Source organism: Ochrobactrum sp. EDr1-4 (assembly GCF_049199085.1).
In the GTDB taxonomy this organism is placed as follows: domain Bacteria; phylum Pseudomonadota; class Alphaproteobacteria; order Rhizobiales; family Rhizobiaceae; genus Brucella.
Genome location: NZ_JBLZOF010000007.1, coordinates 1 through 57,671 on the forward strand (window position 1 = coordinate 1; position 57,671 = coordinate 57,671).

Sequence of the window (57,671 nt, forward strand, 5' to 3'; positions counted from 1 at the left end):
GACCACTCGTCGTTAAAATCCGAACGGCTTCGCGTTTGAACTCTTCTGTAAATTCTCGCTGCTTCAATTCTAAGTCTCCTGTCAGTTTTGTCTAACAGAAGCCCTCCACTTTTGAAGGGGAAGTCCAAAAACGCATCATTGAAGGCAGAGGAACGTGATCAGGTTATTCTGGCGGCCAAAGAAGTGGTCGCTGATCGTGTGCCGCTGTTATCTGGACTTGCACAGATTTCAACAGCCGATGCGGGAGTCGCTGCGCGACATTATGAAAAGCTTGGCGCTCAGGGCCTGATGGCGTTCCCGTCACTTGCCTATAAAACGGACCCGCGCGAGACAGTGGCCTGGTACAAATCGCTTGCCGCAAGCAGTGGCCTGCCGATCATGATCTATAACAATCCGATTGCTTATGGTGTGGATGTCACGCCAGAAATTCTTAAACAGTTGGAAGATACGCCGTCGATTGTCTGCATCAAGGAAGAGTGCGGCGATATCCGTCGTGTCACCGATCTTTACAATGCATGCGGCGACCGCTTTTCAGTGTTCTGCGGCGTAGACGATCTTATTGTCGAAAGCCTTGCACTGGGCGTCACAGGCTGGGTTTCGGGTATGACGAATGTCTGGCCTGCCGAATGCGTGAAACTGTTCAACCTCGCTTCTTCGGGCAATTTCGATGAAGCGCGCAAACTCTATCGTTTGCTGACGCCAGCGTTCCATCTCGATACGCATGTGAAATTGGTTCAGTACATTAAACTCGCAGAAAAGCTTGTCTATGGCGCACCGGAATGGGTGCGTGAACCGCGATTGCCTTTAGTCGGTGACGACCGCACGCATGTTGAAACTGTCGTAAATGACGCCATTGCTAAACTCGCTTCCTTGAAGGATTGAGCTATGCGCTTTTCAAAGATGATCAATGTTGTCGGCGTTCATGCTGCAGGCGAATTGAATGAAGTGATCACAGGCGGTGTCCTCGACGTGCCGGGCGCTTCTATGTTTGAAAAAATGCAGTATCTTCAAAACAAGTCTGACGATTTACGAAATTTTCTACTGAACGAACCGCGTGGTCGCGTAACGCAATGTGTCAATCTTGTTTTGCCAGCGACAAAGCCGGAAGCAGATGCTGGCTTCGTTATTATGGAGTCGGATTTTTACGTGCCAATGTCCGGCACCAATACAATCTGCACCGTGACGGCCCTGCTAGAAACCGGCATGATTCCGATGAAGGAGCCAGAGACAAAGCTTGTGCTGGAAGCTCCAGCTGGACTTGTTCCAGTGACAGCACAGTGTGAAAACGGCAAATGCGTGAACGTTACATTTGAGAATGTTCCATCCTTTGTTTTCGCGCTGGATGCAAAGGTCGATGTGCCAGGGCTTGGGACTATCACGGTTGATGTCGCCTATGGTGGGATGATCTATGTTCTTGTCAATGCAGCATCTATCGGTTTTAACGTCGACAAAACGGAGGCCGCAAAACTCGTTGAAGTTGGAGAGCAGATTAAGAAAGCCGCCGCTGAGCAACTTCCGGCTATCCATCCAGAGAACCCAGAAATTCACACGATTAATCAGACGCTTTTCGCGGGTCCGCTGGAAGAACGCGATGGTGTCAAGCGTTCACGCAATGCCGTGATTGTATCGCCGGGGCGTATTGATCGCTCGCCTTGCGGCACTGGCACCAGTGCGCGACTGGCTGTGATGCATGCGCGCGGTCAGATCGCGGTTGGCGAAACATTCATTCATGAATCGATCATTGGTACCGAGTTTATTGGGCGCGTGCTTGAGGAAACCTTATGTGGCGGTCAGTCCTCCATTCGCCCGGCGATAACCGGGCAGGCATGGATCACTGCTTTCCATAATTATGTGCTCGACCCGACAGACCCGTTCCCGACGGGGTTCCGCCTCGGCGACACTTGGCCGGGCAACTGATTGAGAAAGAACGCGAGATGTCGATAGCTTTGGCCGATGACGGTTGCCGTCTCTATTATGAAGTAAAGGGCGAGGGTGAGCCGCTTGTCCTCATCCCCGGTCTGGGCGGGGATGGCCGTTTCTGGGGAGGTGTCGAGAAAGCCCTTAAAGGGTTTAAAATTATCACGGTTGATCATCGCGGCGCGGGGCGAAGCGACCGTCCCGAAAAAGGCTATTCAATTAACCGGATAGCACATGATGTGCTGACTATTCTGGATGTAGAAAAGATTGATGCCGCACATTTGGTCGGTCATTCTACCGGCGGCACGGTCGTGCAAACCATTGCGCTTGATGGGCCTGCGCGGGCCAAGTCGCTCGTCATAAGCGGAAGCTGGGCACGTCCGGATGCACGCTTTAGAGCGTTGTTCTCGTCACGTCTGGAAATGATGCAGAAGGGGGAGGTGAGGGCATATCAGAACCTTACGCATGTCTTTGGATATACGCCCGAATGGATAGCCGCGCACGAGGCAGAACTTCTTGCAGCAGTTGCCAGCGCGGTTGATAATCTTGCGCCATACAATGTAACTGCGCAACGTATTGCAATGTTGTTGGACTTTGGTCGGTCACAAGAACTGGCCACAATCAATCATCCGACACTTTTGCTCGGCGCACGCGACGATATCATGATCCCATTTCATCATATTGAAGAACTGCATCAGCTCATAGCGCATTCTCAAATGCAGGAAATGCAAGGTGGTCACTTCTTTCCGCGTGTCGCTCCGCAAAGGTTTGCTGATGTCATTGCTATCTTCTTCAAGTCGACCTGAGCGTAGCTTGGCTGTTCTGCAATTATCATATTCATGGTATCCACATGGTTATGTCGAGGCTTCTGGCGCAGATTTTTTGCTCAAGCATTTGGTACGGGGTTCGACGGTTTTGAATCCGAACCATCACGCTTGACTGGCAATCATAATTAATTGGCTTGCATACAATGCAAAGGAAGATTGGAGAATAAATTGACAAACTTTGCCAATCAGTGAATATGGCTTGCAGCGAAGGAGAATTTTATGGCAACGATGAATGTATCGCTCCCTCATCCTATGAAAGAATGGGTAGAGGCTCAGGCCAAAACAGGACGCTATTCGAACGTGAGCGACTATGTGCGCGACTTGATCCGTAAGGATCAGATGCGTGGGGATAAGATCGCAGCAATGCAGCGATTTGTTGACGATGGTCTTCAAAGTGGCAAGGGAACTCGTTCGCGGGATGATCTCTTTGCTATGGCAATTGCAAATGCCGAAAAATCTCTGAAACGCAACTAATGGCATTTATTCTCTCTGTTCAGGCGGAAGAAGACATCATCGCTATTGCGGAGCACGGCATAGCAATCTTCGGACCTATACAGGCCAAACGATATCATTCGGACCTGTTTAACACGTTGGACCTGATTGCCAAAAATCCACAAATGGCACGCGAACGAGGAGAAATCTCTCCACCTGTGCGTATTCACCCGTTTAAAGCTCATCTGATTATTTATCAAATTGAACAAAGTGGAACTGTATTTGTAATTCGGATACAGAATGCATTTGAAGACTGGATTAGCGACCCCTTCTAACGTTTATTCTAAACTCAGGAAACTTGGGAATAGCAGAAGCTATCGCTAACTAATCTTCCCGAAGATGCGGGCGTGTTCTTGCCTCTACGTCAAAATCTTCCGGAAAGCACACATGACGGATCGGTTCGTGCCACCAGTTCGGCCCCGGCTTCAAAACCGCCAGTTTATGCTCGCTTTAAAGGAACCAATATTTCTGACTAGCACTCTGGAAATATCGAACGCCCATGCGCGGGACTGGTACAGCGTCTTCTTATCTCGGTATCAGATGATAATTGCAATACTAAAACTACCTGACTGGTATTTGAATAGTGTGCATCCCTCGCGACCATGTAAACATGTGCTTTGAATTGAGCCTAAACTCTGGTATGAATTGTTCACACCGAAACAGATGCGATTACAAAGAAAAGAAGAATGGCCAACATCGAAAAACGCACGATAAGTTTGCCGAGGGAGCAGGCAGCCTTTATCGAGTCGAAAGTCAGGAATGGAGACTACGCCTCGGTCAGTGAGGTTGTACGTGCTGGCATCCGAGCATTGAGAGAACGAGATGACGTGATTGAACGCTGGCTAAACAATGAAGTTGTGGCATCCTACGATGCAATGAAATCGGACCCTTCCCGGGCAATAACTATTGATTCCGCCTTTGCTTCGGTTCGTCAACGACATGCTGAACGTATGAAAGATCGCAAGTGATCTGCAGATCAGTAGTCTTATCACCGGAAGCCGAGGCAGATCTTTTGGCTCTTTATGACTGGATCGCGGAAAGAGCTTCGCCGAATGTTGCCCTTGACTACCTGGATCGGCTTGAAAGTTATGTACTCGGTTTCGACCGCGCTTCCGAGCGCGGCACTTTACGTAACGATATCCGTGAAGGCCTACGGACGATTGGTTTTGAACGCAGAGTAACAATCGCATTCAATGTCACTGAGCAACAGGTTATTGTGTTAGGCTTCTTTTATGGTGGCCAAAATTGGCAAGAAGCTCTATCTGAACACTGAAACCCATCGATTTTCTTGACTCTGCGTCAAAATCCTCCGGAAAACGCGTACAACGCATCAGTTCATGCTCGCTTTTAGTGAACGAAGGTTTCGGACTTCGAATCAAAAATATAAGATCCGTCGGCAAATACACTCCGTTCACTCCAAAATCGAACGCCCCCGCTGTTGGCAAGAGCTTTTCTTCCCGGGCAGGCAGGCGTGTGCGCTGTCAGCAATACCATACGGGTAGGGCGATTAGTTTACGAGGATTAACAGCACTCACGCAATCTCGCTCGCTCGCGATAAGGCGGGTTTATTTGCGGCTGCCGTATATAATCTATGCCGCGTTAGGTCTCCTAACTTGCGCGCGCTCTAGAAACGCTAATGTACTTTCGAAGTCTACAATACCGGCTTGACTACCCAGACCAGATGCATTGAGAGCAGACGAAGCTTGGCCCAACTGGGTCATTTCTTCTGGATTAAGTCCCTTGATAATGCCGGCTGCGAACCCGGCATTGAAAGCATCACCGCAGCCACAGGTGCAAACAACGTCGATGTTGAATGCTGGCATGTGGAATCGAGTGCCGTCGACATGGTGATAATAGGCGCCGTGCTCGCCCATCGTCATCACAGTGCATTGAACACCAAGATCATTAAAATTGCGTCCAATATCTTCTTTCGTCGTGAGGCCTGAAAGCGCTTGTGCTTCCTCGATTGAAGGGATGAAATCTCGCACCTGTCGGTACAGGGGCTTCAGGTGACACCTGTTCACTACGTTTTCAAGCCGGATGAAGAAGCCACATTTGCACATTTCAAAGCACTCACTGAAGCGACTGACGTTCCCGTCATCATCTATAATGTCGTTCCATGGAACTATCTAAGCCCGGCACTGCTCATTCGTCTCATGAAAGAACTGCCCGGCGTTCAGGGCGTAAAGCAGAGTGCAGGCGATTTGAAGCTAATGGCTGATCTGATGCTTGGCATTCCTGCAGGCTGTAAAATTTATACAGCTGTTGATGCCTTGCTCTATCCTTCGTTTGCGCTTGGCTGCCATGGAACTATCGCAGCTAATCCAGCAGCTGTGCCAGGGGTTTGCATAGCATTGTGGAATGCAGTGCAGCGCGGTGATCATAAGCGCGCAAAGGAAATTCATGAAGCGCTGCTTCGCTTCTGGAACACGGTTTACGCGGACAACCTGCCGGCCAACATCAAGACAGTTATTGCACTGCAAGGCACTGAAGCTGGTCTTCCACGCATGCCGATGCCGCAAACATCGGCCGTGCAGTTGGAAAACATCAAACGCGAACTCAAGAATGTACTGAAATACGAAGAAGCTTAATGTCATACATGGGCGTTCATTCCGAACGCCCATTCACGCCTTGTTACGGTTGTGTGGGGGCAATGACGTGCGACCTGCCTACTGTTCTAATCTCGTTTACAAATTTCGTGATGGCTGACGTATCTGTCATTACAACCTGAATTCCGTGGGAGGAAAATTATGTTTAAACTGATTTCGTCAAAAGTATTGGCATCAGGTTTTGTAGCAACCGCTATATTGTCCAACCCAGTTTATTCACAAGAATGGCCAACCCGGCCAGTTCAACTCGTGGTAGTGGCAGGTGCCGGCGGCGGATCAGATTACACATTTCGCTTAATGGCTGCTGAGCTTGAGCGCACCCTGGGACAGCCCTTCACCGTTGTCAATCAAGCTCAAGCATCGGGTATCGTCGGCTATACAGCTTATAAAAATTCAGCGCCAGACGGTTATACACTAGGCCAACTTTCGCCAATCGCTCAATTTTCTATGCTAGGGCAAGCCGATTTCAAAGCAGATGACTTCACACCCATTGCTCAATTCAATGCGGACCCTTCAGCGATCCACGTTGCTGGCGACTCTCAATACCAGGATCTGCGCTCGCTCGTCGCTGCCATTAAAGAAAATCCTTCCTCCTTCAACATCTCGTGTGGTGGAACATGCAATGCAAGTTGGGATATTCCATTTGTCTCGATGCTGCTTGGAGAGGGTGTCGATGTTAGCCAGATTAAATTGATCCCTTCTCAGGGTTCAGGCGCAGCACTTCAGGAACTCGCTTCGGGTGGCATTGATATTGTCCTGTGTTCAGTGCCAGAAGTGACCTCGATGGCCGATGCCGGAATTGTAAAAACACTTGCCGTGATGAGTGCAGAGCGCTTGCCAATTAACGATAAAATTCCCACGGTCAAAGAGGCTATTGGTACGAGCTATGTGGGAGGAACTTGGCGCGGGATTGCTGGACCAGCTGGTCTTGATCCTTATGTCGTTGCCAAACTCGAGCAAGCGGTCGCTAAAGCTGTCGAATCCGAAACCTTCCTTAAAGGAATGCAAAACCGTGGATTTGGCGTCACTTATCTCAATAGCGCTGATTTTACGACATTTCTCGGTGATCATTACAAAGAAACTGAGGTCGTGCTGAAAGCCGTTGCTGGGAAGTAACAATCGGCTCCCTAACCAGATACAGCTGCCGGCGCGATGCCCGGCAATGGCGTGTGGTGTATAAGGATTCAAATATGACACAGAGATTGGTGGGTGCAGGGTTTGCGCTACTTGGGATATTAGTTGTTATCTTAGCAATGCAATTACCCCAGCCATTAGCGGCCACACGAATAGCCTATGGGCCAGGTTTTTTTCCGCTCTTGCTGGGCATGGTTATAGCGGCTGCAGGAACATGGCTTGCTCTGATTGGACCCGGGCAGGCGATTGATAAGTTAGAGGGTGAACGATACTCTTTAAGTAATTTTGCAAAACCGGCTGTGGTCTTTGGAGCTGCGCTAATTTACGTTTTTTACTCTCAGCAATTCGGTCCTGATCTTGGCTCCGCTCATTCTATTGACGCTTTTGCTCTTAGGGCGGGTGAGTTTTATTCCGGCACTGCTAATAGCTGTAACGACATCCATTATAGTTTATGTCGTCTTTGCTAAAATTCTTATCGTTCCGCTCCCGCTCGGACTTCTTAGCCCGTGGGGGAGGTACCTGTAATGGAAAATGTTATTGCAGGCCTTGGTCTTCTGTTCAGTGTCGAAGTTTTGCTTGTTAAGCTCGCCGCCGGTATTTTTGGGCTTTTCATGGGCGCGCTGCCCGGACTCACTGCTACGATGGCGGTTGCGCTACTCGTACCCGTCACGTTTTATATGGACCCGGTGCCAGCGATCGCAGCTATGGTGACGGCCGCCGCTATGGCAATGTTTGCTGGAGACATTCCGGCGGTTCTCTTGCGAATGCCCGGAACTCCTGCATCCGCCGCATATACTGACGACGCTCATTCATTAACAAAAAAGGGGCAAACCCATGTCGCTATGGGTCTTTGCCTTCTGGCCTCAGCGATAGGTGGCCTTTTCGGTGCACTCATTCTGGCCACATTGGCACCGCCATTGGCAATGATCGCGTTGCGCTTTTCGCCTTACGAGTATTTCTGGCTTTGTCTTTTAGGCCTTACGACAACTGCCTTCATGATTTCGTCATCGCGGGTTAAAGGCGTCCTATCCCTGGCTCTTGGCCTTTTTACCGCTACCATTGGCATTGACCCAATTAGCGGCGTACCACGTTTTACATTTGGAAATCATAACCTCATCGGCGGTTTATCTCTTGTTCCAATCATGATTGGACTTTTTGCTATTGCCGAAGTCTTTCGATACTACGCTCGTAAAGAGCCTACGGTCCGTCTTGAACAGAAGGCGATTAAAGGTGTGTTCGAAGGTCAGGCCAGACTACTCTGGAAAGAGCGTCGGGCTGTTGCTCAGGGAAATATTCTAGGAACAATACTCGGAATATTGCCCGGCGCTGGCGCAGACATTGCGGCATGGATTTCATATTCTCTGGCTAAGCGTTTTGCACGTGAACCAGAAAAGTTCGGTAAAGGATCAACGGAGGGGTTAGCTGCCGCGGGTGCTGCCAACAACGCTGCTGTAAGCGGTGGTTTTATTCCGTCGCTTGTTTTCGGCATCCCCGGTGATGCCATCGCAGCCATCATCATCGGTGTCTTGTTTATGAAGGGTGTCAATCCTGGACCGACGATCTTTTTGAACAACCCCGCCATCGTATATGCAATCTTTGGCGCATTCTTTCTCGCTAATTTGTTACTTATTCCCCTTGGTTGGGTGGCGATACGGCTGAGCCGCGTGATGCTGATGGTACGTCTTAGCATATTGATGCCGATAATATTTATCTTCTGTCTGGTTGGTGCATTTGCAATGGAAAACACAGTGAGCGCCGTCGGTGTGGCATTGGCGTTTGGTGTTATCGGGTTTGCATTTGAGGCCTTTCGGATTCCGCTTGCGCCGTTTGTTCTCGGAGTTGTTTTAGGCCCCCTCCTGGAGCAAAATTTTTTGAGTTCAATGATGAAATCTGGTGGCAATTGGCTAACGTTTGTCGATCGTCCGATAGCAGGGGGACTTGCGCTATTAACGTTGCTCATATGGTGCTCGCCGCTAATCAAAGCTGGTCTTAGCCGTACAAGGTAATGTTCTACTACCATAATTTCGGCGTTGTGAAGGGAAGCACGCAGTAGAGTAGCCAGTCAGCAATATAGTAGCATACTTGACTGGCTCTTCCTGAACTCGGGTAATTTATATTGGATATAAGCGGTTGTTGTTACTGGACCAACGTCTGAAAATTACGCTGGCGTTGACCCCACCAAACCCGAAACCGTTGGATATTGCGTATTCAGTGTCAATCTGGCGCGATTGGTTCGATACAAAGGTGAAGCCACTGGCTTCTGGATCCGGGTTATCTAAGTTGAGTGTTGGTGGTGCGACCTGATCCTTTAGCGCCAGAATTGTGAAAATTGCCTCAAGCCCCCCAGCAGCGCCCAACAGATGACCTGTCGCGGATTTTGTTCCACTGATAGCAAGTGCGTTGTTAGGGCCAAAAACGCTCCTGATAGCTCTGATTTCTCCTAGGTCGCCAACCAACGTCGAGGTGGCATGCGCGTTCAGATGCCCGATGTCGCCTGGTTTTATTCCAGCTTGAGCAATAGCGATCTCCATAGCTCTACGTGCACCATTGCCATCCTCTGGGCCAGAGGTGATATGGTGTGCGTCGGCTGTTGTTCCATATCCGACGAGTTCGGCAATCGGTGTCGCACCGCGCGCCAACGCATGACTGAGCGCCTCAATAACCAGCAATCCCGCGCCTTCGCCCATAACAAAACCATCTCGAGAGGCATCAAAGGGCCTTGATGCTTTGTTCGGCGTGTCGTTGAAGCCGGTTGAAAGTGATCGTGCTGCGGCAAAGCCGCCAAGACTAACATTGCTTATGCAGGCTTCCGTCCCGCCGCAAAGTGCAATATCTGCTTCATTCGCCCCGATCATCCTGGCAGCATCGCCGATAGCCTGAACGCCTGCAGCGCATGCCGTGACAGGGGCACCGAGAGGACCTTTGAATCCATAACGGATTGAGACTTGCCCCGCTGCGAGGTTGACGAGAAACGATGGGATCGTGAAGGGCGAAAGACGGCGGACACCGCGTTGATCGACGGTGCGGACTGCCTCGGTTATTGCGGGAAACCCGCCTATGCCAGACGCGATAATTGTTGCAGTCCGCAGTTTGTCTTCATTTGAAGCTGGCTTCCACTTTGCTTGAGCAAGCGCTTCTTCAGCTGCGGCGAGTGCGAAGATGATAAATCGGTCGACTTTTCGTTGGTCTTTGGGAGAAAGGACTGTATCCGGGTCAAAGCCGCCTTCAGCATCATCCATGATTGAAGGGACCACTCCGCCGATCTTAGATGGAATATCAGCGGCGACATCATCTCCCAGTCGCCGTACACCACTCTGTCCTGTAAGTAGGCGCGACCAGGAAATACCAGCAGTCGCTCCAAGGGGGCTGACAGCTCCCATTCCTGTTACAACGATCCTACGCATAGGTTTCCACCTTTGTTTTTTGAAATTAGTATGTTCCGCATGGCCGGGCGAGAACCGGGCCGGGAGCAGTTCTTAGAACATGTAGTTTTTGTTCGGGCTTAAATAGCGCTACTGGTACCGTATCCGGCCTGCAGAGCCGCTTTGGCCCATCACTTGGACCAATTAATAAAACCTGCTCGCATCTATGGGCGCAATCTTCATATTATCCGTCATCTCCTTCACCATACGCAATGCGCCTCACTTCATTAGCGGCCGTGTCGAGGACATTCTGCGACAAGTTTTCATCTTCGATGAGGCGTGAGATTGTGACGGCACCTACCATAAGGGACAAAATCGCAATTGCCTTGCCGCTTGGGTTTGACCTTTCGGTCTCGAGCATCAATTCGTCCAAAACCTCGAAATGAGCTCTGATTCCGTCCTCGAATGGTTGTCGGACATCTTTGCTTTGACGCGCAGCGTCCGCTCCCAGGGCAACCAAAGGACAACCGTCAGCTTTTTCGCCACGATGACCGGACGAAAGATAGAACTCAATAATAGCCTCCAGAGGGTCTGAATTTTCTGCCGCAGCTGCAGACCACCTGCGGGTTGCATCTTCCATAGCGCGCCGAGAGGCTAATGCGGCAAGGTTATCTTTAGACGTAAACTGCTTATAGAAGGCGCCTTGCGTTAAGCCCGCACCTTTCATGAGGTCCTTCAGGCCAATCCCGTCAAAACCCTTTTCTCGAAACAGCCGGCTGGCGACGTTGATCACTGTTTTACGATTTTCTTCGGCCTGTACGCGGCTCACTCTCATATTAGCCTCCTTTTAGATTTCGTTTGACATCTATAATATAAATAGAGTTAGATCGCAATCTAAATTGTTGGATTTCGGGTTATGAAGAGAAAACAGAAATGAAACGCAAACAAGTCTGGGCTACCACAGGTTTTACAGTGGCCGCCGCAACTGCTGCGGCTTTTTTTGTCGTTTTGGAAGCACCAAAGCGCGAAGCTGAGGCCGCTGATCCCAGGACGGCTTTTCCGATGGTTCTGGTTACTGAGGCAAAGGCCACTGGAATGGCCGAGCGCTCTTTCACAGGTACTGTTGCCCCCCGTGTCCAGAGCAATTTAGGTTTCCGCGTTCCTGGCAAGATCATTGAGCGGATGGTGGACGTGGGACAGCAAGTCCGACAGGGTCAGGCGCTGATGCGCATTGACGAAACCGATCTCCAGCTAGCACTAACCGCCAAACGCAACACGGTGTCTGCAGCGCACGCCGTTTTGATACAGGCGCAAGCTGACGAACAACGCTATGCCGCGCTGGTAAGAAATCGCTTGGCGGCAACCCCGCAGCGTTATGAGCAGGCGAAGATGGCTTTGGATACGGCAACTGCGCAGCTCGCAGCGGCTGAAGCTGACGCAAAGGTCGCGGAAAACGTAGCAGCTTACGCGGTCCTGTTCGCAGATTCTGATGGAACCATAATTCAGACATTAGGGGACCAGGGACAAGTTGTAGCAGCCGGACAGAGCGTCATTCAACTGGCGCAGTCTGGGCCACGCGAGGCTGTCGTCTGGCTTCCTGAGACCCAGCGACCCGTTCCGGGCTCGCTAGCTCAGGCGAGCATCTATGGCGGCGAAAGTCCCAGTGACAAAGCCACGCTAAGGCAGATTTCCGATTCCGCTGATCCGCAAACCCGGACCTACGAGGCGCGCTATATTCTTGAGGGCGATGCGGCCTCAGCCCCACTTGGCTCGACCGTCACGATAAAAATTCTGGATGCTGGCCGCGAGCAGGAAGTCGCGGTACCTGTCGGCGCAATCCTGGATAACGGAAATCGAACAGGCGTGTGGGTAGTCAACGGCTCCACATCCACGGTAAAGTTCACACCGGTTGCGGTGCGCCAAGTTGGTGAGGAGGCGGCATTTGTCACTGGTATCGGCATCGGGCAAAAGATTGTCGCTCTGGGCGCCCAGCTGCTGGATGATGGCGCGAGCGTTAGAATTGCCTCGCAGTCCGAGGTGACAAAATAATGAGCTTTAATCTCTCCGCCATCGCGGTTCGTGAACGCGCCATAACCCTATTTTTCATTGTTCTTCTCGCTGCCGCAGGCGCCTACGCCTTCGTAAAGCTTGGCCGCGCCGAAGATCCGTCGTTCACCATCAAGACATTGACGGTTACGTCCGTTTGGCCAGGTGCCACTGCGCGTGAGATGCAGGATCTTGTCGCTGAACCGCTCGAAAAGCGTCTTCAGGAACTCACATGGTATGACCGTGTCGAAACGACGACGAGATCCGGCTACGCGTTTCTGACAGTCACACTCAAGGATAATACGCCTGCAAGTGCCGTCGCAGAAGAGTTTTATCAGGCGCGCAAGAAGCTCGGTGACGAAGCGCGCAATCTGCCCCCAGGTGTCATGGGCCCATTCGTCAACGACGAGTATTCAGACGTGAGTTTTGGCCTTTACGCCCTGAAGGCAAAGGGCATGCCGATGCGCGATCTTGTCCGACACGCGGAAACCATACGCCAGGATCTTCTGCGCGTACCTGGCGTGAAGAAAATCAACATCGTCGGCGAGCGCCCCGAGCAGATTTTTGTCGAGCTTTCCTATTCGAAACTCGCAACTCTCGGCATATCTGCGCAGGATATTGCTTCTGCCTTGCAACGACAAAACACAGTCACGCCTGCTGGGTCCGTCGACACACGAGGCCCACAGATCTTTATACGTTTCGATGGAGCTTACAACAGCGTCCAGGCGATTGCCGATACGCCCATTGTTGCTGCTGGACGAACACTGAACCTTGCTGACATCGCAGAGATACGGCGCGGCTATCAGGACCCTGCAACCTACATTATTCGCCATGAGGGCGAACCAACAATCATGCTAAGCGCGGTGATGCAAGCAGGATGGAACGGTCTTGATCTGGGTAAAGCGCTGGAAGAGCGCTCTGCGGCAATCGCGCAGGAGTTGCCACTTGGCATGACGCTTACCAAGGTAAGTGATCAGGCCGTCAATATTGATGAAGCAGTCAGCGAGTTCATGCTCAAGTTCGCAATGGCGCTGGGTGTGGTTCTGTTCGTGAGCCTTGTTGCGCTGGGCTGGCGTGTCGGCATCGTGGTGGCGCTTGCTGTGCCGCTAACCCTCGCGGTTGTTTTCCTGATCATGTTGGAAACCGGACGTTTCTTCGACCGCATCACGCTCGGGGCACTGATCCTCGCGCTTGGCCTTCTAGTTGACGATGCCATCATTGCCATCGAAGTCATGGTGGTGAAAATGGAAGAGGGCATGGACCGCATCAGGGCAGCCGCTTATGCCTGGAGCCATACGGCAGCCCCCATGTTGTCGGGCACCCTTGTTACAATTATCGGATTGATGCCCGTCGGTTTCGCTAAATCAACGGCCGGTGAATACGCTGGAAACATATTCTGGGTCGTCGGTTTTGCGCTGATTGTATCCTGGATCGTTGCTGTTACCTTCACGCCGTATCTTGGCGTTAAAATGCTGCCGGACATCAAGCCTGTCGAGGGCGGTCATCACGCCATCTACGACACGCCGAATTTCCGGCGTCTGCGTTCCGTTATTGAACTCGCAGTCCGCCACAAGTTTGTGGTTTGTGCGATTGTAGGTATTTCCATGGCCGTTTCGATTGTGGGGATGGGTGGTGTAAAGCAGCAGTTCTTCCCGACATCGGATCGCCCGGAGGTGCTGGTTGAAGTGCGCATGCCAGAGGGCACGAGCATCGAAGCGACGACATCCGCGGTGAAGAAGGTCGAAGAATGGCTACAGACCCAGCCAGAAACAGATATCGTTACGAGTTATGTAGGGCAGGGTGCCCCTCGGTTCTTTTTCGCCATGGCTCCAGAATTGCCCGATCCTGCCTTCGCCAAGATCGTTGTACTTACACCTGACGCCAACGCCAGGGAAGCACTCAAGCACCGCTTGAGAGGTGCCATATCCGAGGGTCTTGTTCCTGAAGCATCCGTGCGTGTGACGCAGCTTGTGTTCGGCCCCTATACGCCGTTCCCGGTCGAGTTCCGCATCATGGGGCCTGATCAGGATGAACTTTACAAGATTTCCGAGCAAGCTCTGGCGATTATGAAGACTGTTCCAGATGTGCGCCAAGCCAATAGGGATTGGGGTAACCGCACGCCTGTGCTGCGCTTTCTACCCGATCAGGAAAGACTCAATCTGATCGGCCTTTCACCATCGGAGGCGGCGCAACAAATGCAGATGCTGCTGAGCGGCATTCCTGTCACGCAGGTGCGCGACAACATCCGCAACGTGCCTGTCGTTGCACGCAGTGCTGGCGAGAACCGCCTTGATCCTTCACGACTTGCCGACTTTTCGTTGATGAGCAGAGATGGTCGACAAGTGCCGCTTGATCAGATCGGGCATTCCGAGATCCGTTTCGAGGAGCCGATCTTAAAGCGTCGCGATCGTACCCCGGTGATAACCATCAGGTCCGATATCAACGAGGCAACGCAGCCACCAGAAGTTTCGCAACAGGTGATGAAGGCACTGCAGCCATTAATCGCATCGCTTCCCGTTGGATACCGTATCGAGATGGGTGGCAACATCGAGGAATCATTGAAAGCCAATGTGGCTCTCGCTCAGGTCTTCCCGCTGATGATTGCTGCAATGTTGATCGTCATCATCCTGCAGGTTCGCAGTCTGTCGACCATGACAATGGTTATGCTGACCGCACCGCTTGGTCTTGCCGGGGTGGTTCCGACATTGCTTCTGTTCAATCAACCCTTCGGCTTCAACGCCATTCTCGGATTGATCGGATTGGCTGGCATTCTGATGCGTAACACGTTGATCCTGACGGAGCAGATCAAGGAGAACCAGGCGGCAGGGCTCGATGACTACCACGCTGTCGTTGAGGCGACGGTTCAACGGACACGACCTGTAATACTTACTGCTCTTGCTGCAATTCTGGCGTTTATTCCGTTAACTCATTCGATTTTTTGGGGATCCATGGCCTACACGCTTATCGGGGGAACGGCAGCGGGCACAGTTATGATTCTCCTGTTCCTCCCCGCGTTGTATGCCGTCTGGTTCAGGATTAAGTCGCCGACGCTGGATAATCATAGGGAGGCAAGCGGGCAACACGGAAGGAATGCCGATTGTTTTGCTTCATGGCGGTTTGGGGAGCCGAAACGACTTCGTTCTCCTGGCAAAGGATCTGGCGACTGACTTTCGGCTTATCGCCATTGATAGCCGTGGGCATGGTCGTTCCCCGCTTGGAAATGCTTCTCTCACTTACCATCAGCTAGAGCAGGACATTGCTATTGTTCTGGCCGAGTTGGGCCTGACGGACGCTGGCATTATTGGCAACAGCGACGGCGGTATCGTGGCCTTGCGCCTTGGGGCGGCCGACGCCGTTCGCCCTCGTTTTATTGTCACTGCGCGCGCGCACTGGGAGATGCCGGCTGATGAGCCAACCCGTGAGATATACAAGGGTATCACCGTGGACAAATGGCGCGATATGTTCCACGATCAGGTCGAGAACTATGAGGCAGAAAATCCTGTGGCTGATTTTTCCGGGCTTTTCGAAGCGACTAAGGCAATGTGGCTCGGAAGTGGCGAACACGCCTATCCTGGCGCCTCCGTCAGCTCAATCGCATGTCCGCTTCTTGTAATACGCGGCGACGAGGATTTTCTGGTTTCCCGCCGTCAGGCTTTCGAAATGGCTGAATAAGTTGAAGGGGCGCGGCTGCTGAACCTGCCTTTCGCCTCGGATACTGTGCTGGAGGATTTACCCGAACAAGTTCTGCCGGCTTATGTTGAACCGCAGGTAAAACCAAACGGTGTGAGCAATGATTTGCGGTGCAAAACGGTGGCGCTTGAAATTGATAACTGATGTTTGCATCACCGAAATTTACAATCAACCCGGCAAAACAGGTGCGCTTAAAACACTGCTTACGTTCTTGGAAGCGAGGGCTTTCAAAGAGGATTTGAAGCCAAGGAGACCATGGAGATCGTCTCGGTATACGACGAGGTTGAGCGAGGTGCCTGTGGTATCGGTTTAGAATGCAAATTTGCATCATAGTGATGCAAAATTACAAAGCCGAGCGACTCTAATTGGCTTCATCTAACTGTCTAAGAATACGTTTCGCGCGCTTTTGGACTTCATATGAGACACGGCTTAAGAGATCATGACACCCGACTTGTGTCTCGGCTATTTCATTGGCGACCATCTCAGCATGCTCTAGTACACTCTCGGCCAAGGATTGCACTCTGCGCAGAGTTTTAGCCGGACTGAGGCTAACACTCGTCGCCAATTCTTTCCAATCGGCTGCGTGCAACTCGTTAGCATTCGTTTTGCCAGCAATCGACTGAGCCAAGGATTGATCTACATTTTTGTAGATGGAAGCGCACATCAGATCGTACAGCGGAGCCAATCTAGCTGATCCACCTTGACCAATCAGGATTGAGTAGTTTTTAGCGTGAGCATCAGTATTGCAGATCAAAACATTGAAGATAACGGCATCAAGGAACTTTTCGCGCTCACCAGCCGAAATGAACTCTTCAACGGCTTTAAACATGTCGACAAGCGTTGGGCCATTCCGACCACCGAACCTGGAGCGTTCATATTTTTGAGCAGGAAAATAACCCAGCACTTGGCAGAAATCTTCTTGATGGATACGGCGCACGAAGCCTTTGCCGTCTCGAATGCGGTCGTAGCGTTCGACGAGGAGATACGAGCGACTTCCTGCTACTCCCGTTGTCACGTTCGCAACATCAAGACCGCAATGCCTGGCGAGACGCATGCAGAAAGCTTCGTTCTGAACGCTTGCAGGAAGCCGGGTTTTCAGAGCATCAGGTTTCAAAATATGCGTTGATGGTGTCCCCTCAGTTGGTACCCCAAGCATTCCATCATCGAGCATGTAGACAGGCAGTTTGTCTTGAACTCCAGCCAAAGACATGGATACGCCCTCGGTGCCAATCAAAAACGGCTTCTCTGGCAGCTCATTGATTATCTTCTCCAGTGTTGCTTCATCTGGGATGGGTGTAACACTCGTACTCCCACTTTTGCGCGGCGCACCGACTGATATTGCGCCAGCGGTATCTCTTCCGAGGTGAGCTAGCACACCGACGATGTCTTGCGGTGACACCTTGAGCCGCTGACCAATCTCACTCAGATGGCTTTCCGGCATCAAGTTAGCAAGCCAGGGCTGAATCTTATCAGGGCCATATGATGACGTTTTTGTTGGCATGGTCACGGAGATAGGGAAGGCCGACTTTCGACTTGCCCATTTGTCCAGATAAGAGAAATTCAAGTTCTCTTCGGAGTGGAGCTCGCCAATTGCAAAATCTTCATAAAACAGCGTTGTCATTACAAATGGCCTCGGTGTTTAGTATTTTGGCAAGAATGACAATTCGTCGTCGTCTTCTGGTAACGTTTGCCGATTAACTGTAAGCGAATTTGCATCGATGAGATTAATGCCGACTTCACGGGCTACCAACAGAGCCTTCCCGAGTTGGCATGTCGCCTTACCGTTTTCCAGGTCGATGATAAAGCGATCTCCGGTACCGCATCTTCCTGCCAAGTCGGTTTGTGTCCAGCCGAGAGCTTTTCGCTTCTCGCGAACCAGTGCTCCCAAATCTGCAGCTGACTTTAACAATCGCCCTCTCCTTTTCATCTTACCGTACGGTAATATTTAGGCGAGTTCAAGTCAAAACATACCGAGCGGTAATATTTGAAGAATGAGGGACAACATTCTTACCGCTCGGGAAGCTTTCAAGCAAAACTACAGTTTTCTTACCGTTCGGTAAGACAGAAGGCTCTGTCGCAAATATTACATTTGGCGAGATGCGTGATTATCTCTGGACGGCACCGTTGCGTTAACCTGAGGGTAAATATCAGCGTCGAAATGTCGTTGTTGCGGGCGTATTTGTATCTTTACGGAGACATAGCTGCAACACGAAAGACAAATTTTAGATTTGCAACCCCACAGGAGCAGTTCTCAGCGGCAATCAACACCCTATGGCGGTAATATCGGCGCATCGCAGCTCGGTCCGCGTTCCGGGGTGGAGTTCGATGGAGCCCGCCGTCGCTGTGGGTAGCCGGAGCTTCCATCTGCCGGAAGGAAGCAGACGGGCTAAAAGGCTTGGCCGATAGGTGGTGGACCGATTGAAAATCACACGTGGGCCACCGCACGAACTGTCATCTCAGTTAATCGCAGAGAATTCTGACTTGCAATCAATACGTACGCCCTTGACGTGGGCCCGTGGTCTATATCCTTTCGGGACCATAACTCAGAATGGCTAATAGGTGCAAAACTAGTATGTGTGAAAAGAAACTCGTTATGCAGCTGGCTTACTAACTGAGAGTTTATATACTAACCCCTCGGGTTTGAAATCCAGAAGACTTTCGCCGCCGAAATAGCTCGCTGCCACCCGCTCGATTAAGAGGGAACCAAAGCTTTGCCGCGTCGGAATTGTCACCGCAGGCCCGCCACTTTCTACCCATTGAAACTCGAACTGCTTACCGGTCAGATACCAACTGATTACCACTTTACCCGACTGATTAGATAGTGCACCATATTTAACATCATTTGTTGCGAGTTCATGGATCGAAAGCGAAGGCCTAGAGCTTGTTGTGGATTAAGGCTGTAACTTTCACCTACAATTTCAATGCGCGCATCTGGACCTTGATGAGCACCAAGAGCTGCTTTAACAATTTCGCCAACGTCTGCTTCGGTAAACTGCGTTGAAGTCAGGATATCCTGCGCACTCGCAAGCGCTTGAAGGCGGCTATTTATGATTTCCTTTGCTGTCTTGACCGAGTCCGACAGGCGCAAAGTCTGCGCAACAATCGCCTGAACGATAGCAAGCGTATTTTTCATTCGATGCGCCAACTCGGAATTGAGCAACCGCAGCGTTTCTTCCGACGATTTACGTACCGTGATGTCCGAGGCAGAGCCCATCCAACTGTCAATTTCGCCGTTATGGTCGAAGAGTGGCACAGCCCGCGATAACGCCCAACCACGTGATCCATCCACCTTCTTCACCATATGTTCGATGTTATAGATGTCCTTGGCGGCAATAGCTCGACTGATTTCGTCGCGCACAAGCTGCTGGTGCTCTTCCGGTATGTACGCTTCGATCCATTCTTTATTGGACTGCGTATTATCGCGGATGAACCCGCCACCTTGTAGCTGATCCAGCTCGGACCAGTCGGCATTGACTTTGTAACGCACCTCCGATGACGAACGGACAAGTGCATCGAGTTGAGCTGTCAGCTTCAGGAGGCTCTGACGCTCCATATCGCGTACCGATTTTAGCGTTTCCAATTCCGTTTGTAAGGTCGAATTCCGCGCCCCCAGGAACTCGATCTCTGCCTCACGGTTTGGAAATCCTGGCGTCTCATTCATGGTCACGAAGTGGTCACTTTCAACAGATTATTTCTCTGTCCCAGTAAATTCAATGATGACTGTTGAACACATAACATAAGCTATGAATGTTTGACTTAGAATTGACGCGGAGCTTGTCTGAAATTGAATGGAACTGTTTTCAGCCCATTGTTAGATATCTTCTCCAGAGCTTAACTCACCCTATTTGGCCAATCAGCTAACAAAGTTGCTAGAGGTCAGTATTGTCGCGGTGTTCAGGCAAACCTTTTAAAGCCGACGAGCCAATTTGTTGCCAGCCGTCAAAGCTCTGCCGTTATCTCGGTGATCAGCGTCGGGTGTGTGGTACTTCGCTCAAATTTGAACCAACGTTTCATTTTGCAATAATCCGCCTACACCGTTGATTAAAGTTTGGAAGTAATAGATTAACTCTTCGATCTGGTACTTATGTGAATAGAAATTTGGTTCGATCACCCTAAAAAGTCAGCCTCAGTTCGTTAAATTTGTTTGAGTTAGTACGGCACTGAGTTGTTCCATCATAAACGGCTTTGACACCTGAAACGCATTAGCTAAACCTGAAATTGTTTTGGCATTATTATTGCCACTTGCGAAGATGATGCGCACATCGGGCCATTTTTCGTTTACCTTTTGTGCTAGTTCTATTCCTGACATTCCCGGCAGCCCAACATCAGTCAAAAGTACGTCCACCTTATCCACCTCTAAAACGGAAAGTGCGCTCTCAGCCGATCCTGCCTCAATCACCATATAACCCAATTCTTCGACCATATCGACTGTGGACATCAAGATAAGCGGTTCATCCTCAACAACAAGAACACGCGTTAATGCCTTGGCAATGGAATTCTTATTCTCGCCTTCAAATTTTTCCTGGTTTTCTAGTTGATGTAATGTGATCTGTTCTTGCTTCGTATTGCTGAGAACGTGACGCACTTTGCGAGCGAGGGCTTCTCGAGTATATGGCTTAGAGAGAAGTTCGACACCCGCTTCTAATCTCCCACCATGCATAATTGAGTTTTCTGTATATCCTGAGGTGTAGAGAACAGCCATAGCAGGAAACAGCATCTTGGCTATTTTAGTAAGTTCCGTGCTGCGCATGCGACCAGGCATCACCACGTCGGTGAACAGTAAATCGATGTGCACTCCGCTGTTTACGATGGCGAATGCGGACTGCGCATCGTTTGCTTTGAGCACGCGGTATCCGAGGTCACTCAACAGCGCAACAGACGTCTCGCGAACGCCGTCATCGTCTTCGACAACAAGCACGGTTTCCGTACCACCTGTCGCGGGTAAATCGCTTACATCAGTCAGCGTATCTTCCATTTGTGCGGTACGCGGCAGGTAGAGCTTCATTGTGGTTCCGTGACCTACCTCGCTATATATTTTTAGATGTCCGCCGGATTGTTTGAGGAAACCGTAAACCATCGACAGGCCCAGACCCGTACCTCTGCCATCTGTCTTGGTGCTGAAAAATGGCTCTACAACTTGTTCGATTATATCAAGCGGAATGCCCGATCCAGTGTCGGTAACGGCGATCAGTACATACTGCCCCGGGCGAACATCCTCATGCTCTCTTGCATAATCATCATCGAGATACGAATTAGCCGTTTCTATTGTCAAATGTCCCCGACCGCCCATTGCATCTCTGGCATTAATAGCCAGGTTGAGAATGGCATTTTCCAGTTGGCTTGGATCAATCATTGTGTTCCAAAGACCACCAGAAACAATGGTCTCCAGTTCGATTTCTTCTCCGAGCGCTCTTCGAAGCATGTCGTCCATATTCTGGACAAGCTTACGGACGTTGATAACTTTTGGCTCAAGTGGTTGCCTGCGACCAAATGCGAGAAGCTGCGACGCCAACTTGGAACCCCGCTCGACGCCTGCCAATGCGTTTTCGAGCCTTTGCTCAGCCTGAATATTGCCATGAATGCTTTTGGATAGGAGCTGAAGGTTGCCGCTGACAACCTGAAGGAGATTATTAAAGTCGTGAGCAACGCCGCCGGTGAGATTGCCCAGTGCTTCCATTTTTTGTGCTTGCCTCAAAGCAGTCTGGGCGTTCTCGCGATCTACTGTCTCCTTTTCCAGGTCGAGTAGAGCTGTGCTCAATTCGCGAGTGCGCTGCTCAACCCTCTCCTCCAATGTTTGATTAAGACTTTGAAGCTCATTTTCGGCGCGCTTTTGATCTGTTACATCGAAGCCATCTACGAAAATCCCGGTGACCAACCCATCCACATCCAAAATAGGCTGGTAAATCAGATTTATAAATCGCTTGTCGGGAACGCAATCGTTGTTGTGTTGCAACGTGACTGGCAGGTAATTACCAATATATGGTTCTCCAGATTGATATACCTTGTCGAGAAGTTCGAAGAAGCCTTGCCCCGCAAGGTCTGGCAGCGCATCACGAACCCTTAAGCCAACAAGCTGCCTGTTACCCACGAGTTGTAGATACGCATCATTAGCGAGCTCAAAGACATGATCCGGGCCGCTCAATATGCACATGAAGCTTGGGGCTTGTTGGAACAGGCCTCGCATGCGATCGCGCTCAGCCGTGCGAAGCTTAACTTCGGAGGAAAGCTGGCGGTTTACCTGTTCAAGAGCAATAGCTGCCTGTTCGCGCATAGCGACGGCTTCGGCAAGGGCTGCTGCCCGGCGACGCTCCGTCTCGAACGCTTCCGCACTCGCTAATCGTGAGGTTATTTGGCCAGCGATGAGTTTGAGGAAATCAAGGTAGTCATCACCAGAAGGTTGATACGGATTAAGCCCGCTTATCAATATGCCTTTCGGTACCTCGTTACCCTGACCAATCAGTGGAAGAACTGCAGCTTGTAATGGTGCTTTGTGCCATGGGTCCGATGACGCATCACTTATTGCCGGCAAATCAATCAGTTCAACGATTTGTTTCGTCCACACGTCATCGATGTTCCATAGCCTCGTCCCGAGAACGATTTCTGCGGGTAAGAACGTCGGATCGTTGTGCTCGCCGCAGAGCCATTGACGTGTTGCGTTTCCGTCTTTGTCAAAGAGGTAAAGAGCGCTAAAGGGAAGGTCGTGTAAATTTCCTCTGAGCGCTGTAAATGAGGCTTGAAGGACCTCATGTTTTGTGTCAGCCGCTGCCAGGCCAGAAGCAAGGGCTCTCATCGTAGACATACGACGCTCGCTTACGACCCGCTCTGTTTCCTCGGTGACCGCGCAGAAAACACCTTCCACGATGCCATTCTCACCAATAAGGGGACTGTATGAGAAAGTGTGATAACTCTCTTCCGTGTAGCCATTACGCTCTAACAGGAGGGGCAGATCTTTATCCCAAGTAGATTGGCCATGTTTGTAAACCGTTTCGAGACGACCTTCGATATCGTCCCAGATTTCTGACCAAAGTACCTTTGTCGGCACAGCGAGCGCATTCGGATGTTTTGCTCCAAGAGTAGGTTTATATGCGTCGTTGTAGAAAAACGCGATGTCTGGTCCCCAGCCGAGCCACATTTGAAACTTTGATGTGAGCAACAGCCGTATCGCAACCTTGAGAGCCTCTGGCCAAGCGCTTGGTATTCCAATAGGGCTGTGCTCCCAGTCGTGATTGCGCATCAACTGCGCCATTTCTCCGTCGCCGACGAAAATATCTTGAAATCGATCAGAGACTTGTAAAATCATTGACTTCCCATCGGTGACAGTTGACCTAATTAGGCTTCTAACAACGCCTATCTGAATGTATGGTTGCTTGGGGAATCAATTTTTGTTTGGGCGACTGAAACTGCGAGGTTGAAATTAATTTACCGAGTTGTCTGATACATTTACAGGTTCAAGCGAGTGGCAACTGGGTCTACCTGCGAAAGCGACCAGGCAATTGATTAATCATCCCCCTACTAATTTTCGGTTCTGATCTACTGGATTTGAATATAGGGTCCAAAGCTGGTTATGACGGCTTGGCAACCCGAATATCGCGATGTGGTTATTAAAACCGACAAATAGGATGCGTTCGAAGTTGAATCGGTGGAACTTATGGCCCCCCGCATCATTGTAAGTAGGAATATTATCACTGAATTCTAAAGGCTGTGGCAGGCCGAGTGGGTTGTGAAAACTTCTTTACACTACCTAGTCTGTATAACTTGATTAAAATAATTCACGGTGCTTGCGTCTTATGATGTTATAAACGGGATATGGATTGACGATGACACAAAAAACGCTCGTAGAAGTATCGGTGAGACATGCTAGCGGAACTAATCTTCCGTACGGCATAATGAACTCCGATCAGGCAGCCGAGCTTTGTGACAAAATGTTTAAAAAAGATTTTTTGCAACAGCCGTCTTACGAACTTTGGCTGAAGAATTCTAAAGGTGCTTGACATTTCAAATTATGCACGAAGTAGGTGGCCTATTAATTTCTGGCTGTTGCATTACTTTCAATCGTCGCCTAGGACGGCTAACTTATTCTGCAACGCTAGATGATATGCTAATTCTGAATTATTCTTGATATTTTTTCCATAATTCTTGAATACTAAACTATAGATTTGCAAAAGAGTAATTCTACATTATGTCATATTTATAAATATTACTGAATAATTTTATCGAGATACCTGCGCGAATATTGCAACTGTCTTTTTCAATGTATCTTTATCATAACCATAAAGGTTTAGGTCACTAATTAGTGTATCCGTTGCAATCAAAAAGCCCAGCCGCAACGCTGGGCTTTTCGTTTAAAAATTTAGTCGCGATGTTCAGGCATATCCTTGAGCTGATCCTTGGTCCATGTCGTCACTGCATGAACATGACCATCTTCATCCCGCATGAAGTTTAGATCAGCGAGCTGTACCGCAACCGGCTTCGCACCGATACCCAGAAAACCACCAACATCGATAATGACCTGGTTCACGGCACCGCCGACGTGCACGTGATCGACCTTACCGATTTTGTGGTCATCGACACCGTATACGGTAGCGCCCTCTAAGGTTTCTGGGTTTAGCTCAACCGGAGTGAGGGGAATGTGCTTGCTGTGATCCATGGTGGTTTCCTTTTTTTCCAAATTACGTCAGGTAAACCCTGCGGGAAGGAAAGGGTTCCGTCCAACATTGCTTACAAGCATAGATGATTGATGACTTGTCGTTGTTAGCGATCTTCAGGTAAGTTAAATTCCGGCGCGTATTAATGCCGGCGGAATTCCTCAACCGATCAAATCCTTGATTCAGTTAACACTAAGCACTATTGAGGACGCTGATGTTACGAACACCATCAGTAATGACAACGACAAGGGACGTTGATCTTCCCTTCGATAGGCTTCTTGATCTCGTACAGCGGCACACAATCCGGTATTTTCTTGATGCATGCGATCCAACTTCAAAATTGTCGTACGATAGACTGAATAGAGATGGCACATCGCCGAACGCAATAATTTCCATTGGTGGCTGTGGCTTTGCTTTTATGGCAATTGTGGTCGCCGTTTTTCGCGGCTGGATGAACAGGAGTGATGCGGTCGAGCGAGTACTTCTCATTTTGAACGCTTTGTCACAGGTGGAGCGTTTCCACGGTGCGTTTCCTCATTTTATCCATGCCGGCTCGCTCAAAACTTGTACCTTTTCACGTTATGACGATGGTGGTGATCTTGTTGAGACCGCTCTGTTGCTGCAGGGATTACTATCGGCCCGTGTTTTTTTTGACAGAAATGATAGTTGGGAAACGAAGTTAAGAGCGTGCATATCCGATATCAATGATGCTGTAGAATGGAACTGGTACGCATCAAGACGGACCAGGCCATCGCTTTATTGGCACTGGAGCCCGACACATCGATGGAAAAAGAATGTTCCGATTACTGGATGGAATGAAGCACTTATTGCTTATGTCCTTGCCGCAGGTGCGAACGTTTTTCCGATTGATCCGCAGGCTTTTCATATCGGCTGGACAAATGAGCAACGCTTCCTCAATGGCGGGCATTTTTACGACCAATTTCTGCCCGCCGGGCAGGACTTTGGCGGACCTTTGTTTCTATCACAATACTCTTTTTGCGGCCTTGACCCCCGGGGAATGACGGATGACTACCTCGATTATGAACACCAGGTTCGTGCGCACGCGACGATTAATTATAGGCACTGTTTAGCAAACCCGCGCGGCTATGCCGGGTATGGGATTCATGCATGGGGATTAACCGCCTGTGACGGTCCCCGCGGCTACTCGGTGCATTGTCCAGTCAGCGATCGGGGTGTAGTCGCACCGACGGCAGCGCTTTCTAGTATGCCATTTTTGCTTGAAGAGGCAGAGACAGCTCTACGGGCTTTCATGCGTTTTAAGGGAGGCGCACTATTTTCCGATTTTGGTTTTGTGGATTCATTTCGGCCCGATGGAAAATGGATTGCATCGACACACTTGGCGATCAATCAGGGGCCGATCGTTGCGGCGATTGAGAACTATCGATCAGGCTTATTGTGGTCTCTATTCATGCAGGACGAACAGGTGCAAACAGGGTTGGCACGCCTCAACATCAAAACACCTTACCGCAGCAATTCTTTTTGATCAGTCTATAACTCAAACGATCACCAGAGCTAGTTTTAAAAAAGAATGGCTTAAGGATGGAGCGCTGTAGCTCGGAGTGTGTTCTTACGATGACTATTAATTTAAGGAATATGGATGACTGGTAACAACACTCCTCACGCTCTCGTTGCCGACGATGACGTGATCATTCGTATGGATGCGGTAGATATTCTTCAGAAAGCTCGGTTTCGCGTCAAAGAGGCCGGTAATGTCGAAGAAGCGTTGGAATTGCTGACTGGTTTTGATCTGGCACGCCATCGTTCAGAACACTGGCCTCACATCGGAATAATAATAGCTTCTGGAATGATGGCGCCCATTGGGGACGAGTTGCCGACAGGGCTGTATTTGTAAGAAAGCCATTCAGTGCGGAAGTCGTTTACAATCACCTTCAGCTAGTTCTGCCAGATGGTAAAAAACCGGAGCCGCTCAAAACGATGGCTATCTAATTTAGGCCTTTCAAATTCGCTTGCAGCGTGGATCTTAATCCATCCCGCTCGTACGCAATATCAACGCTGCCTTTTACGGCAGCTGCGAGTAAACGCTCTTTCATTTTTGTTCCAAACCCTGTCCGTTCTGGTTTTTTGACTGGTGGACCTGAAAACTCTTTCCAGACCAGCTGAAATTTATCTCCGTTTACTATTGAATTGATCCCAACACGTCCTGACGTGTTCGACAGTGAACCATACTTAATAGCGTTTGTCGCGAGCTCATGGGCAGTCATGGTTATAGCAAGGGCCACTTCACCAGATACATCAAGATCGTCGCCCAAAAAAACGATCCGACTATCCTGATTGAAAGGGGAGAAGGCATTCTCAAATACCATTTTCAGCCCGGAAAATTCAAGTTAATTCCCAGTCAGTATTTCTTGCGATCGTGCAAGTGCTTATATGAGTTGATCAATGTCAACGCGAAGCTCGTTTAATCCTTTTTCCGCGCGCAGAGATTGGTTCACCACCGATTGCACATTCGCAAGAATATTTTTAATGCCGTGCCCCATCTCCTGTGTCATCAACTGAGGGCATTGGTCATTTTCTTTGCGTTGTGTAATATCGATAGAAACTCCACTCAATATAAGTGGGTTTCTTTGAGGGTCGAATTGCGTTCGCGCGCGAATTTCTACCCAATGCACTGACGCATCAGGCCAAATAGCACGATATTCGACGTTTAACTCACCATCGGTTGAGAGAGCTTCATGTACAGTGAACTTCCAGCGATCGTAGTCGGCAGGAGGTATTGACGCTCTGAGCTCTTCATATGTGAAGGTCTCTGCTGGTGCACGTCCAAAATTGGCTTTGCATAGAGTGGATGCAACCAATCTCTCCGGAGCCAGATCCAAGTACCGAGCCCACCAGCCTTTAAAGTAAATTGAAGTCTCTCTTCACTCCCAGTCAAATCGGCTATGCGTTGCTGCAGAGTATCTCCAACGTGATCTCTGTTCGTGAAGTGCCCAGTTGTTCTTTCTCGGGTCACATCTAATTGAGAAGCAACAAAATATGTCAATATTTCATTGCTGAATACTGGTGAAACGAGCAGCCGGTTCCAAAAGACCGAGCCGTCTTTTCGATAATTTAAGAGATCAATTTCTATTGGCTCGAGTGATTGGATAGTATCGCGAACCCGATTGATGTCATCAGCATCGGTACCTGGACCTTGCAGAAAGCGACAGTTTTTACCGATATTTTCTTCGCGTGAGTTGCCGGTCAGTTTCAGAAATGCATCGTTAACAAAAATGATTGGATTATCCGGCTTGCGAGGATCTGTGATCAGCATGCGTGTTGAACGCTGCAGCGAATGGATCTGAACCCTAATTGAGATCATAAATTTCACGATGGATGCGGCGATCGTCGGAGCGTGTCGACATATTAGCCATAAAGTTCGCTCTAAGTGCGTAGTATAAAATGAATTTAAGGGTATGCTATACAAAATTCATGCTTTGTTTTAAGTTTTAATGTGAAGTATTAACCGAATAGAGCAAAATTATGTCAGATTCGACAAATGTATTAGAGAACAATTACGAACGCACACGCTCAGAACGAATGAGAGAGTTATAGTACACTTCTTCACGCGCTCAAATCAGCCAATTTTTTTATATTTGCATATAAAATCAAACGGAACTTGCTTTTCAGAGGGAGTAAGTTCAATCGAATAACCGTTACTTCGCACGGATTTACTCAAGTTTATAGAGTTCTCCACCTCAAAACCTTTATCCCGATGCGGTTGCGCCCAGTGTTTTACTTCTGCCAAGGCCCTTTTCTTAGCTGAACTAAGGTCGGGCATAACCAGGAGCAGATTTTCATGAAGCTCACCGAACTGTGTGGAGTTGTAACCGCCAAGGTTTAGAAAAAACAATTTGTTAATGTGATTGCTTCTGGTTTTGGGAACAATATTTACGTTATGCCCGTCAACCTGGCGTATCTCTCCCCAGCAATCGAGATGAAGGCTTTTTGGAATCCCCCACCATTGCTCGCGCAAATCATCGTAACAATCCTCAATTTTGTTACCTAGCGAAAAGCGTATGTCATGCAACTCGACGTTTGACCCACCGCAATTGCCACCAATTTGTATCATGAATAGCTTCAAGTGCTTGCTCGATTGATTGCGTTACCGTTAGGCGCGGTATCTATATCTCGCTAAGCGATGACTACCGACAAAATACGTTATGATTTTGGACGACTTATCGCTGAGCTTTTTCCCGCTAAATTTATCTGAATCGCGAAGACTCTCACTAAAGTAAAAAGCGGCTTTAAGACCGCTTTTATCAGTTCTGGTATTACTTGTCCCAACGACCTTCATATTTGAATTCTGGAGCTTTTTCCAGATCTTCCTTCGAAGTCTCCATCTTCGCGGACCACTTCTTGTCGTTTTCCGAATAGAGAATTTCTACCGATTGTGGAGCGACGATTACATATTTTTCGCCGATTCCCAGGAACCCGCCGACGGAAACGATATATCCTGTCAAAGATCCATCAGCCATGATTAGATCCTGGATTTTGCCAATGCTCTCATCCTTGGAGTTGACAATATCGAGATTTAAAATGTTGCTGGAGATTACGTCGGTTGGCTTGGCTGTCACAAAAACTTCAGTCGAAGTAGTAGTGGCGGTCTGTGCGAAAGCAAATGATCCAAGGGCAGCTGTTGCAACGGTTGCTAGAATTAGTCGACGCATATTCTTTTCTCCAATTTTCGAGCTCACGATTTCGCTCGCCCTTAAAAATGTAATACGACAGAGTTGGTTCCTTCTGACGTGATCTGAAAGCTCAAATTGTTGCATCCCCAAGTTAGGCTATTTCACATGTGGATGTCGAAAAGAACGTTTTTGGTGTTCTTAAGTGCTTGAATCTCCTTCCAAACGGGCCTTATTGACTGCTCGATGGATAAAATCCAATTTATCTACAACCGGAGTGGGGAGTACAAAAGGATAAATATCAGCTTGTCCCATTGAACGTTGAAACGTGTTGAGAGCTAAACTGATTGGCACCCAAGCCTCGACAATTTGGGTCGCGTTCTCTGCCCTGTAAGGATCAAAAGCGACCTCAGTTCCAAGCTCGCGATGCTTTAAAGGTTCTATCGTTAAACCAAATGCACGCGCAGATTCCAAAGTATCGACAATATGAAAATAATGAGCCCAACATTCTGCAAAATCCTCTGATGGGTGACAGCTCGCATATGTGGAAACAAAATTTTCATCCCAGTCTTTTGGAGGCCCTTGCTCGTAATTCCTCTTCAAGGCGGCTGCATAATCTTCACGTTCGTCGCCGAATAATATTCGGGCTTCATTAATCATTTCGCTTCCATCAATAAGTTGCTGGAAATAAAAATGACCGATTTCGTGGCGAAAATGACCTAGAAGCGTTCTATACGGTTCGCCCATTGAGACGCGAACGCTTTCCCTCACATCATCGTCAGCTTCTGCAGCGCGAAGACTGATTAAGCCGTCCTCGTGGCCGGTCATGGCAGGGATGACATTGCCCTCGTCATCAAATGTGTCTTCCAAAAAATCGAATACGAGACCTCCCTGTGGGTCAACGTCACGGCCAGGGCATGCCAAACCAAAGCGTAGTATCGAGTAGAAAAGATGGCGTTGGGCCGCCCCAATTTTACGAAACCGCTCGAGACCATCGGGTGTTTGGATGTTAGGAATTATTCTATTATAGCGAGCGGGCAGCGCTAACGTTTGTGAATCATCCGCTTTGATAAGCCAGTTACTACCGTCAACTTCGGCATTCTGACAAAAACGCCATAATTCGCCTTCGCGCGATGGAACCGACCAAAGCTGATCATCTACCTGCTTGAGGGTATGAAGAGTGAGTGTGTCTGAGACAAAGCCCACGCGCGCATTGCCGGCTCCTAAACTGGTTGTATTTTCAAAATAGATTGGCGTCCCGCTTATGTCGCATCGATAAAGCTGCATTTTCTCGCCCTCAATTGATTTTGCCATAACGCGCCAACCGCAATAAGGACGCATCTCAGAAATAAGTTTTTGAAAATTTCAAAATTGTTGGGAGCAGAGCGGAACCACAAGACTATTTGTCAGTTTTAGCCACTGAATTGCCAGGGAGATGACGATGCTTATTCGAGTGGGTTACGAAATTGCCGTGGAAGTGACATCTCCAACAGCTGTATACACATATCTGAACGTTCACCCTGAGCAACAAACCAACATTGTTTGGTCAAATGCACAGCAGAGCTTTGGTACGCGTCACGTAGACGTTCACGGAAATGAATTGCATCGCCACACTTTAGCGCTTGGTGAAACGGTTCTCACTTATGACGCAATTGTCGAAAACGATGGTCATCCCGATGTTTTTAATAATAATGCCCAACAGGTAGATCCGGCCAATTTGCCCTCTGAATGCCTCCCGTATCTGCTTGGCAGCAGATATTGTGAAACGGATCGCATGTCGCAAATCGCATGGACCCGTTTCGGGCATTACAATTCGGGAGCTGACAGGGTTCGTGCGATTTGCGATTTCGTTAATTCCCATTTGAATTTCTCTTACGGATACGCTCGATCAACCCGAACCGCACTTGAAGCTTATAATGAGCGGGTTGGTGTGTGCAGGGATTTCGCGCATCTAGCCATTACATTTTGTCGGGCGCTCAACATCCCGGCGCGTTATGCAAACGGCTTTATGGGCGATATTGGCGTACCTGCTGATCCCTCGCCAATGGATTATAATGCGTGGGTCGAAGTTTATCTCGACGGACAGTGGTTTACGGTTGATGCGCGACATAACCAGCCAAGGATCGGTCGAATTCTCGTAGCGCGTGGCAGAGACGCCAGCGATATTCCGCTATTTTCAACTTTTGGACCCCACCAGCTCAACAGATTCGAAGTCTGGACTGAAGAATACAAAGGTCTGCAGTCAAATATCAGTAACTACACTCGTCCTTTGCGTTTAACGTCCGCACGATATGGACCAGCTGGGCGATCCCCTCATGACCTGGGCGTCAGTCACTTCAGCACTGCTCTTATTTGAAAGTAAGACTTTTAATGCCATTTGATGAGATGCTTAAGCAGGGCGAGGGTGTGCGCCAACCATATGAATTTCTCAAACAATGGCTCGACGAACAGGATCAGCATAAACTTCTGCAAAAGACGCAGGATGCCGAGAGCGTTTTTCGCAAAACCGGCATTACCTTTGCAGTCTATGGCGACCAGGATGCGGCTGAGCGGTTAATCCCGTTTGATATTATTCCGCGTATTATTTCCGGTCAGGAATGGCGCAAGCTTTCGCAAGGCATCGAGCAGCGTGTTATGGCGCTCAACGCATTTCTTGATGATATTTATCACCGTCAGGAGATCGTGCGGGCAGGGCGTATTCCGAAAGAGCTGATTGTCAACAATGAGGCTTTTCTGCCTGAAATGATCGGCTTTCGCCCACCGGGCAATGTCTACACGCACATTATTGGCGTCGATATTGTGCGCACGGCTGAAAACCAGTTTTATGTGCTGGAAGACAATGCGCGCACGCCGTCCGGTGTTTCCTACATGTTGGAAAACCGCGAAACGATGATGCAGCTCTTTCCGGAGCTGTTTCAGAATGTCAAAGTGCGTCCGGTCGAGAACTATCCGCAACTGCTGCGCCAATCTTTGGCAAGTGTTGCACCACCCGGAACGCAAGGTGTGCCAACAGTCGCTGTTCTGACACCGGGTATTTATAATTCAGCCTATTTTGAACATGCATTTTTGGCTGATCAGATGGGTGTTGAACTGGTTGAGGGGAGCGATCTGCGTGTTGTCGATGGTCGTGTCGCCATGCGCACGACAAAAGGCTATCGCACGATTGATGTTCTTTATCGCCGCGTTGACGATGATTATCTCGACCCACTGACATTCAGACCGGATTCAACGCTTGGCGTTCCGGGTATTATGGATGTTTATCGGGCTGGCAACATCACGATCGCGAATGCACCGGGAACAGGCATTGCTGATGACAAGGCGATCTATTCCTATATGCCTGAGATCATCGAGTTCTATACCGGGCGCAAAGCAATTCTAGAAAATGTGCCGACATGGCGCTGCTCAGAACCGGATAGCCTCGCTTATGTGCTCGACAATCTGGCCGATCTTGTCGTTAAGGAAGTGCACGGATCGGGAGGCTATGGCATGCTGGTCGGTCCTGCGGCAACCAAAGCAGAACGCGATGCGTTTGCGTTGAAGCTGAAAGCGCGTCCACGTAATTACATAGCGCAGCCGACACTCGCACTTTCAACCACGCCGATCTTCACTGAAAGCGGCCTCGCACCACGCCATGTCGATCTCAGGCCATTTGTGCTGGTCTCTGATCGTATTCGGATTACCCCCGGCGGCTTGACACGTGTGGCACTGAAAGAAGGTTCGCTTGTCGTGAATTCCAGTCAGGGTGGCGGCACCAAGGACACCTGGGTTCTCGACGACTAAAGCATGTCGCGGAAAAGTGGAAACTGCCTTCGCGGGCAAATCAGTTCACTGGACTGATTTCTTATCCCGCTTCGATCCGATAACGATATGCTCTAAATTACATCACACGCAGCAACTGACGCAAAGATCAGAGCGTGCAAAGGGGAATGAACTTATGCTTCTTGGCCGTACGGCAAACGGGCTTTACTGGATGTTTCGCTACATTGAACGTGCCGAAAATATGGCGCGTCTGGTCGATGCGGGACTGCGTATGGCACTGACAAAAACATCGGATGCACCGGAAGAATGGTCTTCCGTCGTGGTTTCGGCTGGCGCAAGTCAGTCATTTTCAGCAAAACATCAGGCTTATAATGCTGCTAATGTCGCTGACTTCCTGCTGCGCGATATGGATAATCCTTCCAGCGTGATGTCTTGCATGGAAACAGCACGCTCCAATGGGCGTATGGTGCGAACTGCACTCACGCGCGAGGCATGGGAAAGCATCAACGAAGCGTGGATGGTCCTTAAAAAATCATTATGCAAGCCACTCAAAGAAGCAGACCTGCCGCCACTGCTTGATCAGATCAAGCGTGAGACAGCACTGATCCGCGGCGCGTTTCACGGAACGATGTTGCGCAATGAGATTTTCGATTTTGCGGGTCTCGGTACATTTATTGAACGTGCCGATAACACGGCACGCATTCTTGACGTAAAATATTATGTGCTGCTGCCTGCGGTGTCCTATGTTGGAACAACGCTTGACAACTATCAGTGGGAGTCAATCCTGCGATCCGTGTCTGCACATCGATCTTATCGTTGGGTCTATGATGGCGATTATCGTCCGGCGCACGTTGCGGATTATCTTATTTTGAATGGTCGTATGCCGCGCTCGCTCAATCATTGCTACCAGAGTATCAACGGGCATTTGAATTTCCTCGCCAAGGACTATGGCGATAGCGATGTATGCCATCAGACGGCTGACAAGATTTACGCAACACTACAAAATCAGGACATCAGCGCTATTTTTGACATAGGCCTGCATGAATTTCTGACAGAGTTCATTGCGCGTAACAACCGGCTCGGCAACGAGATCGCGGAAACCTATAACTTCTATTGAGGTGATTGCTTGTTGCTCAATATTCGGCACGTTTCCCATTATCGCTACGAAAATCCGGTTCCTTATGCGGTTCAGCGCCTGCGCCTGCGCCCGCCGACACTTCCCGGTCAGCTCGTTAAACATTGGGAATTGAAGATAGAAGGCGGAGAGCCGGAAGTCTCCTATATCGATGGTTTCGGCAACAAAACCGACCTTGTTCAGCACGTGCGCAATATCACTGAAATCATCATCACTGCCAGCGGTAGCGTTGATGTGGAAGACCGCGTTGGCGTTCTTGGACCAGTTTATGGATACGCTCCTCTGTGGTTGTTTGAGCGCGAAACGCAATTGACACTTCCGGGAGAACGCATCCGAGCGCTGGCGGCAGATTTAAGCGTCAATCAGGAACGTTTGGCCTTGCTGCACGATTTGATGGGAAAGGTTCACACGGCCGTGGAGTATGTGCCCGGTACGACGAGCGTTGCGACCAATGCCGAAAGCGCACTGGAAGCAGGGAAGGGCGTTTGTCAGGATCACAGCCAAATCTTCTTGTCTGCCGCGCGGCTGCTGAAAATTCCGGCGCGCTATGTTTCGGGCTATCTGCTGATGGAAGGCACCGATGAGCAGACGGCCAGCCATGCTTGGGCCGAGGCACATGTCGATGGTCTGGGCTGGGTGGGATTTGATGCGGCGAACAATGTCTGTCCCAATGATCGCTATGTGCGTCTTGCGACGGGTTTAGATTATCGCGATGCAGCACCAATTTCCGGTGTAAGGCTTGGAGGAGCGGTTGAAAGTCTTGCAGTCCACATCAATGTAGGGCAGTGATTTTGGGCTTTGTGCCAGCTCTGGATCCTCGTCGTTGGAAAGGTCGAATTCCGCGTTTTCGACGCCGGTCGAGCCCTCGCGGATCAGGACGTTACTCCTGGTCTTCACATCGGCGTCCGTCCGCAGCTTCGATAGCCATGTCGGGATATCGGAGCCGTAGAGATAGAGCACAAATTCGCTGCCGAACGAGAGGTAATGCGTATGTCCCCGCAAGTTGAGGGAGCTCGCCCCGCCGACATGGAACTCATGCCGCATGAGCCAGACGGCTGAGAGGAGAGGTATCTTGCGGCCTCTGACAGCTTCTGGATTGGTATCTGAGGAGAATGGGTGACGGTAAACGCCTGCCGTGACCGGTTCGAGCCAGCCCTGCTTGAGATAGCCTGACACGGATTGTCGCGAGATAGCATGGCGGGCCATCCACCTCGAGTCCACCAGGAAGCCGGGAGGATGAAACTTTATGATGCGTCAAGCTTCGCGCTCCGCCAACTACTACTATTGTTGATGGATATTGCTGTTGCACACTTACCAACACTATGCTGATCTCGTGCGATTGCTCGGCATTTGGCATTCCTAGAGCTTAACGATACTAAAGATTTCTATGTCGGGGGTGCGGATAAAAACTTGGACTGGTTTTACGTCACAATGCCAAGACTGTTTCGATATTCGATTGGGCTTCGAGCGCCAGGTGATATCTTGATCCGCGTCTCGCTGTACCATCGACTCTGGCTATCAACTTCTTTGATAAAATGCTCGATCGTGCTTGACCTCCAATCACGCAGGTAAAAGAGCTCCGTTTTCAGTCTGTCGAAGAGCCCTCGCATGCAGCGTTATCTGGGGAGCGCGCCCTGCGGGACATTAAGCGCACCAGCTTCGCATCACTGATCATCGTTACCTGAGTGACGGCATCACTGCCATGCCAGACCCTAATTTCAAAGTCTCGTTCAGCCGGAAATTCTGACAACAAAGAGGACTGAAACCAATGGTTTCAGTCCTCTTATTTTTTTAGCGCCGAGAGAATTTAACTGGTGCCGTAATTGTCTTGTTGGCATCCGGCGGAGGTGCTGGAACAGGCGAAGCGCGTTGAACCAGTGACAAAACTTCGCTGTCTAGCTCCGGCCATCCCGAAGACCTGGCGAGTGATGCCGACAATACCCTTCCGCTATCATCAATGCGGAAACGAACGTAAACGACGCCTTCTTCCCCGCGTGATTTCGCAGCGGAAGGATATTTTTTGCGACGTTCGAGATGAGCCATCAGGCGTGATTGCCAGCGCGCTGGTGTCATCGAAGATGCGAATAAGCCGGATGCCGATTGACGGGCTGCATTGCGGTTTGTCTGTGCCACCTGCGCCTGTGCCTTGACCGACTGCTTTGACGACGCCTGCTCTTGCTGGCGCTGTTTGACGGGCGTCTTCTTAGGCTCTTCCTTCTTTACGACTTCCTTTTTAACGGGGGGCTTCTTCTCAATCTCTTTTTTGGTCTCCGGAGGCTTCGGCTTGGCTCTCGGCAGAGGAACTTCAACATTTTCGAGTTGCGTCAGTTCTTCTTCTGGCTGCATTTCTTCCGGCTCAACCGGCGTTGGCTCTTTTTGAACAATTTCTTCTTCTTGAACTTCCGGCTCTTCTACGGGGTCTTCGACTTTCTCCGCAGGTGCACTTGCATCAGCCGTTTCTTGATCAGGAGAAATTTCGTTTTCCTCCGTGGTCGTGGCTTCCGGTGTTTCGGCCAGTTCAATCATGATTGCTGCCGGAGGCGTATCGTCCGCCATTGCCATTTCCGGCTCACGCATCAGCCACATCACAGCTGCAACATGAACCGAAAGCACCACAAGACATGCTCCCGCCCAAAGTGCTAACTCGCTCACGCCACCACGCAGATCGTGGTTGTCGCTATTGCCGTTCATGACAGCTCCGCCCATACAGGCATCTCAACGACCTTCTCTTTACGGCGAAAATGTGAAAGCATTTGCCCGTGATTGATCATGCTAAGCAGATCACAATCAAGACATGCAAGGCGTCCATCTTCTGTCTGGAAAGCAAGATCGGCAATTGTAAAATCATCAAAAGCAGAAACAAATGACCGCTGTGCAGCTTGCAACAAATGCCCAAAGGCAGACCCTGCATTACTGTCTTTTTCTGCTTCAATAGGATTGTCGAAACCCGGCTGCATCAAACGCAGCACGGTTCCAACATTGATGGCACGGGGCTCACAAGCAAGCCGAATGCCGCCCCCGCGCCCCCGCGTTCCGACCAGAAAGCCGTGATGAATGAGATCCGAGACGATCTGCGCTGCATGATCCTTCGTCGTGCCCGTTGCTTCTGCAGCCTCACGTGTCGTGACAGCTTGGCGGCCCAAATTGCGGGCGCAGAGAACGAGCAATTCAATCGAAAGTTCGGCTTGTCTGGTAAATCGCATCACATGAATCTTTTCTGGTGTGACCCTTTTCAGAAACATGACCCCATCAGATTGGGGCCATTACGATATGTGAGGATTAAGCGAATATTTCACGCACCAGTGCATGAACGCGACGGAAAGCAGCTTCTGCTCCCGCAACAACACGTTCTTCTTCAGTTTCGGTGAGGTCAATTTCGTCCAGTGCTGCGGTAAATGTACGCCATTGCAAGCCACGACCTTCAGGCGCGCCAGCGAGATGGCGTGCGCCAAACTCTTCTGTCAGTTCGAGCTTCAGTGCTTCTTTGAGTAGGAAAGCAGCGCCGAGGTTGGAACCTTCAGCAACATAAAGCCAGCCAAGCGCAGTTGGCAGATCGATTTCAGTACCTTCTGCAAAAGCAGGTGCTGCTTCAGGTGCAGGTAGTTCAAACCCAAGGTCATTAAGATCCTGACCAACCTGTTCGAAACGGCGACGACCCTTCAGATCTGGGAGCAACGCATCAAGAGCGGCATCATCGTAAAGAGCATTGATATCGCGGTGGAACTGATACTGCACCTGCACAAACATTGCATAGCGCTCACGATTGGAAAATGGTTTGCCGGCCATGATGCTCTGATCAAGGCGTTCATGCCTTCCTGTGGTCCGCGCCTTTAAACGTTTCGAGCGGGGAAGAGCAACGGGTTGCTCAGGTACGGCGGCATCAGTCATATCGTGTGTCCCTGTTATCTGGCATGTCTTCGGTTCGAACCGGACATTGACCTCTCTGTTTATTAAGACGTTTGAGCGCCCCATTTTTTGCAATGCCGAGGCGAAAAAAACGGCTCGGCAAAAAATGTTGCACATTTTGGTACTAGAAGTGGAAGTTAAGGCCTAACTTAACTGTATGCGTGTCCAGGGAGTTGGATGACTTGCGGCCATTCACGACATTTGAACTACCAGTTTGAGGAACGTATTCCATAATTGGTTGTTCCATCGGTTCACAGAACACACCGCCTAATACCTCACAGTTCCATGGATCGACCGGAATAATCTCCGTACCAACTTGCACAGGCTGATAGTAATCCAAGCCGGTGCCGGACCGGGCATTATCAAAACTGAAGCTTTTATTACCAAAGCGACTGTAAGTGTAATCGGCAGAAATTGACCATCGATCGTTGATTGCATATTCAGCGCCGCCACCAACGGTCAGACCCGTGCGTACACCAGAATCTTTTTCTATGAAAAACAGTGTGTTCTTAGAATAAGAAACTTCATCAAAGCGATACTGGTCGCGTGACATTTTTTGATGTGCGAAGGCGACACCGGCTGTTCCGTAAACCATCCAGCGATTATCAAACGCGTAGCCGAGACGCCCACGGATGGAGCCTTTCCAATCGAGTTCATAATTCGTGTTGGATTGAATGCCAGCAATATCGTTGCGCGGGCCAATCCACTCTGGTTCCATATAGGTGAGGTTTGATCCCTTCATGCGAATTTTGCTGACGTCAGCTTCCACGCCGAAAACGACGCGATTTTTAAACTGATAGTTATAGCCAGCCTGAACACCAAACATCGCGGAGTTACCGATGCCGTGATCAAAGGATTCGCTGCTGGATATCGGATCAGTCGTTCCATCCAGTGCTGTCGTTGTTGACGACGTGCTGCCTGAATTCATCCCAGTATGAACGCCGCCATAAAAGCCGGTCCAGTTGATTGCATTTGCTCCGCCCTGCGTGCGGGAGAATGGCGAGAGCTGCGCTAAACGCTGGTCGCCACCAAAATTACTGGTCAGACCTGCATAGAATGTGCGTCCCGGACCAGGCTGGTTTACCAGGCCAAGCGGGTCGACATAATATTGGTCGGTCAGGTTTTCGACACGGAATGTCGCTGTGAGGCTGTCATTGACCTTATATTCCGCAAACACATCGACCAGCGTGTACGGATCCCATTTCGTCTGTGCGATAAACTGGCTCGCACCGACCGCCGTCACATCACCGTGACCAATTGCACGCTTACCAATGTAGGAAACACGACCGCCCAATGTCAGCCGGTCTTCCAGCATCTTCTGCGACAGGGTTAGATCGACACTGTATTTAGGCGGCACCTGATTGGTGGCATAATCGCCATAAAGCGACTTCTCTCCGCATGTATTTGATGTGCGGCAGAATTCTACGCCAAGATAGTAATTGGCTGACAAGTCTGCGGTAAATCCACCAGCTTCATAGCGGCTTGAAAACTCAAGGCCAGAGAAACGTGCGCGGTCAATATTATAAACCTGCATACCAGTGAACGAAAATTCGCCTGCAGAATTGTAAAACTCTCGATAAGCACGCGCGATGTAGTTTTTAACGTCCCAGTTAAAGTAGCTCAACTTGACCATGCCACGGTCATCACCTCCAAGCAGGCCTTCCTTGGTGAAGTTGGCACCAACCTCCCAGTTGCTGGAACGCTCAGGTTCAAGCATAGCATTTGGAATAACCGTAAAGGCTGAAACTGACTCAAACATGCTCGGATAACGCAGCGCGTTTGAGTAGTTGACATAGAGCTGGCTTCCGTCAAACGGCTCGACAGTTACGCCAACCGAAGGGCTTAGGCCACCTGAATCACGTTTTGGTTCCGGGTTGAGCTGTTCTACACTGTTGGCTTCTGTGCGGCGATCGTTCGACCAATAATGCGAATAGCGCAAGCCTGTATTCAGTGTCAGCCAATCAACCGGCTTATAGGCTGCCTTAGTGAACAGACCAAGTTCATCACGATCAGCATCGCGCAGGTTGAGCCAGCCTTCAAGCTCATTGGTGTGCTTGCTCGGGCGCGTATCTTCGTTGAGATAAGAAATACCGTAATTCAGATCGAGGTCACCATAGTCTCCCAGTGAAAATTTGGATGTGTTGGTGACATCCCAACCCCACATGACCGTATCCGATCCAGTTCGGAAGTTTTTTGGTAGGCCAACAGATTCTGACGTTGGAAATGTGCTGCCGCGGCGCGGATTGCGCAATTGGAGCTTTGTGATCCAGAGATTGGAGCGCAGGTCAATCAGATCATTGTCATCTGGATCCCAGCTGTAACGTAGTGTGCCGGTATCAAGCGTAGAGCCAGAGGTAACTTCCTGCTGTGTCGGTTGTGTTTTATCACTGGTAAAGCGCGATGCCAGCAGATCACCTGCCTCGCCACGAAAACCTGTGTATCCAAGCTTGAGCGTATGACCGCCATCAAAACGCAATGTTGTCTTGGTCAGGAATGATTTGGTTTCAAGCTGTGTGTTGAGAACTTCTTCGCCAGCACGATAGTTTGTGAGCCCACCGTTTTCGAGATAGTTCGGCCAGTTCTGACACCATGTTCCGGTGGTGTTACAAACTGATCTTGGACCAGTATCCACTGGATCTGCCGCCGGGCCGTTCTTACCAGCATGATAATTGCCGCGCTTTCGATAAGCATAGCCGGCAAAGAAATCATAATTTTCTTCTTTGATTGCCGCGATAATGCTTGCTGAGCCATTGGTTGGCTTCAGGAAGGAAGGCCTATCCATCCCGTCGGGCGATCCAATCGCAACAGGCGCAGCTGAAGGTGAATTTGGCCACTTATACCCGCCCAGTGCACCTGCCTGAGGCGTGGAGGAGTTGCCGCCAAACTCGCCTTTGACGCGCATACCCCAACCGTCACCCTCTTTAACAATATCATCGGCATCAAGGGTACGGATCGCGACACTGCCAGCAATGCCGCGTGATGATGCGTCCGATCCCTTATTGATGTCGACGCCTGCGATCAGGTCAGGATCGATATAGGTGCGGTTGGATAGGCCCTGATAACCTTGATAGACGGTGACACTGTTTTCAGCGCCATCGATGGTGGTCGCAACACGCCCCATGCCCTGCATGCCGCGAATATTAACGTCAATCGAACCCGCACCATTGCGTGCCTCACCAGACATCACACCCGGCGTGCCACGGAAAATATCGGCCGGGCTTGAGCCACGAAAACGCTCAATGGTTTGAGCGGAAATATAATTGGTTGGTGCTGCGGTATAATAAGGGGCGTCAGCTGGCGTGATACCCGCACCACCAGAAACAGTAATCGTATCGAGAAGCGTTGTACCGTCAGCTGATAATGGAGCTTGCGCCGCTGCTGATTGATCACCCAAAGCAACGGTATTTGTTCCGGTGAAGCGATAGGAAATACCTGAACCGGACAGCAGACGCGCAAGTGCGTCCTGGCGTGACATCGTGCCCGAAACGGCTAGTGCCTGTTTTGATGCTGCAATCTGCGGCTGGTATGTGACCTGCATGCCTGCTTGTCGGCCAAAACTGGCAAGCGACGCAGCGAGCGACCCAGCGGGTATGTTGAATGAAATCTGCTGTGAAGTCTGCGCTTCAGCCTGAACAGATGTGGAAAGGGAGAGTGCGTAAACACACACAGATCCCATCAATGCAGCTGTCAGAACCCGTGTTCCGAAACGTCGCGCAGCACTTTTATTAACCCGAAGCCCCATCGCTCAACCACTCCAATACCCAGAACGTCGTGCGCCTTCGTGGACGCATCAAATACGCTCTAATCCCTCGAATCTACGCATCGTTCTCTCCTAAACCGGGATCGATTTTGGCTGACGCAGTAGTGAAAAGGCGGTTGTATGGCAGCGGCTAACTTCCGACCCTGATGTTTAAAACGAGCAGGGTTTCAAAATTTTCTCCCCCCATAAAAAAATAAATTCATTAAATTGAGGAAACGATAGTGAGCCATGGTGAGACCTGTCGCACGCGGCCACCATACGGCTCAACAACGGCTTCCAGAGCGGCGGCAGGATTGTTCAGATCGAATACACCACTGATGCGCTGAGCACCAAAACTGGACTGTGCCAATAAGACCCTGCCTGATTGCCAGCGTGCAATACGTGCGACTACAGAGGCAATTGTATCACGTTCAGCAACGAGTAAACCCTGTCGCCATGCCGCGATTTGCGAGGCATCTCGGTTGCCCCGTTCAAAATTGTGCGTTTGTTCATTAAACGATAGCCAATCGCCTTGCCCGAGCGGTGTGGGCGCATCATTTGCGCCTGTTGGCCTGATTGCAACCAGTCCATGATCAACCGACACGGTGAGATAACCCGCATCATTGCTCACATCAAAAGCCGTCCCAACAGCCGTCGCTGTAAGATCACCCGTCTGCACATTAAACGGACGCGCAGGGTCTGACTTCACATCGAAGAATGCCATTCCAGCAAGAAGCTCTACCCGGCGTTCGCTTTCGCCAAACTGCAAACGGATTGCCGTATCTGGGCCAAGCGTTACCTGACTGCCGTCAGAAAGAGATACGTCCTTTAGCTGAGCTGACGTCGTCATGAAATCAGCCTGTGCTTGCAAGATCAGCTGCGGTCCAAACAATGCTCCGGCCGCAATAACGGCAAGGCCTGCTGCGCTGCCTGTTAGCAAAGAGCGTCGTGATATTTTTGACGATGTGGCGCGACGCTGGTCACGCATGACCTTGCCTGTCATGCCGTAAATTTCCATGGCTTCACGCCAGGCGACTTCGTGATCAGGACTGCGTGCGCGCCATCGACTGACGAGCTCAAGCGTAACGGGATTGTCAGGGTCTTCCTGAATGCGCATGACAATATCGAGAGCTTCCTCGAAAAGCCTTTCGTCCTGCGAAATTTTCTCATCCATGAAGCATTAGTCCTTTTGTCCAGCTGGTTCGCTTGCTGAACGGCTTTAGAAAATCAACTCGTACAAGCTATAACGATTAAGAGAGAGAAATTTTCTGTCCCAGAGCACATCCCGAATAACGGAAACCGGTTTTCGGAAAAAGATATGCGTAATAAAAAAGAGCCAGAGCATTTCGTCTGATGCAAATCAGGCATCCTCTCGCTTTAATAAGAAGGATTGTCTTCGTTTAAGCGAGAACGCAAATGCATATATCCGCGTTTGATCAAGGTCCATGTCCGGGATACTGACAGGCTGAGTTCGCCAGCGACCTCGGTTATGGTTTTTTCGTCGAGACGGTGTAATTCAAAGGCGCGGCGCGTCTGTTCAGGCAATTCAAGCAATGCCTTTTCAATAATAGCAAGTCGCTGCCGATCATAAACAATCGTTTCCGGTGTCGGTGTACTATCCGCCAGCCGCCGCCATTCCTCATCCGGCATGTTGACAAATTCAACGATGCGCTCGCGTCGATAAAGGTCGATTGAGAGATTGCGTGCAACCTGATGAAGATATGCGCGAGAATTATGCTCTCTGGCCGACGGCGTGGCAGACATCAAACGTATAAATGTATCTTGTGTGAGATCGGCCGCCGTTTCCGCATTGTGTCCTCTGCGCCGAAAAAAGCGATTAAGCTCTCGCGCATGACTCTGGAAAAGGCTTTTCAGGTTCCACATCAATAGAACTCATTCGGAATATACGTGATGCCGATCAAGCGGCCGAGCTTGGAGTGTCGCCCACCGAATTGGCAGCTTCATGCTGCTCAATTATCTCTTAGTCTTATATATGATTACAATAGTCAACTTAATATTACAGGCTCGTTTAGATGGAATTCCACAATCGGAAGCGGACGTCCAAACAGCCGGCCTTGGCTAATTGCATCTCGATGAAGTTTTAGAACATAATCGGCTTTTTCTGTTGCTTAGGCGCTTTCAACCACGAGCTTTAGCTCAAGTGGGCGACAATATTGCAAATATTCTCGACGATCTGTGCACGCATAGCCTACGTTTGGCTTGCACCCCGACCCGAAAACCTGCGGATGGCCTTGTAGGCTTTGGAGAGGGACGTGCCACCGTTGAAAACGAGGTCATGGCCGAGCGTCGTCCCACAGAGGGTCTGCAGAGCCCGGACGACCCATGCGTCCTTTTCCAGAAGATGGATTGGCCGCCCGGCCTTCTCTGCAGCGATCGCAAGAACATCTCTCCGATCGTCTCATGAGAGCTGCAAAAACTGTTCAGCCATGGGCGGCCTTTCCTACGCTGCGGGCAAGCCAGCTGGGAAACTGGGGGGTAGCCGCGACGAGTTCGCTGAACGCCTCGGCGGAAAGCTTCTGCTTGATGCTCAGAAGTGCCTCTTCTGCCTTTTCAGGACCAAGCCATGCAAGCGCGCGGACTGCAAGGCCGGCAGGCTTGTTCCCCAGGGCGAGCTGCCAGCGCGGGACGTGCTTCAGCTCGACAGTCTGGCTTCCGACCGTCATGGTTCGGCTCCGGCCGGATGTGAAATAGATGGACCAGATCGGCACCTGAGTGGACAGCCCCAGCGAGTTTGCAGCCGCAGCACCATTTGAAACGATCACCTCACCGCGCTGGTGCGCAACCGCTTCTATGGCCTGGTCTACCGTCGGGGATCGGATACCGAAGCGGCTTTTGATCGCCTTCAGATAGACCCCACGACCTGCCCGTACGAGCTCGCCGCGTTCATGCAGACGTGACAATGCCTGGTCTACCGCGGCACGATTTCCCAAATGCAGGAAGACCTTTGCCGAAAGCGCCGTTCCCTCGGGCAGCTGCCCGGCGTGAGCCATGATCTGTGTTGTTAGTCTTTGCATAACAATTCTCCTGTCAGAAATATAGACAGTTTTCTGACACTCTGGAATCTGATGGTCCCGGTCTTTTCAATTTAAGGAAAGTCTGAATAGGAGAATTTTCACTTCCCCGTTCCATGAATGACAAGGCTATATCCATGATTCTCTTCGTGAATCGTGTTTAAGCAGCCAATTCACGACTGTGGACGGTAGAATCCGCCCGCTTGACTCTTTCTGGCTTTAGGAACAAAAAGGGAACATCTTCGTCCCTTTGGACATGAAAACCTAAAACGCGAGCCTGAGGAGGTCCGTGAACGATGTCACGCGCCCATACTCCTCGGATGATCGAGGACTTGAGAAACAGGATTGCTCACCTTGAGGGATCGGCGAACCGCAAGGCCGCGGTCTTGCCATTCGGCGTAGCCGAGATCGACAGGCACCTCCCCGGCGGAGGGCTTGCTTTCGGTGCGTTGCACGAGGTTGCCGGAGGAGGGGCGGGGACCGTCGATGGCGCCGCCGCCGCCCTGTTCGTCGCTGGCGTCGCGGCGCGCTCGAAAGGCAAGGTTCTCTGGTGCCTGACGCGACCGGATCTGTTTTTCCCGGCGATCTCGCAGGCAGGCCTGCATCCCGATCGCGTCATCTTCTGCGAGGCCGATAAGGAGGAGGATGTCCTGGCTTCGATGGAGGAGGGGCTTGCCTTCGGCGGGCTCGGCGCTGTCGTGGGCGAACTGGTCCGGTTGCCGATGACGGCCTCACGGCGCCTGCAGCTCGCCGCCGAGAAGACCGGTACGGTGGGGCTGGCGCTCCGCCGCTGGCGCCGGCAGACCGAAGCCTCCGATTACGGCCAGCCGACGGCATCGACGACCAGGTGGCGGGTCAGCGTCCTGCCGTCCGACCCCTTACCCGTCGCCGGCGTCGGACGCGCGCGCTGGCTGGCCGAGCTGATGCGCGTCAAAGCGGGCGAGTGTGCCGAGTTCGAAATTGGAGCCTGTGATGCCCAGGGCCGTATCTGTCTTCTTCCCGTATCTGCCGACGGAGCGCATCCGGCGCACCGGTGGGGACAGCGTGCCGGCTGACCAGCCGCTTGTCGTCGTCTCAAAATCCGGCGCCAAGCGCTGGCTTTCCGCCGTCGAACCGCAGGCCATCAAACTTGGGCTGCGCGTCGGCATGCCGGCCAGCAAGGCGCAGGCGCTTGTCTCCAACCTCGTGATGTTCGATGCGGATTTGGCTGCAGATGCGGCGGCACTGGAACGCCTGGTGCTCTGGGCACTTCGCCAATATAGCCCTGTCGTTGCCGTCGATGGCACCGACGGGCTGATCCTCGACACCGAAGGTGCCGATCATTTGCGCGGCGGGGAATTGCCGCTTATCGCCAGCTTCGTCAATTCGCTGCGGGCCAAGGGCCTGACCGCGCGGGCGGCCGTCGCCGACACCTGGGGTGCCGCGCATGCGATTGCCCGCATGCGGCGGGCCGAGACCAGTATCATCGCGGCTGGTGAGATCGCAGGGGCAGTTACTGGCCTGCCGATCCAGTGCCTCCGGCTGCCCATCGACACGATCGAGGCGTTGCGTGTGCTCGGCGTCGAGACTGTCGGTGAACTGTCGGCCATGCCGCGCCCGCCGCTGACCCTGCGCTTCGGCCCGGAAGTCGGGCGGAGGCTCGATCAGATGTTCGGTCGGCTCTCCGAGCCGATCGAGCCTTTGCGGACCCCGGCGCTTGTCGAGGTCGCCCGCAACTTTCAGGAGCCGATCGGCGCGGCGGAGACGATCGCCAAATATGTCCGGCGGCTGGTCTCCCAGCTGACGGAAAAACTTGAGGCGCGCGGCCTCGGTGTCCGGCGCTCGGACCTCATCATCCACCGCGTTGACAATACCCGCCAGTCGATCCGCGCCGGCCTCGCCAAGCCGGTGCGCGATCCGGCACGCCTGTCGAAGCTCATCTGTGACCGGATCGAGGCGATCGATCCGGGCTTCGGCATCGAGCGGATGGTACTGGTCGCGATCATGGCCGAGCCGCTGGAAGAAAAGCAGGCCACCTCCTCTCTGATCGAGGAAGAGGTCATCGATGTCACCCCGCTCGTCGATATCCTCGGCAATCGCGGCCAGCGCCTCTATAGGGTGACGCCGATCGCCTCGGATGTGCCGGAGCGGTCGATCGCGCGTATCGCGCCGACGGCCGCAGAAACTGGCGCCGACTGGGCGGCCAAATGGCCGCGCCCCACCCGGTTGCTCGCCATTCCCGATCCGATCGAGGTGATGAACGTGCTTCCCGACCATCCGCCAGCCGTCTTCACCTGGCGCGGCAAGCGCCGGCGAGTGAGGCGCGCTGACGGACCGGAGCGCATCTTCGGCGAATGGTGGATTCGTCCGGCTGAGAAGCAGGCGGTCCGGGACTACTTTGTTGTCGAGGACGAGCGGGGTGAACGCTACTGGGTGTTTCGCACCGGCGATGGCGTCCACATGGAGACCGGCGCGCATCGGTGGTTCCTGCATGGAGTTTTCGGATGAGATATGCCGAACTTCAAGTAACCAGCCACTTCTCCTTCTTGCGCGGTGCCAGTTCCGCACCGGAACTGTTCGAGACAGCGGCTGCACTCGGGATCGAGGCGCTCGGTATCGTCGATCGCAATAGCTTGGCCGGTATCGTACGCGCCTGGGAGGCGGCGCGGGCGACCGGGATCCGGCTTGTCGTCGGCTGCCGACTTGATCTGACCGACGGCATGTCGCTCCTCGTTTATCCGACCGATCGACCGGCCTATTCACGGCTGACCCGGCTTCTCTCACTCGGTAAGGGCAGGGGCGGAAAGGGCCGCTGCATTCTCGATCTGACCGATGTCGAAGCCTATAGCGACGGCCTGATCGCCATTCTCGTGCCCGACGAGGCTGACGATACCTATGCCGGACAGTTGCGGAAGATCGCGGCGATCTTCGGCGATCGCGCCTATGTTAGCCTGTGCCTGCGCCGGCGTCCCAATGATCAACTGCGCCTCCACAATCTCTCAAACCTCGCCGCGCGCCACAAAGTGAAGACCGTCGTCACCAATGACGTGCTCTTCCATGAACCGGGCCGCCGTCAGATGCAGGATATCGTTACCTGCATCCGCAATCATACGACAATCGACGATGTCGTCTTCGACCGCGAACGCCATGCCGACCGGTTTTTGAAGGCGCCGGAAGAGATACACCGGCTCTTTCCTGAATATCCCGAGGCGCTTGCCCGCTCCCGCGAAATCGTCGAGCGCTGCCGCTTCGACATGTCCCAGCTGCAATATCAGTATCCGGAAGAAGCGATCGTGCCCGGCCTCGATGCCCAGCAGTCGCTGACGAAGTTCACATGGGAAGGGGCGGCCGACCGCTATCCCGAAGGCATTCCCGACAAGGTCCGCAAAGCCATTCTGCATGAGCTTGAACTCATCCGCGAGATGCGATACGCGCCTTATTTCCTCACCGTCTATTCGATCGTCCGCTTCGCTCGCTCGAAGGACATCCTCTGCCAGGGTCGCGGCTCAGCGGCCAATTCCGCCGTCTGTTATTGCCTCGGCATCACCTCGATCAATCCGGAGACCTCGGACCTTCTCTTCGAACGCTTTGTCAGCCGGGAACGCGACGAGCCGCCGGACATCGACGTCGATTTCGAACACAACAGGCGCGAAGAGGTGATCCAATGGATCTATAAGACCTATGGCCGGTCGCGCTCGGCGCTCTGCTGCACCGTCCTGCGCTACCAGACCAAAGGGGCCATGAAGGATGTCGGCAAGGCGCTCGGCCTGCCGGAAGACCTGATCACCCAGCTTCTTTGCGGCGTCTGGGGTTTCAGCCGCGAAGCGATCGGTGAAAAGCAGCTGAAGGACAACAACCTCAACGCCACCGATTACCGGTTGCGCCTGGCACTCGAACTCTCCGCCGAGCTGATCGGCACGCCCCGCCATCTCGGCCAGCATCCCGGCGGCTTTGTCCTGACCCAGGACCGGCTCGACGATCTCGTGCCGATCGAGCCTGCAGCCATGGACGATCGGCAGGTGGTGGAATGGGACAAGGACGATATTGAAGTCCTCAAATTCATGAAAATGGACGTGCTCGGCCTTGGCATGCTCTCCTGCATGGCCCGCGCCTTTGATCTTCTGGCCGAACACAAGAACCTGCCCATGGGTCTTGCCGATGTCGAGCAGGAGGATCCAATGACCTATGCGATGATCCGCAAGGCCGAGACGCTCGGCACATTCCAGATCGAAAGCCGGGCTCAGATGGCAATGCTCCCGCGCCTGAAACCCCGAACCTTCTATGATCTCGTCATTCAGGTTGCGATCGTCCGCCCCGGCCCGATCCAGGGTGACATGGTGCATCCGTATCTGCGCCGACGCGAGGGCAAGGAGGAGCCTTTTTATCCGACGCCTGAACTCGAAGCAGTTCTTTCCAAGACTTTGGGTGTGCCGCTGTTTCAAGAAAGTGCGATGCGGGTTGCGATGGTTTGTGCCGGCTTCACAGCTGGAGAGGCCGACCAGCTGCGCAAATCCATGGCGACTTTCAAGTTCACCGGTGGCGTCAGCAAGTTCAAGGACAAGCTGATCGCCGGCATGTTGAAGAATGGTTACGCCCGCGCATTCGCCGAACAAACTTTTGGCCAGCTCGAAGGCTTCGGCTCCTATGGATTTCCGGAGAGCCATGCCGCAAGCTTTGCGCTGATCGCCTATGCCTCCTGCTGGATCAAGTGCCACCACCCGGATATCTTCTGTGCGGCGCTGATCAATAGCCAGCCCATGGGCTTCTATAGTGTCGCGCAGATCGTTCAGGACGCCCGGAAGAATGGTGTCGAGATCCGGCCCGTCTGCGTAAACGCCTCGCGCTGGGACTGCGTGATGGAGCCGACCGGTCGGGAAGGGCGCTTGGCAGTCCGGCTCGGGATGCGTCTGGTGAAAGGGCTCTCTGAGAATGACACTGCCCGGATCGTTCTCGCCCGCGGCGAGGAGCCGTTCCATTCGGCCGATGACATGTGGCGGCGATCCGGCGTGCCGACAGCAGCGCTGGTCAAGCTGGCCGAAGCAGACGCATTCCTGCCATCCCTTGGCTTGGAGCGCCGGCAGGCGCTCTGGGATATCAAACCGTTGCGCAACGAGCCGCTCGAGCTCTGGGCTGCGGCGGACGCGCGCGACGCGCGGACGGCTTCGGAAGCAATTGAGCCCGATGTTGCCCTGAAATCGATGACCGAGGGCAGGAAGGTCGTCGAGGACTATTCCCATACCGGCCTGACGCTACGCCAACACCCGATGAGTTTCCTGCGACAGGAGTTGCGAGCGAAGCGGATCGTGACCTGCGCCGAAGCCATGTCCGAGCGTGATGGCCGCTGGCTGTGGACAGCCGGACTCGTGCTTGTCCGCCAGCGCCCAGGCTCGGCCAAGGGGGTGATGTTCCTGACGCTTGAGGACGAAACCGGGATCGTCAACTCTGTCGTCTGGCCGTCACTGTTTGAGCGCCAGCGCCGGGTGCTGATGACCGCTTCGATGATGGGGATCCACGGCAAGATCCAACGTGAGGGCGAGGTCGTCCATCTCGTGGCCCAACGGCTGTTCGACTTCTCCGGCGATCTCTCAAGCCTTGGCGAGCGGGACAGTGACTTTCCGGTTCCGCATGGGCGAGGCGACCAGATCAAGCATGGGGCCGGGCCTGATCAGCGCGAGGCCCCGAAGCCGGCGATGCCCATTCGAGATATTTTTATACCGGATCTTCACATCGACACGCTGAAGGTGAAGAGCCGGAATTTTCACTAAAGCAAGAAGTCGCTCATGACGCGACTTTTTGGGCGTGCATAAATGAGAGTGTTGAGTTTCACCAGGATTTAAACCGTATTTCCATTTCGCGTTAGTCCACCCAGATCCGTGGTAGTGAGTTGAACGACAACAGTTTTATTAGGCGTAAGTGGATTACGGCGGAATGGAAAAATGGATCAAACTCAAACGAAAACTAACAGCAGATCACTCGCTCGATAAATATTTTTGCTCTCAGGCTAACGTAACGACACTGCCAGGATTCAGTCTTTGGTTTGGATCAAGCAAATCCCGAACTGAACGCATCAGTTCCATGCGCACTGAGTCAGTACGCAGGTTAAGTTCTGCGGTTAGCTTGCGACCAATGCCATGCTCAGCAGAAAACGTTCCATTGAGCTCATCAACAACATCATGCACGCGTGTCATGATTTCCGAAGTCACGAGCTTCGGGTTTTCAAAGCTGGCCCACTGGTCATGTTTGAAATGCGCAATGAAATGAACATTGCCGTCACCGATATGGGAAACGATGAGAATATACGCATCTGGATGCAGCTCATGAACTGCATCTGTCGCACGCTTAATGAGTTCGGGAACCAGTGCCGGACGAACGGCAATATCGTGCGACAGGCTATGACCTTCGAGCTTATTTGCTTCGGAAACCGAATGCCGCAAATGCCAGATGTCGGCAGCCTGAGCATCGCTTTGCGCGATGAATGCATCTTCAACAATGCCTTCCTCAAATAGCTCGCTAAGCCATTCTTCAAGAGCATTCTGCAGATCAGCTTTGGGATCCGTGCTTCCCAACTCTACCAAAAGTGACCATTCAGGCCGGCTTTCCAGTGGATGGCGAGAGCGCGGTATATGCTGCAAAACGAGGTCAACCTGATTGCCGGACAAAAGCTCAACAGCTTGTACGGCACTGTCAAAGCGGTCTTGTATTCCGATCAAAATTTCGACGGCTGTTTCAAGATTGGGCAACGCAATCCATGCATGGCCTGATGAGCGCAAAACAGGCTGCATACGCAACGCTACAGCGGTGATGACGCCGAGCGTACCTTCTGATCCGATGAATAAGTTTTTCAGATCGTAGCCCGTGTTGTTTTTGCGCAGCGCTTTTAAGTCGCTGAAAATACGCCCATCCGGCAACACGACTTCTATACCGCAAATCAATTCGCGGATTGGACCATAACGCAGAGCGCTTGTGCCACCAGCATTTGTAGCTGCGAGGCCTCCGACTTGCGCGCTGCCCTCACTGCCAAGATGCAGCGGTATACGGCGATCAACGCTTGCAGCGGCATCGTGTCCGGCTGAAAGGGTCACACCAGCTTCCAGCACGATAAGATTGGATGCTTTGTCAATTTCGCGGACACGATCCAAACGACGAAGGCCCAGAACAATTGCGCGGCTTTCTCCTACCGGGATTGCGCCTTGCACCAGGCCCGTATTGCCGCCCTGAGGAACCACGCAACAATGATATTCGGCTGCGATCCGCAATAGTTGCGATACTTCTTCAGTCGTCGCGGGGAAAACAACAGCAAGTGCATTGCCTGTTTCGTAACCACGCCAATCGGTAAGATAAGGCTCAGTATCATGCGCATCCGTCATCACATACTGATCGCCAATCACCTCACGCAGGGTTGCGAGTAATTGATCATGATTATCGGACTTGAATTGCATGGAACTGGCCTGAAATAGAGTTGGTTGAATAAAAGTGTGGGCTGCTAAACAATCCACTCAGATTGTCGAAGATCTCGAATGGTGGGGGCGCCTGCGAAAGCGAGAAATGATCGAAGCTCATCGCGGAGTTGGTCGACTATGCGAACGACGCCATCGCCCCCGTCAGCAGCCAGCCCATAGAGTGGAGCGCGCCCTAAGAAGACACCGTTAGCACCGGCCGCAAGTAACTTGGCTGCATCCGAACCACGCCTGACGCCGCTATCTGCAAAAAGCGTCTTATCGGGACCGACAGCGTCGCGTATTCTCGGAAGAACTTCCAAAGGAAGCGTTGCGCTGTCCATATTGCGGCCACCATGCGCCGAGATGACCACTCCATCGCAACCTGCTTCAAACATGGTGAGTGTATCGCTGATGGCCATAACACCTTTGATGACGAGCTTATGTGGCCATCGGCGGCGAAGCTCTTTGAGGAATTCAAGGTCCAGAACCATATCGAGAGCGAAGCGCGGATCACGAATGGATTGCATAACGGCTTTCGCGACTTCGCCGGGGTAGTGCGCGTAGGAAGGAAATCCATTGCCAAGCGCATAACGTCCCATAACGCCAAGCGTCCAGCGTGGGTGCGTCATCAGGTCGAGCGCCAGAGTTGCAGATGGTTGCAACGGAACGCCAAAGCCATTGCGCCGGTTATGGATTTTCTTGGGTGATGCGGGTGTATCCACCGTCAATACGAGTGTTTCGACACCGCATGATTTGGCGCGTTCCAGTAATTTCCATGTCTCGTTGCGATCATTCCAGACATAAAGCTGGAACCAGAGTTCGCTTCCCGGTGCGCCGCCCGCGATTTGCTCTATGCTTGTTGAGGATTGGGTAGCGACCACAAAAGGCAGATTTGCCGCTTGTGCTGCCCGCGCCATAACGACCTCGCCATTGTGTCGAACCATACCAGCCAACGCGGTAGGAGCAATTACGAAGGGGCAACTATGATCGTGACCAAGATAGCGCGTTGATAGATCAGGTGATGCGACGGGGCGCAGCACATGGGGAACGATGCGTTTTGCTTTAAAACCACGATGAAGTGCTGCAATCGCGTCTTCCGCTTCCGTGCCCCGATCAATATAGTCAAATAGAGCGCGGGGCAGAAAAGACCTTGCCTTTTCTCTCGCCTCTGCAAAATCCAGAAACTCCGCCCCGCCTGCCATTGCTTATGCGATCCCTTGCGCTTTCAGACCTTCAATAGCCTCGGAAATGAGACTGAGGGTCATCTCATTCGGCGCTCTAAGCGGCAATGAAACTGGACCGACAGGCCTGCCGAGATCAGCCATCATGGACTTGAGCGGACCGGGGTTCACTTCGTTGAAAAGTGCTGCAAAAGTCGGGAGCAGCTGACGATGCAGCGCAATACCCTCAGCATAATTGCCACTGATAAGCGTGTCGTGAATACGTGTCCAAAATGCTGGCAACATCGGCGCGCTGGCAAGTATGCCGCCTGTCGCGCCATACATGATATGCACGGCATAAATCATATCATCGCCGGACAGCAGAGCGATTTTGTCGCCAATCGCCGCCGACAAGCGATTGAAGTAATAGGCATCGGTATTGCAGATTTTGGCACCGATGATCGTTCCGTCTTCACCCAATGTTTTGAGTGTTTCAACAGCCGTCACAAAGCTCGTGCGGGAAGGGACATCGTAGTAAACGATAGGCAGATCGACTGTCTGACGATAGGCGTGGAAATAGTCAATGACACCCTGTTGGCTTGGAATGACGTAGAAGGGCGTTACGAGAAGAAGAGCGTCTGCACCCGCTTCCTTAAATGCCTTTCCATGCTCGACAGCTTCTGCCCAACCGGGAGATACAACACCAGCAACAACCGGAACCCGGCCATTGACGATACGAACGGTTTCCCGAACGACAGCAAGGCGTGTTTCCGATGACAAGGCTGTAAATTCGCCTGTGCCGCCGATCGGTGCAAGTCCTTTTGCTCCGCCAGCCAGGTTGAATTCGATCAGGGTTTCCAGTTTCGCGACATCGAGTTTTCCATCATCAGTCAGCGGTGTTGGAATTGCAGGATACATACCCTGCAAGTCAGAATGTTTCATGATCAAATATCCCATTTTGATTGGATGTAATTAATGTTCGACCTTGGACAGGAAGGATTTCAGCCGATCAGTTTGCGGGTTGCGCAAGACGTCTTCCGGTGCGCCAGTTTCGACGACATGCCCACCTTCCAGGAAGATAACTTTTGATGCCACATTGCGCGCGAAGCTCATTTCATGGGTAACCACAATCATGGTCGTTCCATCGGCTGCCAGTCCCTGCATCACATCGAGGACTTCTCCGACAAGCTCAGGATCAAGGGCGGATGTCGGCTCATCAAACAGCATGACTTCCGGCTCCAGGGCCAGTGCGCGTGCAATTGCAACACGCTGCGCTTGACCGCCTGAGATTTGCTGAGGGTAAAGATCAATCTTATCAGCCAGTCCGACGCGCTTAAGCAGCGACATCGCCAGTTCTTTGGATTGCTGCTTGGTTTTGAGCTTGTTGAGCAGCGGCCCCGACATAACGTTTTGCAAGACGGTCATATGTGGAAACAGATGAAAACCTTGGAAGACCATGCCTGTTTTTGCGCGAAAGTCAGCTTGCACGCGTTCGGAGAATTTACTCTTCGGCGAAAATTCGAGGCTTTTACCTGCGATTTCAATATGGCCTTCAGTTGGCTGCTCAAGCAAATCAAGGCAGCGGAGCAAAGTTGATTTTCCGCAACCGGATGGGCCAATCAGAACGGCTACATCACCGCGATTTACAGTGAGATCAATACCCTTGAGAACTTCATGAGTGCCAAATGTTTTTCGCAGATTTTTTACATTAATCATGACGCACCCCTAGTGTTTGATTTCAAAGCGATTGGCGATCAAAGTTACGGGTGTCAAAATGACGAGATAAAGCAGTGCCGCGAATGTGTAGACTTCCAGCGGCCTGTAAGTGTCCATCGTCAGACTTCCTGCCGCGTACATAATGTCTGGCACGGCAACGACGGATAGAAGAGACGTATTTTTAAGCTGGAGAATTGTCTGGCTCACGATAGGTGGGATCATTCTGCGTGTTGCTTGTGGTAGAATGATATGGCGCATTTTCGTGAAGTAGGAGAAGCCGAGCACAGTTGATGCTTCCCATTGGCCGCGTTCTATGGAGATAACGCCTGCACGGAAAATCTCGGCTGCAAACGCGCCCATATAGAGCGTGAGACCCAAGCCAGCGGCGAACCAATCTGGCAAGGTGTAGCCTGTCAGCATCGGCAGAGCATAAAAGAACCATACAATCTGAACAAGAAGCGGTGTGCAGCGAAACAGATGGATATAGGCGTTTATCAGCCATTTAAGCACGGGTATGCGCGACACCAGAGCAAGACCAAGTATGACGCCGATGAGTAGGCCAGCGAGAGATGTTACGACTGCATAAGCAACGGTCACACCGATAGCGTTAAGCCACAATTGTCCGTCGAGAATAACGGACCAGTCAAATTGGTACATCTGCATGCACTCCCATTTTGCGACCGTGTTCATTCCCGATCAGGCGGCCTTTTTCTTAAGCGCTAACGCGATTCGGATTCAGTGAAAAGCATTTTCAAGATAAAAATGCATATTTAATCGTACAGCGATTATTGTTTATTGTTATGCGATCTTAATTTGATAAATACTCGTATAACTACGGTTTTAACAGGCATAAAGAACGAAAAATAAACTTTTCGCTTGTCTTGTTCTGATAGAAAAATACATGCTGCTGTTGGTTGAATTGAAGCTCTCTATAGAAGAGCAAACGAAGGGAATATCGACATGATGAGGATGATCGTAGCTGCCTTATTGGCCTGTTCGGCAGCTGTTGCCAGCGCGCCGGCTATGGCAGAATCTGTATGGGACAAGATCGAACGCACCGGCGAAGTTGTTTGCGGCGGCGTTCGTAATTACCCACCGACGTCTTTTCATGTTGGTGGTGAACTCGAATATGCTGGCTATGGTCCGCGCGTTTGCCGTCAGATGGCTGCCGATCTTGGCAAGGCTATGGGTAAAGACCTGAAGCTGAAGTGGCGTGAAGTCACGTGGCAGAGCATTGTTCTTGACCTGCAATCTGGCCGTCTGGATATTTTCCCCGGCATGACCGCTACGGAAGAGCGCAAAAAGGCGCTGGCTATGGCTGGTCCTGTTTGGCAGATGTCCGATTGCGTAATCGGTTCGAAAGCAAAGCAACCAATGGCGACATGGGAAGAATATAACAACCCAGACGTCACCTTTGCTATGGTGACAGGAACAGCGCAGACCAATTTTATTAAAGAAAGCATGCCAAAAGCGAAGATCATGAGCTTGAAGGAAATGAGCGAAGCCATCATGGCTGTTCAGTCCGGACGTGCAGATTACATGATCCAGGAGCTGCCGATTTGCGTCAAAACATTCTCGACAGCTCCAGCTGTGTTCTCCAGCTATACGGTTCCGACGCCACCACATGGCATTCCTGTTTCAGCGGCAACGCGGATCGATGAAGATGGTCGCGTTCAGGCATTTCTCCAGAAGTGGGCAGAAGAAAACCGTTCAAGTCAGGCAATCGTTCCATTGCTGATTGAAGGCTTCAAGGATGCGGGAATGGATACATCCGCGCTATCTGAAGGTGTTCGTTTCTGATTTCTGATATTCAACAAGAAAGGTGCCGTTCTCGGCACCTTTTGCGACTAAGTGACCACACCGGCTCAGATATATACCTATAGACCAATAGAAAATTCTGTAACTAATTCATATCAAGTGAGCATTATTGCTTAGATGCATGATATCGGGGATGCTTGATACAAGGCGGAGGGACGGCTTGAAATGGCGCATCACGACGAAGAACACGACGATCCAATGCTGGTTCGGGCCGTGGAAAAAGCGTTTCGCGTTCTGGAAACCTTTGATGCTGTTCACTCTCGTCAAACGCTCACACAGCTTGCTCAGCGCGCAGGGATCGACCGTTCTGCTGCGCAACGCTTTGCGCATACTCTGCTATATCTTGGTTATCTTCAAAAAGTACCAAATGCGAAGACTTATGAGCTTTCAGCCAAGTCGCTGAATATGGGGTATCGCTATACGCGATCCAGCCAGTTGGTGCAGCGTGCGCATCCATATTTGATGCACCTTAATCGCAGCACGGGAGAGACAATCTCCCTGACATTGCGCGATGACACCGACATTATTTATCTGGCTCGTTATCTGTCCGCCAACACACTTGACAACGATGTGATCGTTGGCAGTAAGCTTCCTGCTTATTGCTCTGCGGCAGGGCTGGT

General features: G+C 51.4%; 53 protein-coding genes and 3 pseudogenes (1 of these 56 running past the window's edge). 26 read left to right on the forward strand and 30 right to left on the reverse strand.

Translation table 11 applies throughout. The features are described from left to right. The first annotated feature begins 138 nt into the window (after positions 1–138). From ACOZHT_RS18395 to ACOZHT_RS18425, 7 genes are all read left to right on the forward strand, one after another. Positions 139–882: a dihydrodipicolinate synthase family protein gene (locus ACOZHT_RS18395; RefSeq protein WP_421566198.1), complete on the forward strand. Its 744-nt coding sequence runs from the start codon at positions 139–141 to the stop codon at positions 880–882. Positions 883–885: 3 nt separating this feature from the next. Then, entirely contained in the window at positions 886–1,917 is a 1,032-nt protein-coding gene (locus ACOZHT_RS18400; protein WP_339514364.1) for a proline racemase family protein, read from the forward strand. Positions 1,918–1,934: 17 nt separating this feature from the next. After that, positions 1,935–2,723, forward strand: coding sequence for an alpha/beta fold hydrolase (locus ACOZHT_RS18405; protein ID WP_421566199.1), 789 nt, complete (start codon positions 1,935–1,937; stop codon positions 2,721–2,723). 240 nt (positions 2,724–2,963) lie between these two features. Further along, positions 2,964–3,218 carry a type II toxin-antitoxin system ParD family antitoxin gene (locus ACOZHT_RS18410; protein ID WP_151093985.1) on the forward strand — a complete coding sequence of 85 codons (255 nt, stop codon included), beginning with the start codon at positions 2,964–2,966 and terminating at the stop codon, positions 3,216–3,218. Then, positions 3,218–3,511: a type II toxin-antitoxin system RelE/ParE family toxin gene (locus ACOZHT_RS18415; RefSeq protein WP_339514357.1), complete on the forward strand. Its 294-nt coding sequence runs from the start codon at positions 3,218–3,220 to the stop codon at positions 3,509–3,511. Before ACOZHT_RS18410 ends, ACOZHT_RS18415 begins: the two co-directional genes overlap by 1 nt. A gap of 411 nt (positions 3,512–3,922) precedes the next feature. Beyond that, positions 3,923–4,204, forward strand: coding sequence for a type II toxin-antitoxin system ParD family antitoxin (locus ACOZHT_RS18420; protein WP_339514355.1), 282 nt, complete (start codon positions 3,923–3,925; stop codon positions 4,202–4,204). Next, complete coding sequence (locus ACOZHT_RS18425; protein ID WP_339514353.1) at positions 4,201–4,509, forward strand: type II toxin-antitoxin system RelE/ParE family toxin; 309 nt, start codon at positions 4,201–4,203, stop codon at positions 4,507–4,509. Before ACOZHT_RS18420 ends, ACOZHT_RS18425 begins: the two co-directional genes overlap by 4 nt. 316 nt (positions 4,510–4,825) lie before the next feature. Here ACOZHT_RS18425 and ACOZHT_RS18430 read toward each other — a convergent pair whose 3' ends face one another. Continuing rightward, positions 4,826–5,299 carry a carbohydrate kinase family protein gene (locus tag ACOZHT_RS18430; protein ID WP_421566200.1) on the reverse strand — a complete coding sequence of 158 codons (474 nt, stop codon included), beginning with the start codon at positions 5,297–5,299 and terminating at the stop codon, positions 4,826–4,828. Here ACOZHT_RS18430 and ACOZHT_RS18435 point away from each other — a divergent pair. The 4 genes from ACOZHT_RS18435 (at position 5,246) to ACOZHT_RS18450 (ending at position 8,985) form a co-directional block, all read left to right on the forward strand. Next, the gene (locus ACOZHT_RS18435) at positions 5,246–5,827 is read left to right on the forward strand and encodes a dihydrodipicolinate synthase family protein (protein WP_339514349.1); all 582 of its coding nucleotides are present in this window, start codon (positions 5,246–5,248) and stop codon (positions 5,825–5,827) included. The genes ACOZHT_RS18430 and ACOZHT_RS18435 overlap by 54 nt on opposite strands. Positions 5,828–5,986: 159 nt before the next feature. Beyond that, the gene (locus tag ACOZHT_RS18440) at positions 5,987–6,961 is read left to right on the forward strand and encodes a tripartite tricarboxylate transporter substrate binding protein (RefSeq protein ID WP_421566201.1); all 975 of its coding nucleotides are present in this window, start codon (positions 5,987–5,989) and stop codon (positions 6,959–6,961) included. 74 nt (positions 6,962–7,035) lie between these two features. Further along, a complete protein-coding gene (locus ACOZHT_RS18445; protein ID WP_421566202.1) occupies positions 7,036–7,446 on the forward strand; it encodes a hypothetical protein in 411 nt (136 codons plus the stop codon). A 57-nt stretch (positions 7,447–7,503) separates the two neighbouring features. Further along, on the forward strand, positions 7,504–8,985 hold the full coding sequence (locus ACOZHT_RS18450) for a tripartite tricarboxylate transporter permease (protein ID WP_421566203.1): 1,482 nt from the start codon (positions 7,504–7,506) through the stop codon (positions 8,983–8,985). Between the two features lie 105 nt (positions 8,986–9,090). Here ACOZHT_RS18450 and fabF read toward each other — a convergent pair whose 3' ends face one another. Both fabF and ACOZHT_RS18460 read right to left on the reverse strand, forming a co-directional pair. Next, a complete protein-coding gene (gene fabF / locus ACOZHT_RS18455; protein ID WP_339514341.1) occupies positions 9,091–10,383 on the reverse strand; it encodes a beta-ketoacyl-ACP synthase II in 1,293 nt (430 codons plus the stop codon). A gap of 202 nt (positions 10,384–10,585) precedes the next feature. Beyond that, on the reverse strand, positions 10,586–11,176 hold the full coding sequence (locus ACOZHT_RS18460) for a TetR/AcrR family transcriptional regulator (RefSeq protein ID WP_339514339.1): 591 nt from the start codon (positions 11,174–11,176) through the stop codon (positions 10,586–10,588). 98 nt (positions 11,177–11,274) lie between these two features. Between ACOZHT_RS18460 and ACOZHT_RS18465 the strand changes: the two genes are divergently transcribed. Genes ACOZHT_RS18465 through ACOZHT_RS18475 form a run of 3 tightly spaced genes read left to right on the forward strand, consistent with a single transcriptional unit; the run spans position 11,275 to position 16,059 of the window. After that, the gene (locus ACOZHT_RS18465) at positions 11,275–12,390 is read left to right on the forward strand and encodes an efflux RND transporter periplasmic adaptor subunit (RefSeq protein WP_421566204.1); all 1,116 of its coding nucleotides are present in this window, start codon (positions 11,275–11,277) and stop codon (positions 12,388–12,390) included. Continuing rightward, a complete protein-coding gene (locus ACOZHT_RS18470; protein WP_421566205.1) occupies positions 12,390–15,554 on the forward strand; it encodes an efflux RND transporter permease subunit in 3,165 nt (1,054 codons plus the stop codon). The genes ACOZHT_RS18465 and ACOZHT_RS18470 overlap by 1 nt, the downstream gene beginning before the upstream one ends. Beyond that, a complete protein-coding gene (locus ACOZHT_RS18475; RefSeq protein ID WP_421566206.1) occupies positions 15,478–16,059 on the forward strand; it encodes an alpha/beta fold hydrolase in 582 nt (193 codons plus the stop codon). The genes ACOZHT_RS18470 and ACOZHT_RS18475 overlap by 77 nt, the downstream gene beginning before the upstream one ends. A 78-nt stretch (positions 16,060–16,137) precedes the next feature. Here the strand turns inward: ACOZHT_RS18475 and ACOZHT_RS18480 are convergent. Next, a pseudogene (locus ACOZHT_RS18480) lies at positions 16,138–16,230 on the reverse strand (IS6 family transposase); the annotation flags it as partial. A gap of 58 nt (positions 16,231–16,288) precedes the next feature. Between ACOZHT_RS18480 and ACOZHT_RS18485 the strand changes: the two are divergent. Further along, positions 16,289–16,390, forward strand: a complete 102-nt coding sequence (locus tag ACOZHT_RS18485) for a DUF4113 domain-containing protein (protein WP_421566287.1) — start codon at positions 16,289–16,291, stop codon at positions 16,388–16,390. 48 nt (positions 16,391–16,438) lie between these two features. Here the strand turns inward: ACOZHT_RS18485 and ACOZHT_RS18490 are convergent, their stop codons facing one another. From ACOZHT_RS18490 to ACOZHT_RS18510, 5 genes are all read right to left on the reverse strand, one after another. After that, entirely contained in the window at positions 16,439–17,698 is a 1,260-nt protein-coding gene (locus tag ACOZHT_RS18490; protein ID WP_339514331.1) for a type II toxin-antitoxin system HipA family toxin, read from the reverse strand. A gap of 18 nt (positions 17,699–17,716) precedes the next feature. Further along, complete coding sequence (locus tag ACOZHT_RS18495) at positions 17,717–17,986, reverse strand: helix-turn-helix domain-containing protein (RefSeq protein WP_339514329.1); 270 nt, start codon at positions 17,984–17,986, stop codon at positions 17,717–17,719. Between the two features lie 885 nt (positions 17,987–18,871). Next, positions 18,872–19,738, reverse strand: a complete 867-nt coding sequence (locus ACOZHT_RS18500) for an HWE histidine kinase domain-containing protein (RefSeq protein ID WP_421566288.1) — start codon at positions 19,736–19,738, stop codon at positions 18,872–18,874. 465 nt (positions 19,739–20,203) lie between these two features. Further along, entirely contained in the window at positions 20,204–23,323 is a 3,120-nt protein-coding gene (locus ACOZHT_RS18505) for a response regulator (protein ID WP_421566289.1), read from the reverse strand. Between the two features lie 1,104 nt (positions 23,324–24,427). Continuing rightward, positions 24,428–24,724 (reverse strand): PRC-barrel domain-containing protein, encoded by a 297-nt coding sequence (locus tag ACOZHT_RS18510; RefSeq protein WP_339514327.1) that lies wholly within the window; start codon positions 24,722–24,724, stop codon positions 24,428–24,430. Between the two features lie 416 nt (positions 24,725–25,140). Here ACOZHT_RS18510 and ACOZHT_RS18515 point away from each other — a divergent pair, with 416 nt between their 5' ends. Beyond that, positions 25,141–26,226 carry a glucoamylase family protein gene (locus ACOZHT_RS18515; protein WP_339514325.1) on the forward strand — a complete coding sequence of 362 codons (1,086 nt, stop codon included), beginning with the start codon at positions 25,141–25,143 and terminating at the stop codon, positions 26,224–26,226. A gap of 114 nt (positions 26,227–26,340) precedes the next feature. Further along, positions 26,341–26,595, forward strand: a complete 255-nt coding sequence (locus ACOZHT_RS18520; protein WP_339514323.1) for a response regulator — start codon at positions 26,341–26,343, stop codon at positions 26,593–26,595. A gap of 91 nt (positions 26,596–26,686) precedes the next feature. Here ACOZHT_RS18520 and ACOZHT_RS18525 read toward each other — a convergent pair whose 3' ends face one another. The 6 genes from ACOZHT_RS18525 to ACOZHT_RS18550 all read right to left on the reverse strand — a co-directional run bounded on the left by ACOZHT_RS18525 (position 26,687) and on the right by ACOZHT_RS18550 (position 30,655). Next, positions 26,687–27,067, reverse strand: a complete 381-nt coding sequence (locus tag ACOZHT_RS18525) for a hypothetical protein (RefSeq protein ID WP_421566207.1) — start codon at positions 27,065–27,067, stop codon at positions 26,687–26,689. Positions 27,068–27,127: 60 nt separating this feature from the next. After that, positions 27,128–27,478 (reverse strand): PAS domain-containing protein, encoded by a 351-nt coding sequence (locus ACOZHT_RS18530; RefSeq protein ID WP_421566290.1) that lies wholly within the window; start codon positions 27,476–27,478, stop codon positions 27,128–27,130. Further along, positions 27,409–28,014 (reverse strand): PAS domain-containing protein, encoded by a 606-nt coding sequence (locus tag ACOZHT_RS18535; RefSeq protein WP_339514319.1) that lies wholly within the window; start codon positions 28,012–28,014, stop codon positions 27,409–27,411. The genes ACOZHT_RS18530 and ACOZHT_RS18535 overlap by 70 nt, the downstream gene beginning before the upstream one ends. A gap of 303 nt (positions 28,015–28,317) precedes the next feature. Beyond that, on the reverse strand, positions 28,318–28,812 hold the full coding sequence (locus ACOZHT_RS18540; protein ID WP_339514317.1) for a DUF1543 domain-containing protein: 495 nt from the start codon (positions 28,810–28,812) through the stop codon (positions 28,318–28,320). Positions 28,813–29,014: 202 nt separating this feature from the next. Then, positions 29,015–29,410, reverse strand: a complete 396-nt coding sequence (locus ACOZHT_RS18545; RefSeq protein ID WP_339514315.1) for a PRC-barrel domain-containing protein — start codon at positions 29,408–29,410, stop codon at positions 29,015–29,017. Positions 29,411–29,569: 159 nt separating this feature from the next. After that, complete coding sequence (locus ACOZHT_RS18550; RefSeq protein WP_421566291.1) at positions 29,570–30,655, reverse strand: zinc-binding metallopeptidase family protein; 1,086 nt, start codon at positions 30,653–30,655, stop codon at positions 29,570–29,572. Positions 30,656–30,809: 154 nt separating this feature from the next. Here ACOZHT_RS18550 and ACOZHT_RS18555 point away from each other — a divergent pair, with 154 nt between their 5' ends. From ACOZHT_RS18555 to ACOZHT_RS18570, 4 genes are all read left to right on the forward strand, one after another. Beyond that, positions 30,810–31,724, forward strand: coding sequence for a transglutaminase-like domain-containing protein (locus ACOZHT_RS18555; RefSeq protein WP_421566208.1), 915 nt, complete (start codon positions 30,810–30,812; stop codon positions 31,722–31,724). 14 nt (positions 31,725–31,738) lie between these two features. Then, on the forward strand, positions 31,739–33,148 hold the full coding sequence (locus ACOZHT_RS18560; RefSeq protein WP_421566209.1) for a circularly permuted type 2 ATP-grasp protein: 1,410 nt from the start codon (positions 31,739–31,741) through the stop codon (positions 33,146–33,148). Between the two features lie 154 nt (positions 33,149–33,302). After that, the gene (locus ACOZHT_RS18565; protein ID WP_339514309.1) at positions 33,303–34,244 is read left to right on the forward strand and encodes an alpha-E domain-containing protein; all 942 of its coding nucleotides are present in this window, start codon (positions 33,303–33,305) and stop codon (positions 34,242–34,244) included. Positions 34,245–34,253: 9 nt separating this feature from the next. Next, entirely contained in the window at positions 34,254–35,051 is a 798-nt protein-coding gene (locus tag ACOZHT_RS18570) for a transglutaminase family protein (protein ID WP_339514308.1), read from the forward strand. Here ACOZHT_RS18570 and ACOZHT_RS18575 read toward each other — a convergent pair. The 10 genes and pseudogenes from ACOZHT_RS18575 to ACOZHT_RS18620 all read right to left on the reverse strand — a co-directional run bounded on the left by ACOZHT_RS18575 (position 34,962) and on the right by ACOZHT_RS18620 (position 44,942). Continuing rightward, complete coding sequence (locus ACOZHT_RS18575) at positions 34,962–35,513, reverse strand: AbiEi antitoxin N-terminal domain-containing protein (RefSeq protein ID WP_421566292.1); 552 nt, start codon at positions 35,511–35,513, stop codon at positions 34,962–34,964. The genes ACOZHT_RS18570 and ACOZHT_RS18575 overlap by 90 nt on opposite strands. Before the next feature lie 170 nt (positions 35,514–35,683). Next, a pseudogene (locus ACOZHT_RS18580) lies at positions 35,684–35,943 on the reverse strand (IS3 family transposase); the annotation flags it as partial. 110 nt (positions 35,944–36,053) lie between these two features. Then, on the reverse strand, positions 36,054–36,953 hold the full coding sequence (locus ACOZHT_RS18585; protein WP_421566210.1) for a cell envelope integrity protein TolA: 900 nt from the start codon (positions 36,951–36,953) through the stop codon (positions 36,054–36,056). Beyond that, positions 36,950–37,504 carry an RrF2 family transcriptional regulator gene (locus ACOZHT_RS18590; RefSeq protein ID WP_339514621.1) on the reverse strand — a complete coding sequence of 185 codons (555 nt, stop codon included), beginning with the start codon at positions 37,502–37,504 and terminating at the stop codon, positions 36,950–36,952. Before ACOZHT_RS18590 ends, ACOZHT_RS18585 begins: the two co-directional genes overlap by 4 nt. A gap of 37 nt (positions 37,505–37,541) precedes the next feature. Continuing rightward, positions 37,542–38,150, reverse strand: a complete 609-nt coding sequence (locus ACOZHT_RS18595) for a biliverdin-producing heme oxygenase (protein WP_421566211.1) — start codon at positions 38,148–38,150, stop codon at positions 37,542–37,544. 142 nt (positions 38,151–38,292) lie between these two features. Further along, positions 38,293–41,910: a TonB-dependent receptor domain-containing protein gene (locus tag ACOZHT_RS18600; RefSeq protein ID WP_421566212.1), complete on the reverse strand. Its 3,618-nt coding sequence runs from the start codon at positions 41,908–41,910 to the stop codon at positions 38,293–38,295. 220 nt (positions 41,911–42,130) lie between these two features. Then, on the reverse strand, positions 42,131–43,081 hold the full coding sequence (locus tag ACOZHT_RS18605) for a FecR family protein (RefSeq protein WP_339514627.1): 951 nt from the start codon (positions 43,079–43,081) through the stop codon (positions 42,131–42,133). Positions 43,082–43,284: 203 nt separating this feature from the next. Further along, entirely contained in the window at positions 43,285–43,791 is a 507-nt protein-coding gene (locus ACOZHT_RS18610) for an RNA polymerase sigma factor (RefSeq protein WP_339514629.1), read from the reverse strand. A 349-nt stretch (positions 43,792–44,140) separates the two neighbouring features. Beyond that, positions 44,141–44,302: pseudogene (locus tag ACOZHT_RS18615) on the reverse strand (nucleotidyl transferase AbiEii/AbiGii toxin family protein); the annotation flags it as partial. Positions 44,303–44,348: 46 nt separating this feature from the next. Next, positions 44,349–44,942, reverse strand: a complete 594-nt coding sequence (locus ACOZHT_RS18620; protein ID WP_339514631.1) for a DUF6088 family protein — start codon at positions 44,940–44,942, stop codon at positions 44,349–44,351. Positions 44,943–45,235: 293 nt separating this feature from the next. On the opposite strand from ACOZHT_RS18620, the gene ACOZHT_RS18625 reads away from it, so the two are divergent. From ACOZHT_RS18625 to ACOZHT_RS18635, 3 genes are read left to right on the forward strand one after another with little or no spacing between them, the layout of a single operon-like run. Then, positions 45,236–45,994 (forward strand): ImuA family protein, encoded by a 759-nt coding sequence (locus ACOZHT_RS18625; RefSeq protein WP_339514633.1) that lies wholly within the window; start codon positions 45,236–45,238, stop codon positions 45,992–45,994. After that, complete coding sequence (locus ACOZHT_RS18630; RefSeq protein ID WP_421566213.1) at positions 45,912–47,426, forward strand: Y-family DNA polymerase; 1,515 nt, start codon at positions 45,912–45,914, stop codon at positions 47,424–47,426. The genes ACOZHT_RS18625 and ACOZHT_RS18630 overlap by 83 nt, the downstream gene beginning before the upstream one ends. Next, positions 47,423–50,683, forward strand: a complete 3,261-nt coding sequence (locus tag ACOZHT_RS18635; RefSeq protein WP_421566214.1) for an error-prone DNA polymerase — start codon at positions 47,423–47,425, stop codon at positions 50,681–50,683. Before ACOZHT_RS18630 ends, ACOZHT_RS18635 begins: the two co-directional genes overlap by 4 nt. 231 nt (positions 50,684–50,914) lie before the next feature. Here ACOZHT_RS18635 and ACOZHT_RS18640 read toward each other — a convergent pair whose 3' ends face one another. From ACOZHT_RS18640 to ACOZHT_RS18660, 5 genes are read right to left on the reverse strand one after another with little or no spacing between them, the layout of a single operon-like run. Beyond that, a complete protein-coding gene (locus ACOZHT_RS18640) occupies positions 50,915–52,357 on the reverse strand; it encodes an FAD-binding oxidoreductase (protein WP_421566215.1) in 1,443 nt (480 codons plus the stop codon). A gap of 44 nt (positions 52,358–52,401) precedes the next feature. Beyond that, a complete protein-coding gene (locus ACOZHT_RS18645) occupies positions 52,402–53,559 on the reverse strand; it encodes an alpha-hydroxy acid oxidase (RefSeq protein WP_421566216.1) in 1,158 nt (385 codons plus the stop codon). 3 nt (positions 53,560–53,562) lie between these two features. Then, positions 53,563–54,459, reverse strand: coding sequence for a dihydrodipicolinate synthase family protein (locus ACOZHT_RS18650; RefSeq protein ID WP_339514643.1), 897 nt, complete (start codon positions 54,457–54,459; stop codon positions 53,563–53,565). A 30-nt stretch (positions 54,460–54,489) separates the two neighbouring features. Continuing rightward, the gene (locus tag ACOZHT_RS18655) at positions 54,490–55,233 is read right to left on the reverse strand and encodes an amino acid ABC transporter ATP-binding protein (RefSeq protein WP_339514645.1); all 744 of its coding nucleotides are present in this window, start codon (positions 55,231–55,233) and stop codon (positions 54,490–54,492) included. Positions 55,234–55,242: 9 nt separating this feature from the next. After that, complete coding sequence (locus ACOZHT_RS18660) at positions 55,243–55,890, reverse strand: amino acid ABC transporter permease (RefSeq protein WP_094510072.1); 648 nt, start codon at positions 55,888–55,890, stop codon at positions 55,243–55,245. A 303-nt stretch (positions 55,891–56,193) separates the two neighbouring features. On the opposite strand from ACOZHT_RS18660, the gene ACOZHT_RS18665 reads away from it, so the two are divergent. Together ACOZHT_RS18665 and ACOZHT_RS18670 are read left to right on the forward strand one after the other, a co-directional pair. Then, positions 56,194–57,033, forward strand: a complete 840-nt coding sequence (locus ACOZHT_RS18665) for a transporter substrate-binding domain-containing protein (protein ID WP_421566217.1) — start codon at positions 56,194–56,196, stop codon at positions 57,031–57,033. A gap of 183 nt (positions 57,034–57,216) precedes the next feature. Further along, on the forward strand, positions 57,217–57,671 hold the 5' portion of the coding sequence (locus tag ACOZHT_RS18670; protein ID WP_421566218.1) for an IclR family transcriptional regulator. The gene runs 328 nt beyond the window's last position; only the first 455 of its 783 coding nucleotides appear in the window; its start codon is at positions 57,217–57,219; its stop codon lies off the right edge, out of view.

Bases quoted from the DNA above. Each gene is read 5' to 3' on its own strand.
- ACOZHT_RS18460 (WP_339514339.1), bottom strand. From the start codon at position 11,176: ATGAGAGTGAGCCGCGTACAGGCCGAAGAAAATCGTAAAACAGTGATC.
- ACOZHT_RS18465 (WP_421566204.1), top strand. From the start codon at position 11,275: ATGAAACGCAAACAAGTCTGGGCTACCACAGGTTTTACAGTGGCCGCC.
- ACOZHT_RS18475 (WP_421566206.1), top strand. From the start codon at position 15,478: ATGCCGATTGTTTTGCTTCATGGCGGTTTGGGGAGCCGAAACGACTTC.
- ACOZHT_RS18440 (WP_421566201.1), top strand. From the start codon at position 5,987: ATGTTTAAACTGATTTCGTCAAAAGTATTGGCATCAGGTTTTGTAGCA.
- ACOZHT_RS18535 (WP_339514319.1), bottom strand. From the start codon at position 28,014: ATGCTGATCACAGATCCTCGCAAGCCGGATAATCCAATCATTTTTGTT.
- ACOZHT_RS18665 (WP_421566217.1), top strand. From the start codon at position 56,194: ATGATGAGGATGATCGTAGCTGCCTTATTGGCCTGTTCGGCAGCTGTT.
- ACOZHT_RS18540 (WP_339514317.1), bottom strand. From the start codon at position 28,812: ATGATACAAATTGGTGGCAATTGCGGTGGGTCAAACGTCGAGTTGCAT.
- ACOZHT_RS18585 (WP_421566210.1), bottom strand. From the start codon at position 36,953: ATGAACGGCAATAGCGACAACCACGATCTGCGTGGTGGCGTGAGCGAG.
- ACOZHT_RS18605 (WP_339514627.1), bottom strand. From the start codon at position 43,081: ATGGATGAGAAAATTTCGCAGGACGAAAGGCTTTTCGAGGAAGCTCTC.
- ACOZHT_RS18595 (WP_421566211.1), bottom strand. From the start codon at position 38,150: ATGACTGATGCCGCCGTACCTGAGCAACCCGTTGCTCTTCCCCGCTCG.
- ACOZHT_RS18515 (WP_339514325.1), top strand. From the start codon at position 25,141: ATGGCAATTGTGGTCGCCGTTTTTCGCGGCTGGATGAACAGGAGTGAT.
- ACOZHT_RS18550 (WP_421566291.1), bottom strand. From the start codon at position 30,655: ATGCAGCTTTATCGATGCGACATAAGCGGGACGCCAATCTATTTTGAA.
- ACOZHT_RS18525 (WP_421566207.1), bottom strand. From the start codon at position 27,067: ATGGTATTTGAGAATGCCTTCTCCCCTTTCAATCAGGATAGTCGGATC.
- ACOZHT_RS18630 (WP_421566213.1), top strand. From the start codon at position 45,912: ATGCCCAGGGCCGTATCTGTCTTCTTCCCGTATCTGCCGACGGAGCGC.
- ACOZHT_RS18625 (WP_339514633.1), top strand. From the start codon at position 45,236: ATGTCACGCGCCCATACTCCTCGGATGATCGAGGACTTGAGAAACAGG.
- ACOZHT_RS18490 (WP_339514331.1), bottom strand. From the start codon at position 17,698: ATGACAACGCTGTTTTATGAAGATTTTGCAATTGGCGAGCTCCACTCC.
- ACOZHT_RS18430 (WP_421566200.1), bottom strand. From the start codon at position 5,299: ATGTGCAAATGTGGCTTCTTCATCCGGCTTGAAAACGTAGTGAACAGG.
- ACOZHT_RS18650 (WP_339514643.1), bottom strand. From the start codon at position 54,459: ATGAAACATTCTGACTTGCAGGGTATGTATCCTGCAATTCCAACACCG.
- ACOZHT_RS18470 (WP_421566205.1), top strand. From the start codon at position 12,390: ATGAGCTTTAATCTCTCCGCCATCGCGGTTCGTGAACGCGCCATAACC.
- ACOZHT_RS18555 (WP_421566208.1), top strand. From the start codon at position 30,810: ATGCTTATTCGAGTGGGTTACGAAATTGCCGTGGAAGTGACATCTCCA.
- ACOZHT_RS18635 (WP_421566214.1), top strand. From the start codon at position 47,423: ATGAGATATGCCGAACTTCAAGTAACCAGCCACTTCTCCTTCTTGCGC.
- ACOZHT_RS18545 (WP_339514315.1), bottom strand. From the start codon at position 29,410: ATGCGTCGACTAATTCTAGCAACCGTTGCAACAGCTGCCCTTGGATCA.
- ACOZHT_RS18445 (WP_421566202.1), top strand. From the start codon at position 7,036: ATGACACAGAGATTGGTGGGTGCAGGGTTTGCGCTACTTGGGATATTA.
- ACOZHT_RS18415 (WP_339514357.1), top strand. From the start codon at position 3,218: ATGGCATTTATTCTCTCTGTTCAGGCGGAAGAAGACATCATCGCTATT.
- ACOZHT_RS18560 (WP_421566209.1), top strand. From the start codon at position 31,739: ATGCCATTTGATGAGATGCTTAAGCAGGGCGAGGGTGTGCGCCAACCA.
- ACOZHT_RS18565 (WP_339514309.1), top strand. From the start codon at position 33,303: ATGCTTCTTGGCCGTACGGCAAACGGGCTTTACTGGATGTTTCGCTAC.
- ACOZHT_RS18610 (WP_339514629.1), bottom strand. From the start codon at position 43,791: ATGTGGAACCTGAAAAGCCTTTTCCAGAGTCATGCGCGAGAGCTTAAT.
- ACOZHT_RS18400 (WP_339514364.1), top strand. From the start codon at position 886: ATGCGCTTTTCAAAGATGATCAATGTTGTCGGCGTTCATGCTGCAGGC.
- ACOZHT_RS18590 (WP_339514621.1), bottom strand. From the start codon at position 37,504: ATGTTTCTGAAAAGGGTCACACCAGAAAAGATTCATGTGATGCGATTT.
- ACOZHT_RS18500 (WP_421566288.1), bottom strand. From the start codon at position 19,738: ATGAATGAGACGCCAGGATTTCCAAACCGTGAGGCAGAGATCGAGTTC.
- ACOZHT_RS18620 (WP_339514631.1), bottom strand. From the start codon at position 44,942: ATGCAAAGACTAACAACACAGATCATGGCTCACGCCGGGCAGCTGCCC.
- ACOZHT_RS18655 (WP_339514645.1), bottom strand. From the start codon at position 55,233: ATGATTAATGTAAAAAATCTGCGAAAAACATTTGGCACTCATGAAGTT.
- ACOZHT_RS18660 (WP_094510072.1), bottom strand. From the start codon at position 55,890: ATGTACCAATTTGACTGGTCCGTTATTCTCGACGGACAATTGTGGCTT.
- ACOZHT_RS18510 (WP_339514327.1), bottom strand. From the start codon at position 24,724: ATGGATCACAGCAAGCACATTCCCCTCACTCCGGTTGAGCTAAACCCA.
- fabF (WP_339514341.1), bottom strand. From the start codon at position 10,383: ATGCGTAGGATCGTTGTAACAGGAATGGGAGCTGTCAGCCCCCTTGGA.
- ACOZHT_RS18640 (WP_421566215.1), bottom strand. From the start codon at position 52,357: ATGCAATTCAAGTCCGATAATCATGATCAATTACTCGCAACCCTGCGT.
- ACOZHT_RS18505 (WP_421566289.1), bottom strand. From the start codon at position 23,323: ATGGCGCAGTTGATGCGCAATCACGACTGGGAGCACAGCCCTATTGGA.
- ACOZHT_RS18450 (WP_421566203.1), top strand. From the start codon at position 7,504: ATGGAAAATGTTATTGCAGGCCTTGGTCTTCTGTTCAGTGTCGAAGTT.
- ACOZHT_RS18410 (WP_151093985.1), top strand. From the start codon at position 2,964: ATGGCAACGATGAATGTATCGCTCCCTCATCCTATGAAAGAATGGGTA.
- ACOZHT_RS18600 (WP_421566212.1), bottom strand. From the start codon at position 41,910: ATGGGGCTTCGGGTTAATAAAAGTGCTGCGCGACGTTTCGGAACACGG.
- ACOZHT_RS18405 (WP_421566199.1), top strand. From the start codon at position 1,935: ATGTCGATAGCTTTGGCCGATGACGGTTGCCGTCTCTATTATGAAGTA.
- ACOZHT_RS18645 (WP_421566216.1), bottom strand. From the start codon at position 53,559: ATGGCAGGCGGGGCGGAGTTTCTGGATTTTGCAGAGGCGAGAGAAAAG.
- ACOZHT_RS18420 (WP_339514355.1), top strand. From the start codon at position 3,923: ATGGCCAACATCGAAAAACGCACGATAAGTTTGCCGAGGGAGCAGGCA.
- ACOZHT_RS18520 (WP_339514323.1), top strand. From the start codon at position 26,341: ATGACTGGTAACAACACTCCTCACGCTCTCGTTGCCGACGATGACGTG.